This window comes from Rhizobium sp. ZW T2_16 (assembly GCF_044987325.1).
Lineage (GTDB): Bacteria > Pseudomonadota > Alphaproteobacteria > Rhizobiales > Rhizobiaceae > Neorhizobium > Neorhizobium cellulosilyticum.
In genome coordinates this window covers 173,015-230,685 of the sequence record NZ_JBJDRG010000006.1, presented here as the reverse complement: position 1 = coordinate 230,685, position 57,671 = coordinate 173,015, and the positions used below count along the sequence as shown (strand labels likewise).

52 protein-coding genes (1 of these 52 cut by a window edge) are annotated in these 57,671 nt (G+C 59.4%); 20 read left to right on the top strand and 32 right to left on the bottom strand.

Annotated elements, in window-relative coordinates:
• Positions 1-30: 30 nt before the first annotated feature.
• The 5 genes from ACI3K0_RS17240 to ACI3K0_RS17220 all read right to left on the bottom strand — a co-directional run bounded on the left by ACI3K0_RS17240 (position 31) and on the right by ACI3K0_RS17220 (position 5,572).
• A complete protein-coding gene (locus ACI3K0_RS17240; protein ID WP_404945769.1) occupies positions 31-1,149 on the bottom strand; it encodes an acyltransferase in 1,119 nt (372 codons plus the stop codon).
• A gap of 543 nt (positions 1,150-1,692) precedes the next feature.
• The gene (locus ACI3K0_RS17235; protein WP_404945768.1) at positions 1,693-2,721 is read right to left on the bottom strand and encodes a polysaccharide pyruvyl transferase family protein; all 1,029 of its coding nucleotides are present in this window, start codon (positions 2,719-2,721) and stop codon (positions 1,693-1,695) included.
• Positions 2,722-2,760: 39 nt separating this feature from the next.
• Positions 2,761-4,257, bottom strand: coding sequence for a lipopolysaccharide biosynthesis protein (locus tag ACI3K0_RS17230; RefSeq protein ID WP_404945767.1), 1,497 nt, complete (start codon positions 4,255-4,257; stop codon positions 2,761-2,763).
• Positions 4,258-4,349: 92 nt separating this feature from the next.
• On the bottom strand, positions 4,350-5,267 hold the full coding sequence (locus tag ACI3K0_RS17225; protein WP_404945766.1) for a glycosyltransferase family 2 protein: 918 nt from the start codon (positions 5,265-5,267) through the stop codon (positions 4,350-4,352).
• A gap of 17 nt (positions 5,268-5,284) precedes the next feature.
• Positions 5,285-5,572 (bottom strand): hypothetical protein, encoded by a 288-nt coding sequence (locus tag ACI3K0_RS17220; protein ID WP_206823573.1) that lies wholly within the window; start codon positions 5,570-5,572, stop codon positions 5,285-5,287.
• Between the two features lie 443 nt (positions 5,573-6,015).
• Here ACI3K0_RS17220 and ACI3K0_RS17215 point away from each other — a divergent pair, with 443 nt between their 5' ends.
• Complete coding sequence (locus tag ACI3K0_RS17215; RefSeq protein WP_404945765.1) at positions 6,016-6,984, top strand: glycosyltransferase family A protein; 969 nt, start codon at positions 6,016-6,018, stop codon at positions 6,982-6,984.
• Positions 6,985-7,066: 82 nt separating this feature from the next.
• Here ACI3K0_RS17215 and ACI3K0_RS17210 read toward each other — a convergent pair whose 3' ends face one another.
• Complete coding sequence (locus ACI3K0_RS17210) at positions 7,067-8,074, bottom strand: glycosyltransferase family 2 protein (protein ID WP_404945764.1); 1,008 nt, start codon at positions 8,072-8,074, stop codon at positions 7,067-7,069.
• 111 nt (positions 8,075-8,185) lie between these two features.
• Positions 8,186-8,482, bottom strand: coding sequence for an exopolysaccharide production repressor protein (locus ACI3K0_RS17205; RefSeq protein WP_246435668.1), 297 nt, complete (start codon positions 8,480-8,482; stop codon positions 8,186-8,188).
• A 723-nt stretch (positions 8,483-9,205) separates the two neighbouring features.
• Here ACI3K0_RS17205 and ACI3K0_RS17200 point away from each other — a divergent pair.
• The 3 genes from ACI3K0_RS17200 to ACI3K0_RS17190 all read left to right on the top strand — a co-directional run bounded on the left by ACI3K0_RS17200 (position 9,206) and on the right by ACI3K0_RS17190 (position 12,625).
• The gene (locus ACI3K0_RS17200; protein WP_148143048.1) at positions 9,206-9,886 is read left to right on the top strand and encodes a sugar transferase; all 681 of its coding nucleotides are present in this window, start codon (positions 9,206-9,208) and stop codon (positions 9,884-9,886) included.
• A gap of 83 nt (positions 9,887-9,969) precedes the next feature.
• Positions 9,970-11,355: a polysaccharide biosynthesis/export family protein gene (locus ACI3K0_RS17195; protein ID WP_246435665.1), complete on the top strand. Its 1,386-nt coding sequence runs from the start codon at positions 9,970-9,972 to the stop codon at positions 11,353-11,355.
• Positions 11,356-11,365: 10 nt separating this feature from the next.
• Positions 11,366-12,625: an O-antigen ligase gene (locus ACI3K0_RS17190; RefSeq protein ID WP_148143047.1), complete on the top strand. Its 1,260-nt coding sequence runs from the start codon at positions 11,366-11,368 to the stop codon at positions 12,623-12,625.
• 65 nt (positions 12,626-12,690) lie between these two features.
• On the opposite strand, the gene minE is transcribed toward ACI3K0_RS17190, so the two are convergent.
• From minE to denD, 6 genes are all read right to left on the bottom strand, one after another.
• A complete protein-coding gene (minE, locus tag ACI3K0_RS17185) occupies positions 12,691-12,954 on the bottom strand; it encodes a cell division topological specificity factor MinE (protein ID WP_148143046.1) in 264 nt (87 codons plus the stop codon).
• Entirely contained in the window at positions 12,951-13,766 is an 816-nt protein-coding gene (gene minD / locus ACI3K0_RS17180) for a septum site-determining protein MinD (RefSeq protein ID WP_148143045.1), read from the bottom strand. Before minD ends, minE begins: the two co-directional genes overlap by 4 nt.
• A gap of 31 nt (positions 13,767-13,797) precedes the next feature.
• Positions 13,798-14,559 carry a septum site-determining protein MinC gene (gene minC, locus ACI3K0_RS17175; RefSeq protein ID WP_404945763.1) on the bottom strand — a complete coding sequence of 254 codons (762 nt, stop codon included), beginning with the start codon at positions 14,557-14,559 and terminating at the stop codon, positions 13,798-13,800.
• A 308-nt stretch (positions 14,560-14,867) separates the two neighbouring features.
• Complete coding sequence (locus tag ACI3K0_RS17170; protein WP_286194049.1) at positions 14,868-16,169, bottom strand: MFS transporter; 1,302 nt, start codon at positions 16,167-16,169, stop codon at positions 14,868-14,870.
• Between the two features lie 261 nt (positions 16,170-16,430).
• Positions 16,431-17,321, bottom strand: coding sequence for an NAD(P)-dependent oxidoreductase (locus tag ACI3K0_RS17165; RefSeq protein WP_404945762.1), 891 nt, complete (start codon positions 17,319-17,321; stop codon positions 16,431-16,433).
• On the bottom strand, positions 17,318-18,301 hold the full coding sequence (gene denD, locus ACI3K0_RS17160; protein WP_404945761.1) for a D-erythronate dehydrogenase: 984 nt from the start codon (positions 18,299-18,301) through the stop codon (positions 17,318-17,320). The genes ACI3K0_RS17165 and denD overlap by 4 nt, the downstream gene beginning before the upstream one ends.
• A gap of 184 nt (positions 18,302-18,485) precedes the next feature.
• On the opposite strand from denD, the gene ACI3K0_RS17155 reads away from it, so the two are divergent.
• The 6 genes from ACI3K0_RS17155 (at position 18,486) to ACI3K0_RS17130 (ending at position 24,868) form a co-directional block, all read left to right on the top strand.
• Positions 18,486-19,931 carry an FAD-binding oxidoreductase gene (locus ACI3K0_RS17155; protein ID WP_404945760.1) on the top strand — a complete coding sequence of 482 codons (1,446 nt, stop codon included), beginning with the start codon at positions 18,486-18,488 and terminating at the stop codon, positions 19,929-19,931.
• A 24-nt stretch (positions 19,932-19,955) separates the two neighbouring features.
• The gene (locus tag ACI3K0_RS17150; protein WP_404945759.1) at positions 19,956-20,669 is read left to right on the top strand and encodes a FadR/GntR family transcriptional regulator; all 714 of its coding nucleotides are present in this window, start codon (positions 19,956-19,958) and stop codon (positions 20,667-20,669) included.
• A 148-nt stretch (positions 20,670-20,817) separates the two neighbouring features.
• Positions 20,818-21,978 (top strand): fumarylacetoacetate hydrolase family protein, encoded by a 1,161-nt coding sequence (locus ACI3K0_RS17145; RefSeq protein WP_404945758.1) that lies wholly within the window; start codon positions 20,818-20,820, stop codon positions 21,976-21,978.
• Positions 21,979-21,997: 19 nt separating this feature from the next.
• On the top strand, positions 21,998-22,531 hold the full coding sequence (locus tag ACI3K0_RS17140; RefSeq protein ID WP_112458970.1) for a TRAP transporter small permease: 534 nt from the start codon (positions 21,998-22,000) through the stop codon (positions 22,529-22,531).
• 1 nt (position 22,532) lies between these two features.
• Positions 22,533-23,810: a TRAP transporter large permease subunit gene (locus ACI3K0_RS17135; protein WP_112458971.1), complete on the top strand. Its 1,278-nt coding sequence runs from the start codon at positions 22,533-22,535 to the stop codon at positions 23,808-23,810.
• 50 nt (positions 23,811-23,860) lie between these two features.
• Positions 23,861-24,868, top strand: coding sequence for a TRAP transporter substrate-binding protein (locus tag ACI3K0_RS17130; RefSeq protein ID WP_404945757.1), 1,008 nt, complete (start codon positions 23,861-23,863; stop codon positions 24,866-24,868).
• A gap of 66 nt (positions 24,869-24,934) precedes the next feature.
• Here the strand turns inward: ACI3K0_RS17130 and ACI3K0_RS17125 are convergent, their stop codons facing one another.
• From ACI3K0_RS17125 to ACI3K0_RS17115, 3 genes are all read right to left on the bottom strand, one after another.
• Complete coding sequence (locus tag ACI3K0_RS17125; RefSeq protein WP_404945756.1) at positions 24,935-25,849, bottom strand: DMT family transporter; 915 nt, start codon at positions 25,847-25,849, stop codon at positions 24,935-24,937.
• An 11-nt stretch (positions 25,850-25,860) separates the two neighbouring features.
• Positions 25,861-27,063, bottom strand: coding sequence for a mandelate racemase/muconate lactonizing enzyme family protein (locus ACI3K0_RS17120; RefSeq protein ID WP_404945755.1), 1,203 nt, complete (start codon positions 27,061-27,063; stop codon positions 25,861-25,863).
• A 201-nt stretch (positions 27,064-27,264) separates the two neighbouring features.
• A complete protein-coding gene (locus ACI3K0_RS17115) occupies positions 27,265-27,336 on the bottom strand; it encodes a hypothetical protein (RefSeq protein ID WP_404945838.1) in 72 nt (23 codons plus the stop codon).
• A 1-nt stretch (position 27,337) separates the two neighbouring features.
• Between ACI3K0_RS17115 and ACI3K0_RS17110 the strand changes: the two genes are divergently transcribed.
• Both ACI3K0_RS17110 and ACI3K0_RS17105 read left to right on the top strand, forming a co-directional pair.
• Complete coding sequence (locus tag ACI3K0_RS17110) at positions 27,338-28,720, top strand: aspartate aminotransferase family protein (RefSeq protein ID WP_404945754.1); 1,383 nt, start codon at positions 27,338-27,340, stop codon at positions 28,718-28,720.
• Positions 28,721-28,805: 85 nt separating this feature from the next.
• A complete protein-coding gene (locus ACI3K0_RS17105) occupies positions 28,806-29,783 on the top strand; it encodes an agmatinase (protein WP_404945753.1) in 978 nt (325 codons plus the stop codon).
• A 6-nt stretch (positions 29,784-29,789) separates the two neighbouring features.
• Here the strand turns inward: ACI3K0_RS17105 and ACI3K0_RS17100 are convergent, their stop codons facing one another.
• Both ACI3K0_RS17100 and ACI3K0_RS17095 read right to left on the bottom strand, forming a co-directional pair.
• The gene (locus ACI3K0_RS17100) at positions 29,790-30,188 is read right to left on the bottom strand and encodes a response regulator (protein WP_148143032.1); all 399 of its coding nucleotides are present in this window, start codon (positions 30,186-30,188) and stop codon (positions 29,790-29,792) included.
• A 249-nt stretch (positions 30,189-30,437) separates the two neighbouring features.
• Positions 30,438-30,986 carry a helix-turn-helix domain-containing protein gene (locus ACI3K0_RS17095; RefSeq protein ID WP_404945752.1) on the bottom strand — a complete coding sequence of 183 codons (549 nt, stop codon included), beginning with the start codon at positions 30,984-30,986 and terminating at the stop codon, positions 30,438-30,440.
• A 198-nt stretch (positions 30,987-31,184) separates the two neighbouring features.
• Between ACI3K0_RS17095 and ACI3K0_RS17090 the strand changes: the two genes are divergently transcribed.
• The 3 genes from ACI3K0_RS17090 to ACI3K0_RS17080 all read left to right on the top strand — a co-directional run bounded on the left by ACI3K0_RS17090 (position 31,185) and on the right by ACI3K0_RS17080 (position 32,691).
• Complete coding sequence (locus tag ACI3K0_RS17090) at positions 31,185-31,802, top strand: response regulator transcription factor (RefSeq protein WP_148143030.1); 618 nt, start codon at positions 31,185-31,187, stop codon at positions 31,800-31,802.
• A gap of 204 nt (positions 31,803-32,006) precedes the next feature.
• A complete protein-coding gene (locus tag ACI3K0_RS17085) occupies positions 32,007-32,375 on the top strand; it encodes a response regulator transcription factor (RefSeq protein WP_206823623.1) in 369 nt (122 codons plus the stop codon).
• A 19-nt stretch (positions 32,376-32,394) separates the two neighbouring features.
• Complete coding sequence (locus ACI3K0_RS17080; RefSeq protein WP_404945751.1) at positions 32,395-32,691, top strand: UBP-type zinc finger domain-containing protein; 297 nt, start codon at positions 32,395-32,397, stop codon at positions 32,689-32,691.
• Between the two features lie 24 nt (positions 32,692-32,715).
• On the opposite strand, the gene ACI3K0_RS17075 is transcribed toward ACI3K0_RS17080, so the two are convergent.
• From ACI3K0_RS17075 to ACI3K0_RS17065, 3 genes are all read right to left on the bottom strand, one after another.
• Positions 32,716-34,362, bottom strand: coding sequence for an FAD-dependent oxidoreductase (locus ACI3K0_RS17075; RefSeq protein ID WP_404945750.1), 1,647 nt, complete (start codon positions 34,360-34,362; stop codon positions 32,716-32,718).
• 90 nt (positions 34,363-34,452) lie between these two features.
• Entirely contained in the window at positions 34,453-34,971 is a 519-nt protein-coding gene (locus ACI3K0_RS17070) for a Dps family protein (protein WP_404945749.1), read from the bottom strand.
• 26 nt (positions 34,972-34,997) lie between these two features.
• Positions 34,998-35,183 (bottom strand): hypothetical protein, encoded by a 186-nt coding sequence (locus ACI3K0_RS17065; RefSeq protein WP_148143025.1) that lies wholly within the window; start codon positions 35,181-35,183, stop codon positions 34,998-35,000.
• A 305-nt stretch (positions 35,184-35,488) separates the two neighbouring features.
• Between ACI3K0_RS17065 and ACI3K0_RS17060 the strand changes: the two genes are divergently transcribed.
• The gene (locus ACI3K0_RS17060) at positions 35,489-37,063 is read left to right on the top strand and encodes a sensor histidine kinase (RefSeq protein ID WP_404945748.1); all 1,575 of its coding nucleotides are present in this window, start codon (positions 35,489-35,491) and stop codon (positions 37,061-37,063) included.
• Between the two features lie 8 nt (positions 37,064-37,071).
• On the opposite strand, the gene eutC is transcribed toward ACI3K0_RS17060, so the two are convergent.
• Positions 37,072-37,845: an ethanolamine ammonia-lyase subunit EutC gene (gene eutC, locus ACI3K0_RS17055; protein ID WP_404945747.1), complete on the bottom strand. Its 774-nt coding sequence runs from the start codon at positions 37,843-37,845 to the stop codon at positions 37,072-37,074.
• Position 37,846: 1 nt separating this feature from the next.
• Complete coding sequence (locus ACI3K0_RS17050; protein ID WP_404945746.1) at positions 37,847-39,238, bottom strand: ethanolamine ammonia-lyase subunit EutB; 1,392 nt, start codon at positions 39,236-39,238, stop codon at positions 37,847-37,849.
• A 180-nt stretch (positions 39,239-39,418) separates the two neighbouring features.
• On the opposite strand from ACI3K0_RS17050, the gene ACI3K0_RS17045 reads away from it, so the two are divergent.
• Together ACI3K0_RS17045 and ACI3K0_RS17040 are read left to right on the top strand one after the other, a co-directional pair.
• Positions 39,419-40,219, top strand: coding sequence for a potassium channel family protein (locus tag ACI3K0_RS17045; RefSeq protein ID WP_404945745.1), 801 nt, complete (start codon positions 39,419-39,421; stop codon positions 40,217-40,219).
• Between the two features lie 113 nt (positions 40,220-40,332).
• Complete coding sequence (locus ACI3K0_RS17040; protein WP_404945744.1) at positions 40,333-42,894, top strand: FAD-dependent oxidoreductase; 2,562 nt, start codon at positions 40,333-40,335, stop codon at positions 42,892-42,894.
• Between the two features lie 185 nt (positions 42,895-43,079).
• Here the strand turns inward: ACI3K0_RS17040 and ACI3K0_RS17035 are convergent, their stop codons facing one another.
• The 9 genes from ACI3K0_RS17035 to ACI3K0_RS16995 form a co-directional block, all read right to left on the bottom strand.
• Positions 43,080-44,471: an FAD/NAD(P)-binding protein gene (locus ACI3K0_RS17035; RefSeq protein ID WP_404945743.1), complete on the bottom strand. Its 1,392-nt coding sequence runs from the start codon at positions 44,469-44,471 to the stop codon at positions 43,080-43,082.
• A 195-nt stretch (positions 44,472-44,666) separates the two neighbouring features.
• Positions 44,667-47,096: a glucose/quinate/shikimate family membrane-bound PQQ-dependent dehydrogenase gene (locus ACI3K0_RS17030; RefSeq protein WP_404945742.1), complete on the bottom strand. Its 2,430-nt coding sequence runs from the start codon at positions 47,094-47,096 to the stop codon at positions 44,667-44,669.
• A 408-nt stretch (positions 47,097-47,504) separates the two neighbouring features.
• Positions 47,505-47,783 (bottom strand): hypothetical protein, encoded by a 279-nt coding sequence (locus ACI3K0_RS17025; protein WP_404945741.1) that lies wholly within the window; start codon positions 47,781-47,783, stop codon positions 47,505-47,507.
• A complete protein-coding gene (locus ACI3K0_RS17020; RefSeq protein ID WP_404945740.1) occupies positions 47,780-50,074 on the bottom strand; it encodes an FdhF/YdeP family oxidoreductase in 2,295 nt (764 codons plus the stop codon). Before ACI3K0_RS17020 ends, ACI3K0_RS17025 begins: the two co-directional genes overlap by 4 nt.
• A gap of 84 nt (positions 50,075-50,158) precedes the next feature.
• Positions 50,159-50,539 (bottom strand): DUF779 domain-containing protein, encoded by a 381-nt coding sequence (locus ACI3K0_RS17015; RefSeq protein WP_404945739.1) that lies wholly within the window; start codon positions 50,537-50,539, stop codon positions 50,159-50,161.
• Positions 50,540-50,568: 29 nt separating this feature from the next.
• On the bottom strand, positions 50,569-50,898 hold the full coding sequence (locus tag ACI3K0_RS17010; protein WP_404945738.1) for a hypothetical protein: 330 nt from the start codon (positions 50,896-50,898) through the stop codon (positions 50,569-50,571).
• Between the two features lie 127 nt (positions 50,899-51,025).
• Entirely contained in the window at positions 51,026-52,534 is a 1,509-nt protein-coding gene (gene adh / locus ACI3K0_RS17005; RefSeq protein ID WP_183991067.1) for an aldehyde dehydrogenase, read from the bottom strand.
• Positions 52,535-52,709: 175 nt separating this feature from the next.
• On the bottom strand, positions 52,710-53,663 hold the full coding sequence (locus ACI3K0_RS17000; RefSeq protein ID WP_404945737.1) for a helix-turn-helix domain-containing protein: 954 nt from the start codon (positions 53,661-53,663) through the stop codon (positions 52,710-52,712).
• A gap of 122 nt (positions 53,664-53,785) precedes the next feature.
• Positions 53,786-54,691, bottom strand: coding sequence for a dihydrodipicolinate synthase family protein (locus ACI3K0_RS16995; protein ID WP_404945736.1), 906 nt, complete (start codon positions 54,689-54,691; stop codon positions 53,786-53,788).
• A 181-nt stretch (positions 54,692-54,872) separates the two neighbouring features.
• Between ACI3K0_RS16995 and ACI3K0_RS16990 the strand changes: the two genes are divergently transcribed.
• Entirely contained in the window at positions 54,873-56,786 is a 1,914-nt protein-coding gene (locus ACI3K0_RS16990) for a potassium transporter Kup (RefSeq protein WP_148143011.1), read from the top strand.
• Positions 56,787-56,855: 69 nt separating this feature from the next.
• Positions 56,856-57,671, top strand: the 5' portion of a protein-coding gene (locus ACI3K0_RS16985; RefSeq protein WP_148143010.1) for a magnesium and cobalt transport protein CorA. The gene runs 150 nt beyond the window's last position; only the first 816 of its 966 coding nucleotides appear in the window; it begins with the start codon at positions 56,856-56,858; its stop codon lies off the right edge, out of view.

The following is a 57,671-nucleotide window of genomic DNA, read 5'->3' as shown; positions in this document are numbered from 1 at the left end:
GCGATTTTGATGGCGATGGTCGTCATTGTTTCACCTGCGCTGTTGTGACAGTTTCGGTTCCATCGGGTGCGAAGACCCGACGGGACGGCTCGAAGTCGCTTTCGCGAGTTTTTCCCTGCGCCCGCGGCTGCCGGTCAGGATCTGATAAACGGGCGACGCAATCCGCATCATGACGGCGTTGCTGATCACCAAGATGACAAGCGAGACGACAACCGAGCCGAAATAGAAAAGCGGATAGGCTTCCGCCGTTCCGACGCGGTTCCACACCATCCACAACGCCACGAGAACCGGATAATGGGCGCAGAACACCCAGAAGCTGAGGCTGCCGGTCGAAGCCAGCCGCCTGCCCAGCCGTGTCTCGATCGCAATCGCCGAGATCATCCAGAAACCGAAGGCGCCGATGATCGACAGCACGTTGCGCGCAAGATCGACGCCCCGGGGATAAGCGGGCTGGCTCAGATAGATCGCCAGTGACAGGACGAAGGCCGCGGCGAGCGTTGCGATCGAACCCGGCCATGCGAAACGGTCCAGCGCCTTCAGGTCGGCGGCACGCAAGCCCAGATACATGCCGAGCGCGAAGCTGAACAGGATCGAGCGCTTGACGACGATGGCAAAGCTCAGGTCCGGAATGACGGCAAGAACGAAAAGCACTGCAAGCACCGGGATTGCCGCGTGACGCAGCATGAACAGCAGGATCGGCGACAACAGGATGCAGACGAACAGATCGCGCAGGAAATACAGCGGCACATTGGCCGGCATGCCTTCGAGCGCAAACGCATAGGTCAGCATCTCACGCACCGATGCCGTGATATCGGGAAAATAACCGACACCGATGCCGGCGCGCTGCAGGCCGAGGATCGCCACGAACAGGCACAGGTTCCAGATCAGGAAGGGCAGAAGCACCGTCATCGTCTTGGAACGAACCACCTTGCCGTAGTCGAAGGATGCCGCGCCTTTGCGCAGCAGAAGATAACCCGAAATCATGCTGAGGCACGGGACGCCGATGCGGAACAGGCTGTCGCCAAGGAAAACACTCAGCCAGTTGAACCAACCGGTCTGGGCAATCACCACATCGGATGCCGGATCGTGAGGCACATGCACGAAGACAATGCCGCAGATCAGCAGGATACGCATCAAATTGATACGCAAGGATATGTTCTGATCAACAGTCAAACCAGTCACCCCTTTTGAGCAGTGCCTCCCGTCACCGCCATTTCAATCAGAGCAGACTTGAGCCCGCGTGAGTGAGAAGCATCACGTGAAGTTTCGGGTAAAATGTGGCAGCGCAGCAAATTTGGCAGGTGCGAAATCTAGCAGTGGTAACTATTCGGCGCTCAGTCATTGGCTTTTGTCAGGCCGGAAGCACTGGTACATAGGGGCTTTGCAGGCCAAACTAATATAAGAATGCTGCAGTGCAGCGAGACTCAAAATTAAAAAAACAATCACGTTTTCTCGCGTGATCGTGCATTGCACGTGAGAAGACCACGTCAACAATGGCGAATTGAGGCAAAAATATGGCAAACATGAGGCGAAATCGGTGATTTGCCCGAATCGCCGGAAACCGTTTGCCGGCAGGTGTCCACCCGCTATCGGGCGCCGATTGCGACAAAAAAAGCGGCCGGACGTTTTATCGCCCGGCCGCCTTGGCTGGATTTTTAGGATTTCATTTACCCTTGCGGGCGAGACACCTTGTCAGATGGTTGTCGCGCGGCTGAGAGCCGTGCGCTTATCCAGAACGTCCAGCGCCTCGTCGATATTCGCCACCAGCGCCGCCCGGTCGCCATTGGCGGTCTGCCAGGCGTCGATGAAGGTGCTGGTCTTGCCGTAGCTGTTGTCGAGCACGCAATGATCGGCATCGAGAAGCAGGCTCATGATATGACCGTGCATTCGGTCGGTAATGACCTGCCGTGCGGAACTCAACAGCCGCACGCCGCGGTCAAAACGCTGCTGCGCCCGCTCGCGATAGGCGAGTTCCGTCATCTTCGCTCGCCCGCCGACATCGCCGCGCAACAGGCCCTTGATGATGGCAGCACGCTTGGTGCGCTTCTGGAAATCGGCTTCCTCGTGTTCCGGCCAATCCGCCACGATCACATTTGGGCGTGCGATGGCGCGGGACTTATCATGTGCCGCGCCGACTTCCTGGTCCGCCCTAAGGTTAAGGAGCAAGTCATGGTTCGGCGCAAGGCGCTTCACGGGACCGATCCAGAAGGCCATGTCCGGGCAAAGCCGGACTTCGCACTGGAACCACTTCTTTGCGAACTCAAAGCTCTTCTTGTCGCGCACCAGGAGCTTGTAATTGCCGTGCTTCTCGATCGCGCGTGCCGTGCTGTCGACGTTTTCCTGGTTCTTGAAATGGATCGTCTGCGGCATCTGGATAACCGGACGGCCCTGGTATTTCCCCAGTATATGTTCGCGAAACTCGCGGAAACCCGGCCAGATATCGCCGAAATTGCCGCCGCCATGCAGCAGGATCTGGCCGTCGCCGATCGCAGCCAGCATCCGCTCGTCGCTATGGGTCGGGATTTCGCTGACAAAGCTTGGCTTCGACTTTACCCGGTCGAAATAGGCCAGTTCCCCGAGCCAGATGGCGCTGTCACCGATATTGTAATGGTTCGGAAAATCCAGAAGCGCGTAACGCCCGGACAGATCGACCAGATCGGCGAGGTTGTCGTGAATTACACCCTGAAGCCTCTTGATGGTGGCAGCACTTGTTTCCTGCATGGGATCTCCTTGGACGTACGGTCTCATTTCCAATTGGGTCTACTTTTGCGCCAGCAGGCGGAAGCGTGCCGGCAGCATCGACATGATCATGGCGAGATAGGGCCGGATCATCTTAAAGGCGAAAATCAGCATGAATGCGGCATAGATGGCGCCGCCCAGCGCAATGCAAAGCCCGGTGCCAAGCCATGCGGGTGTTACCGCCGCAAGGATGAACGGCTTGGCGAACCAGACGCAGACGGCCATGACCAGCGAACCGATGAATGGCATCGAAATCGCCTTCAGCGTTCCCAGTGAATCGATATGGGCAAAGCGCTTCAGCACATATTGCTGGTAGGGCATGGTGAGCCACGCCCGTAGCGCATATCCGGCAGCAACCGCGATGATGCCATAGGGCACCAGCAGCCACGTCAGAATAACCGTCATCGCAAGCTGCAGCGCCGCCACTGACAAGATGCTCTGCGCCTTATTGACGGCCGCAAGCGCCGAGGAGGCAAACACGTTCATCACGAAGGGCACGGCCATCATGACGAGCACGGTCGCGACATCGCCGGCATTGCCCCATTTGTCGCCGAACAGGAAGAGGATCAGCTGATCCGACAGCGCACCAAAGCCGAGTAGCAACGGGAAGGTTCCAAGCGCTGCCAGACCGACGATGCGGTTATAGGCGTTGCGGAAGCTGACCGGATCGTTCTGCAGCTTCGACAGCGTCACCAGCGCGACACTGCCGATCGGCGACAGCACGGCCTGCGAGATCAGCTCGATCAGCCGCCAGGCGATCCTGTAACGCCCGACTTCCGTCGGTCCGAACCATCGCGAAATAAAGATATCCTGCACGCGGGCAAGCATCATCCAGAGAATTTGGCTGACCACGAGGCTGACGCTGAACAGGAAGATCGAGCGGAAGATAGCGAAGTTGAAGCGCAGCTTCGGGATCCACCGATAGGACAACCAGCCCAGAACGACGAGCACGATGCCATTGACTGCGGTCTGCGCCACCAGCGACCAGACGCCCCAACCGAGAAACGCCGCGGCCACCGCCGTAAGACCAGACAGAAGGCTCGCGGCAATGCTCTGGGCGGCAAGGCTTTTGTGGCCGAAATCGCGCGCCAGTCGGGCATTATGGATGACGGCGAGCGATGACAGAGGCAGGAAAAGCGCCAGCCATTTGAGGATTGCCGCGACATTCGGATCGCGGACGAATTCACCATAGGCGGGTGCCGCAAAAAAGATGACAACTCCGACCGAGACGCTGAAAGCAACCGAGGCCCAGAAGGCGGTATCGGCCAGCTCTTCGTCCAGTTCGAGCTGACGGGTGACGGCATCGCCAAGCCCGGCATAGGCAAGCACCCGGCCGATTTCGACGAACAGGCTGGCAAGCGCAAACGTGCCGAAATCCGCAGGCCCGAGAATACGGGCCAGGATAACGAAGATGATGAAGGTCGCGACCGTGCTCCACCCGACGCGCACGATCGACCACAGGATCGATGTCGCGGTTTTCTTTTTCAGGTCGCCACTGTCGACGGCTTGAGCATCCATGAACATTCCAATCGATTAGAAGGCGGCGCAAACCGCCCCATATGCGTCTTGGCCCGCATGGCGTGGACCGTTTCCGAAAATGTCCGGATGTTTTAAGAGGTCTGGCCCGCCCGGCCGCTGCGCCAATAGGCCCAGAGTCCGGCAAAATTCTGCTTCACCGTGTTCCGATAGGTCAGCCCCAGCGCGCTATCGAGGTTCTTGCCGCCGAAATATTCCTTCAGCGCCTGGCGCACGTCCCAGCGGAACATACCGCGCATGTTGGAATCCCGCACGAACATGTATTTGGCGTAAAGCGCGCCATTGCCATAGGAATAACCGTCGAACAGCCGCTGAACTTGGCTCATGCTGCGTCGGCCATGGAAATGCTTGACCACGAGGGTCGGAACATATTCCACGCTGAAACCTTCACGGAAAGCCCGGTGGATGTAATCCGTATCCTCGCCGGAGCGGAACGTGGCGCCAGCGCCGAAGCGCACGTCGAATACACCGACCTTGTCCGCCAGCGCCTTCGGAAAAGCCATGTTGCAGCCGTGGATAAAGCCGCCCGGATGATTGTAGATGTTGAGGACCGCGTGTTCCGTGTCCGTCTTGATCGTGATCGGCAGATCGCGCTCGTCGCCCAGGTCGATGCGGCCGCCACGCATGACGGGGGCGGTGTCATTGGCGAACAGAGCGGCGATGGTGGTGAAATAATCCGGCGAGACTTCGCAGTCGTCATCGGTAAAGGCAAGGATGCGCCCGCGCGCGTTCTCGATCCCGGTGTTGCGGGCATGCGACAAGCCCGGACGGCTTTCGAAGATTAGCGTCGTTTTGATCGGAGCGGTCTCGCTCCACCTGGCGACGACCTCGGAAGTTGCATCGGTCGAACCATTGTCGACGAAGATGAACTCGAGCTTGAGGTCGCGCGCTTGCAGCGCGGCATGGGAGATGGCCTGCAGGCAGCTATCGAGCCCGAAGGCGCGATTACGCGAAGAAATGATGAGGCTAATATCGACAACCTCGAACGTCATCCTGTTCCCTTCAACCGTTAAGCGAATAAAGCGGCTTGCCGCCACTTCGTCACCAAGAGACTTTTTGCACTGCAACAAACCACGAAAGCAATCAGGAGTGCAATTGGGGTATTTTCATGATTGCTGCTCACAGATAGGGCAGCTTTCGTACCGGAACATTGCCAGCGCCAGATATTTTGCATACCCGCCTTTCTTGTCGGAAAAATGATAATCGGTCGCTTCAATCCACTGTTTTTAGGTAAAAACAGGCGATTTTGCTCATCTGAGCCTGCTGCGCCGTCACGCGAAAACAGCACGAAATTCACCCTTTCGCCGTATTCACCCTTCTAAAATTGGTGCAGTGCCCAAGATTAGGATCGCGTCTCTGCGCTTGCGCAACCACGACACCAACATGGCGTTTGCGACATCTGTCGCATCGACGGAAGCGCGAATCGCCAAGCCGAGAATGGCGTCGGACTGCAAGAATTGGGTCCGCGCCCTCATCATTTGGAAAGGTCCGCTGATCGTAAAACTGCGTCTGTTCAGGCCTGCTTGACCGTTCGTGGGCCACCCGCTGTAGCCGCCCAGGCTGCCAGCTTCGACAGATAGACCTGCGTCCGCAAGGGCGCAGATGCTTTCACCGCCATCCCTGTGTTCCGCAACGGGCAACAGCCCGGCCCCGGCCTTGTGATACGCGCCCTCTCCTCTCTCCAAGAAAGATGGACAGCCACCCAAGCTCACGTTCCAGAACTGCTAAGGAATTCAAAACATGGCTAGTTTTACTGTTGTCATTCCGTTCTACCAACGGAAAAAAGGAATTCTGTCCCGCGCGCTGAAATCGATATTCGCGCAAAGTTTCAAGGATTTCGACATCGTCATCGTCGATGACCAGTCGCCCCTCTCCGCTGAAACGGAATTGCGCGACAGCCCCGCCGAATGGAAGGCGAAGATCCGCGTCATCCGCCAGGAAAACGGCGGACCGGGTGCAGCCCGCAATACCGGCCTGGACAATGTTCCGCCAGAAACACGCTTCGTCGCCCTGCTTGATTCCGACGACCTATGGCGCACCGACCACCTGAAGAACGCCCATGACTTCATGACCCGCTTCGAGGCCGAGTGCTATTTCGCCTCGATGCAGGAAAGCGAGGAATTCTATTACCATTTCGGCATGGCCAAGCTGGCGGAGACGGAGGAAGGCAAGACGCTGGTCGAAGATCCGCTCGTGCTGGAGATCCCCGAACTTGCCAGCGTCATGCTCAAGGACTGGGCCTTCCTGCACCTGAGCTGCATGGTGATCGGGCGGCCGCTGTTTGAAACGATAAGGTTTGATCCGGCGCTGCGGCTTGCCGCCGAGGACGTGCTGTTCTTCGCCGATTGCATCCTGAATTCCAAGCGAACCGTCCTGTGCGACGCGCCCGGCGCTGCCCGTGGCATGGGCGTCAACATCTTCCATGGCATCGACAACCAGTCGCCGGAATTCCTGCAGCAGCAGTTCAACACGCTGGTGGCGCTCGATACGCTCGAAACGCGTTTCGAGGACAGGCCGGAGGATGTCGCGTCGATCACCTCCTACAAAAACATCGCAAGACGACAGGCGCTCTGGAGTCAGGCTGGACGGCTGAAGCGCCGTCAGTCGCCCGATTTCGGAATGCTGGCACGCTGGGTCATGCGCGACCCGGCCATTCTTGGCGCAGCCGTCAAGCTTGGCGCAGGCAAGCTCGATCGCGGGCGCGGATAATCCTGCCTGCGACAACGGACACTGTTTGGCGACGAAAACGACAGGGCGGATGACAACTCATCCGCCTTATGCCCTTTTGGTATCAGCCCTGCCCTGCTACCGGCACGCCGGCCAGCAGATAGCGCGGGGTCGTCGGCAATGACGCCGCCGACGTGTTGTTGCGCCGAAGCGCATCGTACTTATCGAAGAAAATGCCGGTGACCACAGGCACAAGGGCATCCGGACGCGACAGGATATGCCTGATCGCACCGCCCTTGCCCGATTGCCGTTTCACATCGAGAAACTCGCGCAATTCATACCGCGCCTTGATGTGGTCGCGGTGATGGGTAATCACCGAACGCGCATCAGGAGACAGTTGCATGGCGGCAAGCACGGCGTTGTCGGCCTCATAAAGCCGCCTCAGGTCCTCGGTGCGATGACGGCTGCTGAGAGAATCGCCGCGCACCACGGCACCGTACCCGCAATGTTCGATCACCTTGTAACGGGCACCGAGCGCAAGCGCCCGCACATAGAAATCGTAATCCTCTCCGAGCCGCAGCCCCTCGTCGTAGGTTAGGCCGTTTGCGACGATGAAGGATCGGCGCATGACCGGCTTCAGGAAACCGGTCTCGCCGCGCGGTTTGCCACGCTGCGAAATATTGCCCTCGACAAACTGTACGAGCGAAAGCTCTCGCGACCGCGACTGAAACTGCGCTGGTGCAGAAAGGGCAGCCGGATCGGCGACGAAGGCGATGTTGTCGGCGATAAAATCCCATCCGCTCTCTTCAAGCATCGGAGCGAACCGGCCTGGAAAGAAAAAATCGTCTGCGTCAAGAATTGCGATCAGCGGCGCGCTCGACTGCGCGATCGCCGCATTTCTGGCCGCCGAAGGTCCTTGGTTCTTCTCGAAGGAAATGATCTTCAGGCGACCACTTCCATCATTCGCCGCAAGTGCCGCCTGATCCGTTCCGTCGCTGGAGCCATCATCGACGACGACGACTTCGGATACGGCAGCCTCGCGAAGCGCAGAAGCCACTGCCAGACCGATCGTATCGGATGCGTTCTTGGCTGCGATGATTACACAGATCGTTTCATCAACGGCTTGCGCCATAAGCTTCTCCATCGTCCGTTTCACCGCTCATTGGTGCAGACTTATGAACTTAGGAAAATGGCAGCGATGTGAAAGGGCTAATTTTAGGGGCCAGAATTGCCCGTCAAAGGCTCAATGATCCTGAATGTGAACCCGAGCTGGCGCTTCGGCTGTCAGGCTGTCGCGGACGCCTGCCTCTGCTCTCGACTTTGCCTTGAGGCCATCACTCGACCGGTCGGCATCCATCTGCGCCTTCTCCCGACGCACCATGTAAACGATTCCGATGAAATAACCGATCTGAAGTATTAGCGCGCAGAAGATAGTCTCGATTAGCGCCGTCCAGAAGGAACCTGACATGACGTAAGCGGCAATAGCAAACACGGCGAGTGTGCCCAACATGCTCACGAATACACGCGGTGCGTACATCATCATTCCTCCCGAGGGACTTTTCTTATGAATTTTTAAATTTCATCAGTCCTCTCACATGCCCTTTACATTACTGTGCAGTGAGAGAGTTTTCAAGATTTTCGCCGGCTCATAAATTTTGGCCAGTGAATCTTTCGTAAGGTTCCGTCATCGCCCGCTAGGTGCCTTTCAAACGGTTCAACACCCTGTTACCACATATCTCCACCACACTTTCGCCACAATTAAGCCTGATTTGGCGCCTCTTGGAACAAATAGACGCCGCCGGGTGCCGAGCGCCCGCGATATCCGTTCACTTATTGTTACAAAGGTCACAAGGCGCCATCATGCGCCTTTTTGCGCCGCACCATTGTATTGCAGTGCAGCAGGCCTAGGCCTTTGGTCCTAAGGGCAAGCTACTTAGGGCCTGAACCTCAAGAAGCGGTGAATGATCAGACCGCGTAAAATCACTGGTAATACATCCGGATCAAGTTTCGATTACGATTAATAGTCGACATCGATTCAATTTTACAAGCTTGCGGTAGTATTTGTGTAAGCCTTTATATTTACGATCACGACCTGCAGCTGTGACAATCTCTCGCCTTTTGGCCTCCCACCGGCCCTTCCCGTCACATCGCAGAAATTTTTGTCTGGCATCAAATTACGAACACAGACTTATTATCACATACCAGCTCAATGAAGCGCCGCTTAAGGCACCGACTATCGCCAAACCTAAATGGAGCCCCCTCTATGAAGTCAGCGACACGTTCGGCAGATACGCCGCTATCAGACCTGGACCATGCCGCCATGACACTCCCGATCGGCGGCCTGGCCAAAAGAACGTTTGACGTAACCGCAGCAGGCATGGCTCTGATCGTTTTCAGCCCGCTGTTTTTGATGATCATGGCTTTGGTAAAGCTGACCGACAAAGGCCCCGCCTTTTACGGACACAGCCGCATCGGCCACAGGGGCCGTGTGTTCAAATGCCTGAAGTTCCGCACCATGGCGGTGAATGGCGATGAACTGCTTCGGAAGCATCTTCGGGAAAACCCCGAGGCTGCGGAAGAATGGCGCCAGACCCGCAAACTCAAGGACGACCCGCGCGTCACGGCCGTTGGTCGTGTCCTGCGTAAGCTCAGCCTTGACGAACTGCCGCAGCTCCTCAACATCGTCCGCGGTGAGATGAGTGTCGTCGGTCCGCGTCCGGTCGTCGACGACGAGCTGAAGGTTTATGACAGCTCTGCCGTCTATTACCTGCAGACCCGCCCCGGCCTGACCGGCCTATGGCAGATCAGCGGACGCAATGACGTGTCTTACGAGACCCGCATCGCATTCGATACGCAGTATGTGCAGAACTGGTCGCTGATAAAGGACGTCTCGATCATCTTGAAGACGATCCCTGCCGTCTGCATGGCCCGCGGTAGCTACTGACGGGCATCATAGCCGCACCGCGCGTTATCCGCCGGTGCGGAAATCACCACGAAATACGAAATGCAATAAACCAAGGAGATCTGATGGGTATCCGAATGGTCTTTCCGCGACGCATCCCGACGCTGGCAATAGCGGCGGGAACATTTGTTTTGTCGCTGACCACATCAGCAGGCGCGCAGACTTCTGCCCAGCCTCAGTCCCAGACACCCCAGTCCCAAGCCCAACCTCAGGCCGCAGCTGCGGCCCAGCCTGCGACAAAGACCAGCAAACCGGCGCAAGCGACGGCAACGGTCAGCGCAAAGAGCCAGGAGGGTGCCTATCGCCTTGGCGTGATGGACAAGCTTCGCATTCGCGTTGCGGAATGGCAGCCGGCAGACGGCAGCGTCCGCACCTGGGACGCCGTCAGCGGCGACTATGCGGTCGGCCCGTCCGGAGCACTATCGCTGCCCTTCATCGGTGATCTCGATGCCGCCGGCAAGACGACGGCAGAGGTCGGCAAGGCGATCGGCGAGAGGTTGCAGAGCGAATTCGCCCTGCGCAATCTCCCCTCGGCTTCCGTGGAAATCGCGGAATTCCGGCCGCTCTTCTTGGCGGGCGATGTCGATAAGCCGGGCGAATATCCCTATTCCCCTAATCTGACCGTTCTGAAAGCCGTCAGCCTTGCCGGCGGCCTCAAGCGCTCCGACGCAGGCCAGCGCTTTGCCCGAGACTTCATCCGGGCGCGCGGCGATGCACAGGTCAGTGATTCGGAACGCGGCCGTTTGATCGCCCGCAGGGCGCGCCTCATGGCTGAAATTGCCAATGCCAAGGAACTGGCCATGCCGCCGGAACTGAAGGATGTGCCGAACGCCAAGGAACTGATGGCGAGCGAAGCCTCGCTGATGAAGTCCCGGCGCGAGCGTTACGAACTTCAGCTGAAGGCGTTGGCCGACCTCAAAACCCTGCTTGATACCGAAGTCCAGTCTCTGGCGCAGAAATCGGGAACACAGCAGCGGCAGCTCGCGCTCTATAACGACGACCGCGATCGCATGGCCAAGCTCAGCGAACAGGGTCTTGCCACATCCAGCCGCCGTCTCTCGGCGGAAGAACGTGCAGCGGATCTCGAATCCAACATGCTCGATACGGATACGGCTTCGCTGCGCGCCAAGCAGGATATCAACAAGGCGAACCAGGACGAGATCAACCTTCGCAACGACTGGGATGCCCAGCGCGCCCAGGAACTGCAGGACACCGAGGCGCAGCTGGAAAAGCTCGGCCTTGAACTCTCGACCAGCCGCGAGCTGATGCAGGAAGCCCTGGCGCAGTCGGCCGAGGCCCTGAAGTTCGACCCGTCCAACAAGGACGCGACGATCAAATACGTCATCGTCCGGGATAATGGCGACGGTCCGAAACAGATCACCGTCGATGAAAACGCCATGCTGCGCCCCGGTGACGTGATCAAGGTATCATCAGACCTTCTGATGCAGTGATAGGTGGCGAATGAAAATCGCTCGGTCGATGTTGGTCGACCCTGACAGGAACCAGGTCTATGGGATAGCGGCAGTGGCGCTATCCTTCTTCGTCTTCGCCTATTCCAGCCTTTTCGGGCAGGTGTCGATCCTGGTCTATTACGGGCTCTGGTTTCCGCTGATCCTGGTTGATTACAAACGGGTGCTGGGCAACTATTTCAGATATTTCTGGATAATCGCCTTCCCGCTTCTCTGTTTCCTGTCAGCCTTCTGGTCGCCGGCGCCATCGGTGTCGTTGAGGACGGCAATCCAGCTGCTTACCCATCTGATCTGCGCCCTGATAGCAATGCGCACGATCAGCGTGCTGACGCTGACACGCGGTTCGATCGTCGGCACGGTCGTGGTCATGCTCTATTCGATCGTCTTCGGTCACTACAGCTATGATGCGATGGATGGCAGCTACAGCTTCGTCGGATCCTTCGCTTCCAAGAACCAGCTCGGGCTTTATGCCTCGCTCGGCATTGTTTTCTCAGTTCTCTACGCCATCGTCTTCCGGCGCCGGGATATATGGCTGGCTGGCGCCGGTGCCGCGGCACTTCTCTGCGCCTACTGCCTGATGGCGTCCCAATCGGCTACGTCCGTTATCACCACGGCGGGGCTGATTGCCGCCTGTATCGCCTATCTGCCATTCGGTCTTTTGGCACCAGGAAGCCGAAAGCTGCTCTTCGTCGGCATTCTCGTGATCGGCCTGGCGATCGTCGTGGCCGGCCTGCAAATGGGCGCAGTCGATGCGATCCTCGGTCTGTTCGGCAAGGATTCGACGCTGACGGGCAGAACCTATCTCTGGCAACAGGGTATCGAGGCGGCACATCTCAACCCGGTCCTCGGCATGGGTTATCAGGGTTTCTGGGTCCAGGGTTTTGCCAAGCCGGAACAGCTTTGGGACGAGTTTTTCATCGCCACCCGTACAGGCTTCCACTTCCACAACACCTATATCGAGGTGGCCGTGGAGAACGGCTTGGTCGGTCTTGCGCTGCTTGTCTTCATGTTGCTGCGAAACGTTTTCGGCCATCTGAGCGCCATGCTGAACCGGCACAATGATCCGTCATCCATCGTCCTGTTCGCCGTCAGCCTGTTGCTGCTGATGCGATCCTTCGTCGAGATCGACGTGATCTTCCCCTATCAGATCGGTTCTTTCCTGATGTTCTATGCCGCTGGAAAACTGACCCTCCGGCGGCCCGTGCCCCAGCTTCCGCAGCAGCGATACAGGCACCACCCGATCGCTGCCTGACCCATCAAAAGCAAACGGCCCGGAGCATAAGCCCCGGGCCGTTTTCATTTCAAGTCTTGGGAGACTTAGGCTGCCCTTGCGGCATCGAGCGGAATCTCGACATCGATCTCGAGGATCGAGACATTCTCGTCGCGATCGACCTTCACCGTGACACGGTCAGCGTCGAGCTGGACGTGCTTGGCGATGACGGCAAGGATTTCCTCGCGCAGGATCGCGGTCAGGTCGGAGCCGGTGGATGCCCGCTCGTGAGCCAGAAGAACCTGCAGGCGTTCCCGCGCAGCAGGCGCCGAGCGCCGAGGCGAACGGGTGAAAAGACGCAGTATGCTCATGCGGCCTTCCTTCCGAAGAGTTTTCCGAAGATGCCGCGCTTTTCGCCCGGCACCGTCACAGGTACGATTTCGCCGGCCAGACGGCGGGCAGCTTCAAAATAGGCCTGTGCCGGCGCACTGCGTGCATCCGACAGCGTGACCGGAGCACCGAGGTTCGATGCCTTCAGAACATCCGTGCTTTCCGGGATGATGCCGAGAAGCGGGATGGAGAGGATTTCCAGAACGTCGTCGACCTTCAGCATGTCGCCGCGTTCTGCACGGACGGAATCGTAGCGGGTCAGAAGCAGATGCTTTTCCATCCGCTCGCCGTTCTCAGCCTTGAGCGTCTTGGAATCGAGCATGCCGATGATGCGATCCGAATCGCGAACCGACGAGACTTCCGGGTTGGTGACGACGACGGCAACGTCGGCATGGCGCATGGCAAGCGTCGCGCCCTTTTCGATGCCGGCCGGGCTGTCGCAGATGACCCAGTCGAAATACTTCTTCAATTCGCCGATGACGCGCTCAACACCCTCTTCCGTCAGCGCATCCTTGTCGCGCGTCTGGGAGGCTGGCAGCAGGAACAGCGTGTCGAGCCGCTTGTCGCGGATCAGCGCCTGCGGCAGCTTTGCGTCGCCGTTGATGACGTTGACGAGGTCGTAGACCACGCGGCGCTCTGCACCCATCACGAGGTCGAGGTTGCGAAGCCCGACATCGAAATCGACGACGGCGACCTTTTCATTGCGCTGAGCCAGCGCTGCTCCGAGTGCGGCCGTCGATGTTGTCTTGCCAACCCCGCCCTTGCCGGACGTCACGACTATGACTTTCCCCATCCTGATCTCCTGTATTGAACCTTGTTCCGGTTCAGAAAAGTACGTCTGCCATGATCGTTTCGCCCTCGAGCGAAAGCTGCACGGCGTGCCCGCGAAGGCTTGAATCCATGTCTTCCGCCATCTTGTAGATACCGTCGATGGCGATCAGTTCCGCCTCTAGGCGGCGGCAGAAAATGCGTGCGTTGCTATTGCCGATCGACCCTGCCATCGCCCGGCCGCGCAGCGTGCCGTAGATGTGGATCGAACCGCCGGCGATAACCTCGGCACCCGATGCAACGGAGCCGACGATCGTGATGTCGCCTTCCGGAAAGATGATCGACTGGCCGGAACGGACCGGCTCGTCGATGGTGAGCGACTGCGGGATCGCCCGAACCTGCGGCGCTTCCTGGCGCTGCGGCGCCGGTGAGACAACCGCGGCGACATCCGCCTCGGCCTCCGCCTCGGTTTCCGGCTCCTGTGCCGTTACCTCGACGTCGGAAGCGGGCTTGCCGCCCTTCATCGCAGGTGGCATTTCGGGCGTGAGCTGCGACGGGCGCGCGCCCTCGATGCCCATGATCCGGACCTTGCGCGCGGCAAGGTCGTCGATCAGTTGTTTCAGCTCGGCCTTCTTGATCGAAAGCTCCGAGACGTCGAGGACGACGGGCCTGTCGAGAAAGAAACCGGCAGATCGGGCAGCCAGATCGTCGAGGCGTTCAAGCCATTGATCCAGCGGAAGATCCGGTGAAAGAACGACCGCCAGGAACGAACGGCCCTTGATGCGAATGGAGCGAGCGTCTGTTAGCACTTTGGTCATCTACGTTAATAAATCGTTGCCCGATGTCTACCGCTGACGTGGTTAACAAATGGTTAACGCGACCCGCCCAAATCTTAAGAAGCGGTAACCAACTCGGGTGAAACAGGGTCGCGACAGGTGATACGGAAGACCCTGAACCTGCAGCCTTGATCGAGGCTTATGCGAGTTTTCTTTTGCAAGCGACGAGCCGGGCACGCCTTGTTTCCGCATAGAAAAAAGTGGCGCGGGGCGAAACGAAAAGAGGCGAGCCATGAGCCCGCCTCCGGTAAATCATCGTTCTTGAGCTTAAACGGCCAAGCAGGCGAGAATCAGTCTTCCTTGATATGGCTGTGATGCTTGGTGTCGCGCATCTTCACATAGACCATAAGCGAGATGGCGATCATGATCGTCACATACCAGAAAAACCACTCTTCATGGCCGATCTGCTTGAACTTCAGCGCCACGAATTCAGCCGTGCCGCCGAAGATCGTGTTGGCGAGCGCGTAAGGCAGAGCGACGCCGAGCGCACGGATATGCGCCGGGAAAAGCTCGGCCTTCACCACAGCGTTGATCGACGTGTAGCCGGTCACGATCAGCAGGCCGACCAGCGATAGCAGGAACGCAGTGAACGCGTTCGTCGTGGCCGCAAGCGAGGTGAAGATGAGGTAGGTGAACAGCGTGCCGAGAACGCCGAAGCCAACCATCAGCGGTTTGCGCCCGATCTTGTCGGAAAGCGCGCCGGCTATCGGCTGGCAGAGCATAAAGACGAACAGGGCTGCCGTGGTGATCTCCGTCGCCGTCTCCTTGCTGAAGCCCGACGTGTTGACCAGGAACTTCTGCAGGTAGGTCGTATAGGCGTAGAAGGCGAGCGTACCGCCCGACGTCAGCGCGATGACGAGGAAGGCTTCCTTCGGGTAATGCCTAAACAGCGCCCAGCCGCCGGAAGCCTTTTTCGCATCCTTGTCGGCATTCTTGAACGACTGCGTCTCGACGAGGCCGCGGCGGATATAGAACACCACGATCGCCAGCAATCCGCCGATGAAGAACGGAATGCGCCAACCCCAGGACTGCAGCTGTTCTGCAGTGAGCAAAGCCTGCAGCACGAGCAGCACCGCAAGGGCTACAAGCTGACCGGAAATCAGCGTCACATACTGGAAGCTGGAGAAGAAACCGCGGCGGTTGCGACCGGCCATTTCGCTGAGATAGGTGGCGCTGGCGCCATATTCGCCGCCGACACTGATACCCTGGAGCAAACGCGCAAACACGAGGATCGCTGGCGCAGCAAGGCCGATAGACTCATAACCTGGTGCAATCGCGATCAGGAAGGAACCGAGACACATCAGCGTGACGGAAAGCGTCAGGCCGGCCTTGCGGCCCTTGCGGTCGGCATAGATGCCCATGAACCAGGCACCGATCGGCCGCATCAGGAAGCCCACGGCAAAGACGGCCGCAGCACTCAGCAGTTCCGCCGTCTGGTCGCCCGAGGGAAAGAAGATGGGAGCAAAATAGAGGGTGAAGGCGGAATAGACATACCAGTCGTACCATTCGACCAGATTGCCGGCAGAGCCGCCAATGATAGATTTCAGCCTGACCTTTTCGTCGATAGGCGACGAGGCCACGTCTTTTGCCAAGGTGTTATCCAAGAGCGCAGATCCATTTCTGAACAGCGCGGCGACGTAAGGGTGCCAGGGGGTGCCACGCATCGCAATCGCGGGCCGCGCCGGGTTGGGGTGTCCTGAAAGGACTTGGGTGTCCGACCGTGTTACGCCCGAAAGCCCGTCGAGGCCAGCCCTAATCGACCCGTCAATAAGACATATTATCGCAGTGCAGCATTTTTTCGCGAGCGAATGGCAGCAACGCCGCCATTCCCGATCTCACCTGCCTGTTTGACGTCAGGACTTGGGGTTGATGTTTTCGAAATGAAGCAGAAGGCCGCTATGATCCTTTTCTCCGCCACCTTCGAAAACGAAGTCGGAAAATTCGCCGGTCACCGTTTGCGTCAACGGCAGCTGCAGCGAAAGTTCCTTGGCGAGCGCCATGACCGTATTCAGGTCCTTCAGCTGGTTGTTCGACGAACCACCGGGATCGAAATTCCGTTCCACCATGCGCGCGCCATGCAGCTCCAGAATACGGCTCTCCGCAAAGCCGCCGCGGATCGCATTGCGGAAGGCTTCACGCGATGCGCCGCCGGCCTGAACAAGGATCATCGCCTCAGCGACGGCACCGATCGTGACCGCCACGATCTGCTGGTTGGCGAGCTTGCACACCTGCCCTGCCCCGCTCGGCCCCACATGCGTGACGCGACCGAGAACGGCGAAGACATCGGCAAGATCCGCAACCACATCGACATCACCACCGGCCATGATTGCCAGCGTGCCCGCATCGGCACCGACGACACCACCGGAAACCGGGGCATCGAGATGCCTGATGCCGATAGCAGCAAGTCTGGCGGAATGATCGCGGGCAATCGACGGCGCAATCGAACTGGTGTCGATCAGCACGGCATCCTTCTTCATCGCAGCAGCAACCCCGCTATCGAACAGGACCGTGCCGACGACATCGCCATTCGTCATCATGGTGAAGACGATATCGGCATCGCGAACCGCGTCCGTGGCCGAAGCGGCGACCACTGCCCCCTCGGCTTCAAGCGGCTTCGCCTTTGCAGCGTCACGGTTCCATACCGTCAGAGGATAACCGGCGCGGGCAAGCCGGCGCGCCATGGGCAGCCCCATCAGGCCAAGCCCGAGAAAGGCTATCTTCTTCTTTTGCGTCTCGCCGGTCACAGCTTGCCTCCCAGCTCATCCTCGATATGGACCTGGATGATCTCGTCGAAATTCTTCTCAGACGTGAAGCCGAGTTCGGTGGCGCGCTTGGCCTCAAAACCTGGTGCCCAGCCGGCGACCATATTCATGATCATTTCGTCCGGCTGACGACGGATCAGTTTCACTGCGTCTTCGCCCGCCGCCCGCCGCAGGGCCTCTATCTGCTCACCGACCGTCGCGCTGACACCCGGCATGGACAGGCTGCGACGCCAGCCGAGTTTCGAAAGGTCGAGACCGGCGCCATGAATGAGGAAACCGACAGCGGAGCGCGGCGAGGTGTGCCAATGACGCACGTCCTCGGAGACAGGCAGGATTGCTTCCTGTCCGACAAGCGGCTCGCGCAGGATGCCGGAGAAGAAACCGGAGGCTGCCTTGTTCGGCTTTCCCGGGCGGATGCAGACCGTCGGTAGACGGATGCCGATACCATCAAAGAAACCACGCCGGCTGTAATCGGCCAGCAGCAGCTCGCTCATCGCCTTCTGCGTGCCGTAACTGGTGAGCGGCGTCAGATGGAAATCATCGGGGATCGGATAGGGCAAGGGCGCACCGACGACCGCGATCGACGAGGTGAAGACGACGCGCGGAAAATAACCGTCCTTCTGGTTTTCAAGCCGGATGGCATCGAACAGATAGCGTGTACCGTCGAGGTTGATGCGATAGCCCTTGTCGAAATCGAGTTCCGCTTCGCCGGAAACGATCGCCGCCAGATGAAAAATGACGTCCGGCCGCGTGGCGATCAGCTTCTCCGCCTCGCCGGGCAGGCTGAAATCAGACGCCAGCGTCGTCACCTTGCCGGCAAAACCGGCAGGCGCCTCCGGCTCGATGACGTCGACAAGCGTCAACGCATCAACGGGCTTGCCGTGCAGCACCCCTTCCGAAACGAGACGCTGGGTGAGCTTGCGACCGACCATGCCGGCAGCACCGATAACAAGAATATGCATGTTTCCTCCCATACACCCGTGGATGCCCCACGAATTTCCTCTTGTAAGGTTGTCTGATAACCCTGTATGCTCTGTTTGGAAATAGAAGAGTTCGTCATCAGGCAAAAAAGCAGCCGGTGAAAACTGACGTGAGGCTTTGGACTGCCGGAGACATTTCCGGGCACTCCTGGGGAGGAGAGACTACATGACGGACCTTTCAGGCTCGATCGCCGAGCAGCGTCTTTCGCTATGCGCAATTCTTGGCGAAGATCTTGTCCTCACCAACTCGGCTGACATGCTGCAATATTGCCGCGACTGGCACGGCGACGTGACCAGCGGTGCGATTGCCGTCATACGTCCCCGCTCGACTGCGGATGTGCAGGCAGCAGTGAAGGCCTGCCGCGATCTCGGCCTGAAGATCGTGCCGCAGGGTGGCAATACCGGCCTCGTTCTCGGCGGCATACCGGATGAACCGGAACGTCAGGTCGTGCTTTCGCTGGAACGCATAAACAGGATCCGCAATATCGACAGCGACGATTTTTCCGCCGTAGTCGAGGCCGGATGCGTGTTGGCAGAACTGAAGGATGCGATTGCCGAAAAGGGCATGTTCTTTCCGCTCGCACTCGGCGCGCAGGGCAGCTGCCGCATCGGCGGCAACGTCTCCACCAATGCCGGCGGCATCAACGTGCTGCGCTACGGCATGACCCGTGAACTGGTTCTTGGCCTCGAAGTCGTCCTCCCCGATGGCAGCGTCTTCGACGGCCTGTCGACGCTGCGCAAGGACAATCGTGGGCTGGACCTGAAACAGCTCTTCATTGGCGCCGAAGGCACGCTCGGCATCATCACCGCCGTATCGGTGAAGTTGACGCCCTACCCCGACAATGTCGCGACAGCGCTTCTGGCGCTGAATTCGCTGGACGATGCGATCACCCTCTACCGCCGTGCCCGTCGCGATTGCTGCGACCTGATGTCGGCCTTCGAATTCATGCCGCCGCTCGCCTTCACGCTGGCGCGCGAAGCCATGCCGGACCTGCCGATCCCCCTCTCGGGCGATTACCCCGCTTATGTTCTGATGGAAATTTCCGGCTCCGGCCTCGTCGATATCGACGACCTGATGCACCGTTTCCTTGAGGCCGTGATGACCGACGAACTGGTGGTCGACGGCACGATCGCCACATCGCAGGCGCAGGCTCGCAATCTCTGGCTCATCCGTGAAGGCATGAACGAGGGACAGGCCAGGCGCGGAGCCCATATGCGCACCGACATCTCGGTATCGCTTTCGCAGCTTGCCGCTTTCGTCGTCGATGCCGAAGCGGCGGTTGCGCAAGCACTGCCCGACTGCATCAGTGTGTCCTACGGCCATGTGGGCGACGGCAACGTACACCTCAACGTGCTTCCGCCGAACGGCTCGACCATCGAGGAACGCCACGAGAAGATCTACAAGGCCAAGAAGGTCGTCAATGTCGTGGTCGACAAATACAACGGCAGCATCAGCGCCGAACACGGCATCGGCCGCCTGAAACGCGATGACTTTGAGGAACGGTTGTCGAAGACCAAGCGCGGCCTGCTTGTCGCCATCAAAAAGGCGATCGATCCGGACCTGCTGTTGAACCCCCATTGCCAAATCGATCTCGGCGCGGATATTCGCTAGCCATCACAAGGAGCACTATCCGCCATGGCCGATTTCACCCAGATCAGACGAAGCGAGCATCTGCCGACGCGCATTGCCGCCGAGATCGGCCGGGAAATCGCCGATGGCAGCATCGCTCCGGGCCAGAAACTGCCGACCGAACATATTCTGGCACAAACCTTCGGCGTCAGCCGTTCGGTCGTGCGTGAGGCAATCGCCCATCTGCGCAATGAAGGACTGGTAGAAACCCGACAGGGCGTCGGCGCCTTCGCCACGGAACTGGCGCAGCGCCAGTCGCTACGCATCGAGGCAGGCCCACCGGAAGACAAGGAAGCTTTCCGCGACCTGTTCCAGGTGCGCTTCGCATTAGAGACGGAAGCCGCCGGATTGGCTGCCCTCCACCATTCTCGCGAAGATCTTGCCAGGCTCGACGAGATCCTTGCGCAGATGACCGGCGCGGAGAAATGGGGTGATCAGGGCGTTGTTGCCGATCTGGCCTTCCACCGCGCCGTGGCCGCCGCCACCCATAACGAATATTTCCAGCAATTCGTCGGCTTCATCACCGAACGGACGCATGTCGCCATCAATGCCGCCCGCGCTGCTGCAATTTTGGAGGAAATCGTCGAGGTGACGATTGCCGAACATGTCGCTATCCGCGATGCGATCGCAACCGGTGAGCCGGCTGCCGCAAAAACCGCAATGAAGCGGCATCTGAATGGCGCTGCCCGGCGCCTCAACCTTGAGCTGGAAATGAGCTGACGGCAGGTCTGGTCTGGTTTTCCACCCCCACGTCGTCCTGCCGTTATAGACAAAACGCAAAAGTCATATTAAAACGGCTCTAACGTTGTCGGACATCTGACAACGTTGGGAAAGGTGGAGGCCTTTTCCTGAACATGGGAGGATTTTCTTGGCATATCTGCATGCCCTGTCGTCGGATATCGTCTTGCCGGTGGATGCGCGACATGCGCTTCTGGTTGGACGTGTATGGTCAAACGCAGCAGCCGGCCCTAGCCCGGTACTTTTCTCGAATGGACATCTTCTGGACCTCTCGCCTCTGGCGCCGACCCTGTCTGCGCTGCTGGAGATTGAGGATCTTGTTGCGAGGCTGTCCGCAACCTCATCATTCACCGATCTTGGAAGCCTCGATGACTTCCTGAACGGCAAGGCAGGAACGCTTCTTGCGCCGGCCGACCTTCAGGCGATCAAGGCCGCCGGCGTCACCTTCGCAGACAGCATGCTGGAGCGGGTGATAGAGGAACAGGCCAAGGGCGATCCTCTGCGCGCCCAGGAAATTCGCGGCCGGCTGGCCCCGGTTCTCGGCGATAACCTCAAGGGCCTCGTTGCGGGATCGGAAAAGGCTGCCGAAGTAAAGAAACTGCTGCAGGATATGGGCCTCTGGTCGCAATATCTCGAAGTCGGCATCGGCCCGGACGCGGAAATCTTCACCAAGGCCCAGCCCATGTCATCCGTCGGCTGCGGCGCCGATGTCGGCATCCATCCGAAATCCGACTGGAACAATCCTGAGCCGGAAGTGGTGCTTGCCATCACTTCCAAGGGTGAGATCATCGGCGCAACGCTCGGCAACGACGTCAACCTGCGTGATTTCGAAGGCCGTTCGGCGCTACTCCTGAGCAAGGCGAAGGATAACAACGCCTCCTGCTCGATCGGCCCCTTCATCCGCCTGTTCGATGGCACGTTCACAATCGATGACGTCAAGTCCGCCGAGATCAGCTTGTCGGTCAAGGGCGAGGATGGGTTCGAGATGACCGGTGTCAGCCCGTTGAAGGCGATCAGCCGTTCACCGGAAAATCTGACCTCGCAGCTTTTGAACCGCAACCATCAATATCCCGATGGCGCGCTGTTTTTCCTCGGCACCATGTTCGCCCCGGTCAAGGACCGGCGTGGCAAGGGCCTGGGCTTCACCCACGAGATCGGTGACATCGTCGAAATTTCCAGCCCGAAACTCGGGCGACTGGTCAACCGGGTGGAACACAGCGACACCTGCCCGGAATGGACATTCGGGATCATGGCACTGATGAAAAACCTCGCGCAGCGCGGTCTTTTGTAGGGGCATCAGGGAGGAGCAAATGCAAAAGATTACCGACTTATTCTACAGGTTCCTCGAGATCCTGCTCATCCTGCTTCTCGCGGGCATGGCCATCATGGTGTTCGGCAATGTCGTGCTGCGATACGGCTTCAATTCCGGCCTTAACGTATCCGATGAGCTGTCGCGCTACTTCTTCGTCTGGCTAACCTTCATCGGCGCCGTCGTTGCGTTTCGCGAACACTCCCATCTGGGCGTGGAATCCCTCGTCGCGATGCTCGGCCGCAAGGGCCGCGTCGCCTGCATGATCCTCAGCAACCTCGTGATCATCGTCTGTTCCGCCATCTTCTTCTGGGGCACCTGGGTCCAGTTGCCGATCAACTCGAGCATGGTTGCGCCGGTCACCGGTCTCTCCATGGCCTGGGTCTATGGCGTCGGTTTCTTCACCGGCGGCGGCTGTGTACTGATTTCGCTCGAACGTCTCATCCGCCTGGTGACCGGTCGCGTCACCGAAGACGAGATCGCCGCCTTTACCGGCGAAAACCTGACGATCGAACAGATGGCGGAGCGCACCTGATATGACACTTTTCGTCTTTGTCGGCTCCCTTCTCGGAGCCATGGCGATCGGCGTGCCGGTTGCCTTCTCGCTGATGTTCTGCGGCGTCATACTCATGTGGTACATGGATATGTTCAATTCGCAGATCATTGCGCAGAACATGATTGCGGGTGCCGATACCTTCACCCTGCTCGCCATCCCCTTCTTCATTCTCGCCGGTGAATTGATGAATTCCGGCGGCCTGTCGAAGCGCATCATCGAGTTTGCAGTGGCCTGCGTCGGACATATCCGCGGCGGTCTCGGCATCGTTGCGATCGTCGCCGCTCTCATCATGGCATCGATCTCCGGTTCGGCAGCGGCTGATACCGCAGCGCTTGCCGCGATCCTGATCCCAATGATGGCCAAGGCCGGCTACAACATCCCGCGCTCCGGCGGCCTGATCGCCGCCGGCGGCATCATCGCCCCGGTCATCCCGCCGTCGATGGCCTTCATCGTCTTCGGCGTGGCCGCCAACGTCTCGATCACCCAGCTCTTCATGGCCGGCATTTTCCCCGGCATCCTGATGGGCCTGTCGCTGGTCGTCACCTGGCTGATCGTCGTGCGCAAGGACAATGTCCAGGCACTGCCGAAGACCACATACAAGGAGAGACTGCGGGCAACGGGTCGAGCCGCATGGGCGCTCGGCATGCCGGTCATCATCCTCGGCGGCATCAAGGCTGGCGTTGTCACGCCGACGGAAGCCGCCGTGGTGGCAGCCGTCTATGCCATGTTCGTCGGCATGTTCATCTACCGCGAACTCAAGCCGAGCGACCTGCCCCGCGTGATCCTGCAGGCGGCCAAGACCACGTCCGTCATCATGTTCCTGGTCTGCGCAGCACTCGTCTCGGCATGGCTGATCACGGCTGCCAACATTCCGGCCGAAATCGCCAGCTATATCGAGCCGCTGATCGACCGCCCGACGCTCCTGATGTTCGTCATCATGATCCTCGTGCTCGTCGTCGGCACCGCTCTCGACCTGACGCCGACCATCCTGATCCTGACACCTGTCCTGATGCCGATCATCAAGCAGGCGGGCATCGATCCAGTCTATTTCGGTGTCCTGTTCATCATCAACAACTCGATCGGCCTCATCACGCCGCCGGTCGGTGTTGTCCTCAACGTTGTCAGCGGTGTCGGGAGGATACCGCTTGGCAAGGTGACCGCCGGTGTCTGGCCGTTCCTGCTGGCCCAGACAATCGTGATGTTCCTGCTCGTGCTGTTTCCCGATCTCGTGATCGTACCCGCACGATGGTTGCATTGACGGCCTGACCAACAACCTTTTCTATCTGACGTCTAACTGGGAGGACTACTATGAAGAAACTTCTTTTCGCAACGACCGCACTCGCCATGGCGATTTCGGGTTCGGCTCCGGCTTTCGCCGAATTCAACAGCCGCAACATCCGCGTCTCGAACGGCATCAATGCCGATCACCCGGTCGGCAACGGCATCAAGGCGATGCAGGAATGCCTTGACCAGAAGTCGGGCGGCAAGCTGAAGCTCACCGCTTTCTGGGGCGGCGCGCTCGGCGGTGACCTTCAGGCAACCCAGGCGCTGCGTTCCGGCGTCCAGGAAGCAGTCGTCACCTCGTCTTCACCGCTCGTCGGCATCATCCCGGCGCTCGGCGTCTTCGACCTTCCCTTCCTGTTCGCCACCCCGGCTGAAGCCTACAAGGTTCTCGACGGCAAGTTCGGCGACTCGATGAACCAGAAGCTCGATGCGGCTGGCCTCGTCAATCTTGCCTATTGGGAAAACGGTTTCCGTAACCTGTCGAATTCCCAGCATCCGGTGACCAAGTGGGAAGATTTCTCGGGCCTGAAGGTCCGCGTCATGCAGAACAACATCTTCCTCGACACGTTCCAGAACCTTGGCGCCAACGCAACGCCGATGGCCTTCGGTGAAGTCTATTCGGCGCTGGAAACCAAGGCGATCGACGCGCAGGAAAACCCCTATGTGACGATCGACACGTCGAAATTCTTCGAAGTGCAGAAATACATCACCGAGACGAACCACGCCTACACGCCGTTCCTCTTCCTCTTCTCCAAGGCGATCTTCAACACCTACACGCCGGAAGAACAGGCAGCGCTGCGCGAATGTGCGGTCGTCGGCCGTGATGTCGAGCGTCAGGTCATTGCCGACCTGAACAAGAAGTCGCTGGAAAAGATCAAGGCGGCAGGTCTCGAAGTGAACCAGCTTTCGCCGGAAGAGCAGACCCGCATCCGCGAAAAGTCCATGATCGTTTATGAAAAGCACAAGGCCCAGATCGGCGCCGACGTTGTCGACGGCATTCTCGCCGAGCTGAAAACCATCCGCGGCAACTGATCCGGATACACTCCCCGGAAAAGCTGTCGTGAGTGAGGCCCGCACCCCGCCGGTGCGGGCTTATTTTTATTCGGGCACAGCCGGAAGCACGCTGTCCCGCTTCTTCAGCATCTGTTCGCGGATGAAGATGAACAGGCCGGAAGCGACGATGAGGGCTGCACCGACAAGCATGGTCAACCGCGGCACGTCGCCGAAGAACAGGAAGCCGAAGATCACCGCCCAGAGCAGAAGCGTATACTGAAGTGGCGCGACCGTTGCCGCATCCGAGATTTTCAGCGCCCGGTTGACCAGCATATGCGCCGCCATCGCTACGATGCCGAGCAGGCCTAAAAGGCCGAGATCGAAACCGGACTGGATCGGCGACCAGTCGAAGGGGGCAAACGCCAGCCCCGCGAGCCCCGCCCCCATCACCTGAAAGAAGACCAGCGTTGTGTCCGGCGTTCCGCGCAGAAAACGCCCAGAGATCATCATGAAGGCGAAGGCGGCACTGCCGATGATCGAGATTACCGCAGGCGCGGTGAACATCGCAGCAGACGGTTCCAGCGTGATGATGACCCCGACGAAACCGATCCCAATCGCCGTCCAGCGACGCCATCCGACATGATCGCCCAGAAGCAGCGGCGAGAGTGCCGCGACATAGATCGGCGCCGCCAGCCAATAGGTCATGACATCGGCAAGCGGCAGATACATGACGGCGTAATAGAAGCAGAAAACTTCCGCCGTCGAGCAGACCACACGGGCAAGCTGCATCCATGGTCGCTCGGCTTTGGTAAGTGCCGGCAACCCGGCCATCCAGACCATCGGCACAAGGATGACGAGGGCGGCAAGACTTCGAAGAAGCACGACCTGCCCGAGCCCGTAGCTGGCGACCAGCCATTTGCCCATTGTGTCGTTGAGCGCGAACATCAGCATGCCGAGCAGCATGATTGCAGGGCCTGCAACCGAAGCGCCCCGAAGAGCCGCGCTTGAGGAGATTTGCATGATTGTCTTCCTCAGATGGACGAAGCGTCGGAGAACCGACGGCCAACGGTGAAGGCCTTGTCGAGTTCCGGGTTGAGCTCCATGCCAAGACCCGGACCGGGCGGCACAGTGATCATGCCGTTCTTCACCTCAGGCAACGCCGTCACCAGATCGCGATACCAGGTATTGTAGAAGGCGCGCACGCTTTCCTGCACCAGCGCATTCGGGGCATTCAGCGAAAGATGCGTCGAGGCGCAGAGCACGACCGGGCCGGTGCAATCATGCGGCGCGACCGGCAGGTGCCAGGCTTCCGCCATCGAGGCGATCTTGCGCGATTCCGACAAGCCGCCGCACCAGGAAATGTCGAGCATGACGATGCCGGCAGCACCGGTTTCCAGATAGTCGCGAAAACCCCAGCGGGTGGCGAGCGTTTCCGATGCCGAGATCGGCGCAGGCGAGACTTCGGCATATCGTTTCAGGCTGGACAGGCTGTCCATCTTGATCGGATCTTCGTGCCAGAACGTGTTGTAGGGTGTCAAAGCCTTGGCGATCTGCATGGCCGGCAGAAGCTGCCACATGGAATGGAACTCGACCATGATATCGATTTTGTCGCCAACGGCCTTGCGGATCTTCTCGAAGGGTTCGAGCGCCGCCTTCAGATCGGCAGACGAGATATACTGACCCTTGGTCTTTTCCGCCGCTTGGTCGAATGGCCAGATCTTCATCGCCGTGATGCCTTCGGAAAGCAGCGATTCCGCCAGTTCGTCGGCGCGGTGCAGGAAGCCGTTCAGGTCATCATAGTCCTTGCCGGTCGAAAGCCCGTAATTGGCCGTCGTCTGCCCCGTCGCCTTCTTGATATATTCGGTGCCCGCGCAGGTATTGTAGGTGCGGATTTCCTTGCGCGAAAAACCGCCGAGCAGCTGCGCAATCGGCTGGCCGGTCACTTTGCCGAAAATGTCCCAGAGCGCGATGTCGAAGGCGGAATTGCCGCGCACTTCCGCACCCGACGAACGGAAGCCGACATAGCCCACCAGTTCCTGCGCCAGAAGATCGATCGCCAGCGGATCGCGGCCGATGACACGCGGGACGACATATTCGTGGATATAGCTTTCCACCGTTTCGGCCCCGAAAAAGGTCTCCCCCAACCCGGTAATGCCCTCATCGGTGTGGACCAGAACCCAGAGCAGATTGCTCCGCTCGGCGACACGCACCGTCTCCAGCTTGGTGATCTTCATGTTTCCTCCCAGAATTTCCCAAGAGCCTGTATTTTTAGGGGAATTGCGGCCATTTCGAAAGCCGTTTGCGGCCACTAAAGTACGCCGCGCTAATAAATTTATGGCCTTTTTCACGCCGTCCCTCGCCCGGTTTCAAAAGCCGCGCCCGCTTTCGCGAAATTCCCCGCGCAAATCCTTTGACATGAAGCGCGAAGGGCTCTTTCATGGGTTCAACAAACGCCGACAGTTCCGAGGAAAGGGCTGGACGGTAGATAAAGCAAGAAAGAGGAACATCATGAACGTCGCTTCCCGTCCGAACGACATCCAGGCCGTCATCGAAGCCGATCGCGCCCATGTCTGGCACCATCTCTCGCAGCACAAGCAATATGAGAGCGTCGACCCGAAGATCTATGTCGAGGGCAAGGGCACGCGTGTGTGGGATGCGACCGGCAAGGAATATCTTGATGCGGTCGCCGGTGCCGTCTGGACCGTCAATGTCGGCTATGGCCGCACGACGATTGCCGATGCGGTGCGAGACCAATTGATAAAACTCAACTATTTCGCGGGCGCGGCCGGCAATGTTCCGGCTGCACTCTTTGCCGAAAAGCTGATCGAAAAAATGCCGGGCATGACCCGCGTCTATTATTCGAACTCCGGCTCGGAAGCGAACGAGAAGGTGTTCAAGATGGTGCGCCAGATCGCGCACCGGAAACACAATGGCGGCAAATACAAGATCCTCTACCGCGACCGCGACTACCACGGCACGACGCTCGGCACGCTCGCCGCAGCCGGCCAGAAGGAACGCCGCGAGCAATATGGCCCGATGCCGGAAGGCTTCGTCGAGGTGCCGCATTGCCTGGAATATCGCAGCCAGTGGGGTGACGTGGACGATTACGGCCTGCGCGCCGCAAACGCGATCGAAGAAGTCATCCTGCGTGAAGACCCGGAAACCGTTGGTCTTCTGTGCCTGGAACCGGTCACTGCCGGCGGCGGCGTCATCACCCCGCCGAAGGGCTATTGGGAACGCGTGCAGGAAATCTGCCGCAAATACGATGTCCTGCTGCATATCGACGAAGTCGTCTGCGGTATGGGCCGCACCGGAAAATGGTTCGGTTACCAGCACTACGGTATCGAGCCCGATTTCGTCACCATGGCGAAGGGCGTCGCCTCGGGTTACGCAGCGATCTCCTGCACGGTGACGACCGAAAAGGTCTTCGAGATGTTCAAGGACGATCCGACCGACCCGATGTCCTATTTCCGCGACATCTCCACCTTCGGCGGCTGCACGTCCGGACCGGCCGCAGCGCTTGAAAACATGCGCATTATCGAGGACGAAGGCCTGCTCGAAAACACGCTGAAAATGGGCGAGCGGCTGATGAACAACCTGCGCGAATTGCAGAGCCGCCATCAGGTGATCGGCGATGTCCGTGGCCTCGGCCTGTTCTGCGGCGCGGAGCTGGTGATGGATCGCGCAACCAAGGAACCGGCACCGGAAAAGATGGTCCAGGCCGTCACCGCCGATTGCCTGGCGCAGGGCGTCATAATCGGCGCCACCAACCGCTCGGTCCCCGGCCTCAACAACACGCTGTGCATGAGCCCGCCGCTGATCATTAATGCCAGCGAAATCGACCAGATCACCGGTGCCATCGACAGGGCCCTGACCAAGGTATTCGGCTGACTGCCACGAAAAGCGGGCCGGAGTTTCGAGACGCGGCCCGCATCATTTCGCACGATATGAGCGGCAATGCCGCGTGGGAACCTGCATGACCAATTCCGAATTCCGCCCGATCTCGGGTGTTGATCTGCCGCGCTTTGCAGGCATCGCCACCTTCATGCGCCTGCCGCATATTGCACTGGACGACGAACGTTTGAGCAAGGTCGATATCGGCCTGATCGGGGTGCCATGGGATGGCGGCACGACCAACCGCCCCGGACCCCGCCATGCACCGCGCCAGTTGCGCGATCTCTCCAGCATGGTCCGGCACGAGAATGGTGCAACGCGGATCAGGCCTTATGATCTCGCAAACTGCGCCGATCTGGGCGATGTCGGGCCGAACCCGGCCGATGTCGAGGATTCGATGAAGCGCATCACCGCCTTCTACGATCGGGTGAAAGCAGCCGGCATCATGCCGTTGACCGCCGGCGGCGATCATCTTTCGTCATTGCCTATCCTGCGCTCGCTCGGCCGCGACAGGCCGCTCGGCATGATCCATTTCGACAGCCACACCGACCTCTTCCATTCCTATTTCGGCGGCTTCAAATACACCCACGGAACGCCCTTCCGCCGTGCCGTCGAGGAAGGCCTGCTCGATCCGAAGCGCGTCTGCATGATCGGTATCCGTGGCCCGGCCTATGATTTCGAGGACCGTGACTTCGCCGATGCGGTTGGCATTCGCGTCATCCCGATCGAGGAATTTCATGCCCGCGGTGTCGAGGACATCATGGTTGAGGCCAGGGAAATTGCCGGTTCGGGCGAGACCTATGTCAGCTATGACATCGATTTCATCGATCCGGCCTTTGCACCCGGAACCGGCACACCGGAGATCGGCGGCCCGAACAGTTTTCAGGCACTTCAGGTCGTGCGGGCCTTGCGCGGGCTCAATATCGTCGGCGCCGACATGGTGGAGGTCTCGCCGCCATTCGACACGAGCGGCGCTACCGCCTTCCTCGGCATAACCGTGATGTTCGAATTGCTCTGCATCATGGCCGAAATCATTGGCAAGCGTCGCGGCACCAACTAGCGCCGATCACACCGCATTCGCCATGGCGGCATCGTTGAGAAGCCCGCTGATAGCGGAGATCAACTGTGCCGGCACGAAGGGTTTCTGGATCAGCACGCTGTTTGGCACGCCATGCGACGTCCATTCAGCCGCGCTATCAGCCGTCACATAGACGACGGGAATGTTCGACTGACACTGCCGCGCATGGCGGCCGACCTGCCAGCCGTTCGCACCTTTGCCAAGGCGGATATCGGTGATAACGCCCGAAAACTGGGCGGCATCCGCATCCAGCGCGGCAATTGCCTCTTCTGCGGAAGCGAAGGACGCAACCTCGAAGCCGTTTTCGATCAACAACTCCTCGGCATCGAGCCGCAGAAGATGGTCGTCTTCGACCAGAAGCAATTGAATTGATGCGTCATCCGCCATGGTCCGTCCTATCGGATGCAGCGGTAAGACAAGAAGCCCGCATCCCAGTTTCAGGTTCCGACTTCACCGTCGTCACCATCCCGTCCGGCCGCCTAACGCGATCAAGGGCAAGTAGTTCCCCATTCTGATACAATCTTCGAAAATGCTAAGCCACCGTGATATCCTTGCATCATCGGTCGCTTCAGATCGAGACGCTGCAGGCCTGAGGGGGCCGCCTGCAGCGCCTCGACACGGCACGCGTGCAGTCGCCTATTGCAGCGCGACGGCACGGTCCGGACGGGAGAAATAACGACGCCAGGCGCTGGGAGTGGTGCCGGTGACGCGCCGGAACACGCGGGATAGATGAGACTGGTCGGCCAGTCCGCAATCGAGGGCGATCTCGCAGAGCGGCGCATTGGTGGTCAACATACGCTGCTTGGCATACTCCACCCGGCAAGACACGACATAGCTGTGCGGAGGAACGCCGAAGGTTGCCTTGAATGCCGCGGAAAAATAACTTGTGCTGAGGCGAACCTGCTGCGCCAGTTCATCGAGCGGAATGCCATGTCCGATACGCGCTTCGATATATAGCTTCACCTTCTTGACCTGCCAGGGAGCAAGGCCACCGGTCGTGCCCTGCTTTTCAGGCCTGACAGATGCAACCGGTTCCACAAGCCGCAATTGGGCAGGCTGGCGTTCGGTGATTTTGGCGTCGATGGAAAAGGGATTTTCTGGATATAGGCCTGTGAGATCGGCATAGATGGTGCTCATATCGAGCGGGTTGATCTGACGGGCGACAACAGCTGCGGTGGCGGACATCTGCGCTCTCCTGTGGGTCTGTTGAATTTTCACCAGTCCATATTGAGATGACCGCCGCCAATCGGATATTCTACAGTCAGTCAGTTTTCGCACACATGGGTTTTAGCCTCATATACTCGGGTATGATTGCCCTTGGCGGAAGCTGCCGCGTAGGGTCGGTTAGAGCTTGAATCACGGCAATTTCAATGAATTGAGGATATGACGGAAAGCCCAATCATTCTGGTTGTCGATGACGAGCCGCTGATCCGGCAGGCACTCGACACTCTGCTTCGCTCCGTCGGTTACCGCGTGCGGACATTTGCGACCGCGCTCGACCTCTATGAGGACGATTGCCTTCCCGAGGCCAGCTGCCTGATCCTCGATATCCGGCTTCCCTTCACCAGCGGACTGGATTTCCAGCAGAAACTCACCGATCGCGGCATCGTCGTTCCGATCATATTCGTTACCGCACATGGCGATATCCCGATGACGGTGCGCGCCATGAAGGCTGGAGCCGCAGACTTTCTTTCCAAGCCGTTCCGGGATCAGGACATTCTCGATTCCGTCGCCTCGGCCGTGCTGAAGCATCAGGAATTCCTGGGCTCCAGCAAAACCGAGGCTGACCTGAAATCCCGCTATACCCAGCTTTCTCCGCGCGAACAGCAGATCATGGCCATGGCAACGGCCGGTCTGATGAATAAGCAGATCGCCGGCGAACTGGGCCTAAGCGAGATCACCGTGAAGATCCATCGCGGCAAGGTAAGTCGCAAGATGAGCGCGAAAACCTTCGCTGATCTTGTGAAGATGGCAGAGTTGCTCGGCCTGTCGCACCGTTAAGCATTTCGCGCAAAAGTGCGAAGCGATTTTGCGTCAAAGAAATGCGATGAAGCAAACATCAAAGCGTTTGGAACATACCCGAAAGATAGCGACACGCTTTGGAATGAGCCGAATAAACCCCCGTATAATTTAAACCCTTGGCTCAGAGGCGCATATTACAGGGAAAGAGAAAGACCGGGTTTCCCGGAGATTGGTTCATACCCGTTGAAAGCGCCTGTCATCATTGCCATCATCGACGACGAAGAGAACATCCGTCGCGGGATGAGCGGCCTTTTGCGATCACTCGGTTACGAAGCGCGCAGCTTTGAATCCGCAGAAGCGTTCCTCGCCACCACCGCAGCAGCCGACTGTTCGTGCATCGTCTCCGATGTGCATATGGATGGCATGAGCGGCATCGACCTCTTCCAGACGCTTTCAGCGCGCGGAAGCGAGGTTCCGTTCATCTTCGTCACCGCCTTTGCCGAAGAGGTCGGGCGGCTTAGTCTGGGCAAGGACACTTGCGTCCTGCCAAAACCTTTCAAGGTCGATATTCTCATCGACTGCATCGAAAAGGCAACGCAGCCGGCAACCTGAACACTCAAGGAAGCAGCGCATGTGCACGCATCATAACTTCATCAGAAAAGTGACCCCGAAGACCCGCGGTTGCGAGGAATGTCTGGAGCTTGGCATGACCTGGGTTCATCTGAGGCTATGCCGCGAATGCGGTCATGTGGGCTGCTGTGACCAATCGGAAGGCAAGCATGCGACAGCCCATTTCAGGCACACGCGCCACCCGATCATCGAAGGCTACGATCCACCGGAAGGCTGGGGATGGTGCTATATCGACGAAGAGATCGTCGACTTGCCCGACCAGACACCGCAGGTCGGCTCGATCCCTCGTTACGTGTAAAAGTTCAAGAGAAAGGGCAGCGGTTCAATGAACCGCTGCGAGGTACTGATGGATCGCGGCGACGACAACCGATCCCTCACCCACGGCTGATGCCACCCGCTTGACGGATCCGGCCCGCACGTCGCCTACGGCAAAGATGCCCCGCTTGCTGGCGGCATAGGGATGCCGTGTCATATCGTCGGAGGAAAGGCCGGTACAGACGAAGCCTTGCCGGTCGAGTTCCAGGCATCCGTCGAGCCAGTCGGTATTGGGGTCCGCCCCGATCATCACGAACAGGTTGGAGGCATTGCAGCGTGACGTCTCCCCGCTCGTGCGATCGATCCAGGTCACGGTTTCCAGCCCGTGTTCTCCGCCAAGCTCGGTAATCTCGCATCCCTCGCAAAGGGTGATATGCGGCGAGCTCTTGATACGCTGGACAAGATAGTCGGACATGGTCGCGGAAATCTTGCTGCGCACCAGCATATGCACGTGACGCGCGGTCCGGGAAAGAAACACCGCTGCCTGCCCTGCCGAATTGCCGCCACCGACAATGACGACTTCCTGACCCGAACAGATCTGGCCTTCCATCGCGGTTGCCGCATACTGGATGCCGCGACCTTCAAACCTTGCATAATCGGGAATATCGAGCTTGCGATAACGCGCGCCGGTCGCAACCACGACAGTCTTCGTGCTGACCAAACGGCCATCGCTCAGGCCCACCACATAAGGCGAGTTTGAGCAATCGAGCGATGCGGCGCTTCGCGACACGCAAAGCCGTGCGCCAAATTTCTGTGCCTGGATATGGGCGCGCCCCGCAAGCGCCAGCCCGGAAATACCGGTCGGGAACCCGAGATAATTCTCGATCTTCGACGACGTGCCGGCCTGGCCGCCCGGCGCCATGGTTTCGATGACCAGTGTCTTCAGCCCTTCCGAGGCGGCATAGACCGCCGATGCAAGCCCGGCCGGTCCCGCGCCAAGCACCACGACGTCATAAAGCGCATCGTCTTCCGGCGGTTCGAAAAGCCCCAGCTCATCGGCCAGTGTTTCATTGGTCGGCTGCTTGAGAACGCCGTGATCCGGCGTGATCAGGGCCGGAAGATCATCTGCATCGATCCCGAACCTCTGCATCACGGCAGGTGCATCCGCATCACTCGCGCCCATGATCGTGACGGGATAGAGATTGCGGATAAGAAACCGCTGAACGCCGAGCAACTCTCCACTTTCCTTATGCCCGATGAGAATGCCGCCACCTGTCGCGTGGCGCACGAAGCCGGCGCGGCGAAGGATGTAGGATCGGATGATCGTCTCGCCGATATCCGGCTCTCCGGTGATCAACGCACGGAATTTTTCATGGCAAACACGGATCACCCGCGAGCCGGCAAGGCAGAGGCCGGACAGCAGAATGCTGCGGTGGGTGAACATGTTCTGCTCACCACTGAACTGACCCCGCTTGTAGCTGTAGAGATGATGCCGGCCCTGGATGGGATCGTCGGCGAACATCTGCAGCTCGCCGTCCAGAACCAGAAGGAAATCGATCGAATGATCGCCTCGACGGAAGACAAAGGTGTCCTCCTCGATCTGCTCCTCCGTCCCGTATGGGCGGATGCGTTCGATCATCTCGTCTGTCAGTGCGGGAAAGGTCTGCGCCGGGCGTATCCACGGATCGGTGGGATCGACAGGAAGATCAGGCATGCAAAGCTCCCGTCACGACATCAACCGATAATCGCGGATTTTATCAACGAAAAGCCGGCATCCGCAATACGGATGCCGGGGAAGCACATATTACTTGTTGGTGTCGCGCAGGATCTCGAACAGGAACCAGGCGCGCTTTTCAGACTCGTCGATCCAGTTTTCGAGCAGGCTGGCTGTGCCGACATCGTTGTGCTCGTCGCAGACATCATGCAGTTCGCGCATGCTGGCGATGAGGGAAGCATTGTCTTCACGCAATTCCGCCAGCATTTCATGCGGATGGACGAAATCGGCGTCGTTGTCCTCGATCCGCTGCTTGCGCGAAATATCCCCGATCGAGCGCAGCGTGTTGCCGCCGATCTTGCGGACGCGTTCGGCCAGCGGGTCGGTCATCGCCAGCAGCTCATCACCGTGATCGTCCAGCATCAGGTGGAAATCGCGGAAATGCATACCGGACATATGCCAGTGGAAATTCTTGGTCTTGAGATAAAGCGCAAAGACATCGGCGAGCAGCGCATTGGCGCCGCCGGAAATGTCCTTGGTTGCCTCGGCGCCGAGACCTGTCGGGGTCTTGAGATCTGCCGAGCGGCGAGATTTGGCGGTCTGTTCCATGATCATATCCTTCATTGAGATTTGAATTACGCGGTTCTGAACGACGCCGGCGGATCGCTTGCAGGAAACGTCTCGCGCAACGCCTCGTCGACATCCTCATCGGTCTCGACATGGGCCGCGGGCGCTCTCGCAACGACGAGATCGAGTGGTTCGGGCAGGCTTTCGAGACCGTCACGCAGAACGTCTTCCGCGTCTTGACGCTTGTTCGTCATGTCATGCCTCCAATTTTGCTGCGAACACCCACGCCGCCACTCTGACAAATGAGGTTACGATGTTTGTGTTCCACGGATGAGACAATATCGCCCTGCCCTGCGCGCGACTTGGACAAATCCATCTGAGCGAGCAGTGCAGCCTGCATTTCGACAGCAACCCAAACGAGCCGGTTGCGTAATTTTGGACAATTCAGGATTATTTCAGAGAAGCATATCACGCAATTCTCCGATAGTCTGTCGCAAGAATGGGGCAATAGCGATCCGGCACGAATTGTCGATCAAGGGGACTGGTCTTGCAGGGCGACATGACGAATTGGATGCGGCGATCCGGGAACCGGCCGGGTGTGGCAGCCAGCAACAGATATCGCGTAGCTTTCGGTATTGCTTCCGGGCTCGCCATCTTCGCCATAGACACATTTACGACGCTGGCAAGCGCGGTTGCCGTGCTCTACGTGCTGGTGATCGTGCTGGCGGGTGACCTTGGCAGCAAAAAAGCTATTCGCAGGACTTCCGCAATCTGCGCAATTCTCACCCTCATCAGCTTCGCAACTTCACATGCACATAATCTCGAATCCCAGGCGACATTGCGGCTTCTCTTCAGCCTCGCCGCGAACATCGTGACGACGCTTCTCCTTCTGCGCCGCGTTGGAGACGAGGCAGCCCTTAAGGAGAGCGAGCACCGCTACCGGACGATTTTCGAGACGCTGGCCATTGCAATCTGGGAGAACGATTTCCGCTTCGTGAAGGCCGAACTCGACAAGCTGCGCCAACGTGGCATCGTCGATATACGCCCGTATCTTGCAGACAATCACGATTTTGTCGTCAGAATGCGCAAGGCCGTTCGGATCACCGACGTCAACCAGACCGCGCTGAAGCTGATGGGCGTTCCCTCCAAGGATGAGTTCTTCCGCACGCTCGACGATTTTCTTCCTGACAACGATGGCGGTTTCGCCCATTTCCTCGCGGGGATTTTCGAAGGCCAGACCGAATTTCAGTCGGAAACCACCGTGCGCAGCCAGGATGGCAGACTGATCCCTATCCTGGTCGCCCTCAGCTTTCCGAAGGACGGTTCCGGTCTCGACCGCATACAGGCCAGCATCGTCGACATGACCGAGCGGCACCAGTTCCAGGAAGCGCTGGAAACGTCGCGGCAGGAACTGGAACAGGCGTCTCGCGCCGCGATGATCGGCGAAATCTCGGCCTCGATTGCCCATGAAGTTAACCAGCCGCTTTCGGCTATCATGACTTTCGTGCAGGCGGGAACGCGCTGGCTGAACCGGCAGCCGCCGGATATCGATGAGGCGAAGCTAGCCCTGCAGGACGCCGTTGCAGCGACTGAACATGCCGCCCAGGTCGTCAAGCGCGTGCGGATGCTGCTCGGCAAGTCAAAATCGGAAAATGCGGAAGTCACGGTCGATGCCGCAATCGCCGATGCGGTGCAACTGAAGCAGAAGGAACTTGCGGTCGACGGCGTTCAGGTGAGCCTGTCGCTGATGGCCCAAGGGGGGACGGTTCGTGGCGACCGGGTTCTGCTGCAGCAGGTTTTCCTCAACATCATATCCAACGCCATGCATGCGATGGAGACGGCGGACACGCGCGCACTCACGATCCAGAGCAGTCTCACCGACGAAGGTATCGCAATCCGCTTTACCGACAGTGGTGCTGGGCTGGGTTCGATGGCGCCGGAAACCCTATTCAAGCCGTTCAACACGACCAAGCCGAATGGCATGGGCCTCGGTCTTGCCATGTGCCGCTCGATCATGATGGCGCATAGCGGCACGATCTCGATCCGCGACCGGATGGACGGACAAGGCGCGATCGTCGAGGTCAGGTTGCCGCTCGCGGTGGATGAGGAAGAAGCGGTGACGCTGACCGCCTGACAAAAATGCTAGACGTTCGAAGGCGGCAGCTTTGCCACGGCCGCTTTCAACGCCACGCCGCTGACGCGGGTCTTCATCATATCCTTGACCAGCGCGGCAATGACCTCGGCAGCCTCACGGATCGGCAGACCACCATCGCGGATATTGGAGACGCAGTTGCGGCCGGAATCCGGGTTCCCCGACTTCGGACCATAAGTAATGTAGGCTCCGAGACTGTCTGCGGCGGAAAGGCCCGGACGTTCCCCGACAAGCACGATCGTCAGTTTTACGCCAAGCGCTTCACCTGCGGGATCACCGAGCGCCACCCTTGCCTGATTGGCCATCACGATCGGCGCGGCCGAAAGGTTGAGCGTGGTGAGTTTCGGAGAGAGCGCCTCGATCAGCGGCACGGCATTGAGATCGACCGCACTGGACGACAAACCGTCCGCGACGACAATCGCCACGTCGTAGCCCTTGCCCGTCCCCGCCTGTTTCAGTCGCTCAGTCGATTCCGGCGCGAGCAACCGGCCAAGATCCGGTCGCCGAACATAGATGCTGCGATCAGGAGCCATGCTGTCGACCCCGATCACAGACAAGCCGATGCGGTTCAGCCGGTCGGTGAGCGAGGCTTGGTCGACACTCGTCCACACCGCTTCGCGTGCTCGCGCATGATCGAGCAGAAAGGAAAGCTGCGCCTGCGTCGGAAGACCCGCACCATGGCGGCCGAGCGACACGCGCGCATCGGTCATTTCCTTAAGGTCCAGCGTCTTTTCGGCAGCGGAGGGTTCGATCACCTTTGCCATGTCAGGCTCCGATCAATGCGCTGCTGCGGACATAGTTGGAAAGTGCTGCCGGCTCGCCGATCAATGCACCATCACGATCCGTCAGCCCGATCTCGGAAAGCCACTGTTCGAACTCAGGTGCAGGCGGCCGCTTCAGCGTCTCGCGGCAATAGACGGCGTCGTGATGCGACAGCGACTGATAGTTCAGCATGATGTCGTCGGCACCCGGAACAGTGATGACGAAATTGACATTGGCCGCGCAGAGAAGCGTCAGCAGCGTATCCATGTCTTCCTGATCGGCATCGGCATGGTTGGTGTAGCAGACGTCGACGCCCATCGGCAGACCCAGGAGCTTGCCGCAGAAATGATCCTCGATGCCGGCGCGGATGATCTGCTTGCCGTTGAACAGATATTCCGGCCCGATGAAGCCGACGACGGTGTTGACGAGCAGCGGATCGAATTCGCGCGCGACCGCATAGGCGCGCACTTCCATTGTCTGCTGATCGACGCCGAAATGCGCGTCGGCGGAAAGGGCGGCACCCTGCCCCGTCTCGAAATACATCACGTTTGCGCCCGGCATGCCGCGGTTGAGCGACCGTCCAGCCTCATGCGCTTCCTTCAGCAGCGCCAGATCGACACCGAAGCCGCGATTGGCCTTTTCCGATCCGGCCACCGACTGGAAAACAAGATCGACCGGCGCGCCGCGTTCGATCGCATGGATCGCAGTCGTCACATGACCGAGACAGCAAGTCTGGGTCGGGATCGCCAGCTTCTCGCGTAACTCGTCGAGCAACGAGACGATACGGATATAGTCCTCGGTACTGTCGGTCGCCGGATTGACGCCGATCACGGCATCGCCCGATCCCATCAGCAGCCCGTCGATAGCCGACGCGATCATGCCGCGGCTGTCGTCGGTCGGATGGTTCGGCTGGTTGCGGGTGGAAAGCCGCCCTGCAAGCCCGATCGTATTGCGGAAACGGGTGACGACGCGGCGCTTTGCCGATACCGCGATCATGTCCTGCAGCCGCATGATCTTCGACACCGCCGCGACCATTTCCGGCGTCAGGCCCCAGGTGACTGCCTCCAGCCGCTCATGCGTCGTCTCGGGCTTGAGCAACCACTCGCGGAACTCGCCGATGGTGAGCGAGGAGACCGCAGAAAAGGCTGCCGGATCGTGTCGTGTGGCGATCAGTCGGGAAACCTCGTCATCATCAGACGAGATCAGTTCCTCGCCGAGAAACGCCTTCAACGGCAGATCGGCCAGCGCCATCTGCGCCGCCAGCCGCTCGACCGGGCCTTCCGCAGCAATGCCGGCCAGCTGGTCACCGGAACGTTCCGGCGTCGCCTTCGCCAGCAGCGTTTTCAGGTCATCGAAGCGAAAGACAGTCTGCTCGATCGTCGTCTTGTAGGCCATGAAGGATCAACCCATTGAAAAAGCGTGCGCAGTCAGCCTCCCTGGAAAACACGGCTTCCTCCAAAGCGCTATCTTCCAAACCGATTAAGCACGACAAACACTTCGCTTTTCAAGGTCAAACTTGATCTGTCGCAACGGAGACGTGCTTGACCTGCGAGCGCGGTCCAATATCTACGCCGCATGGAATCTCACGGCGCCCCGAACACATCCCGTTTCGATATCAATTCGCTGCGGGAAACCATCCGCCGCATAGCCAGGGGCCGCGATGCCTGGGCCTTGCGCTGGCAGGCTCTGCTTGCCTTCATCGACATCTGCATACTCGCATTCTTTCTGCTCGGCCCATACCTGCGTGACGGGCCGTCATATCTGATCATCGACTATATGATCGCCGTCTGGGTGGGTTTCGAGCTGACAGCCCGTTCGCTTGCCGCCCCATCCTTTGGCCGCTTCCTGAAAATGCCGATGACCTGGGTCGACCTTTTCATCCTCGCAACCTTGCTGTTTCCCGACACGCTCTTCAACTTCGCCTTCCTGCGCGTCATGCGGATCTGGGCGATCGGCAGGAGCCCGCTTCTGAAAGAGGTCATGCGGCGCTTCGGCTGCCTGCATCTGGAAGACGTCACACGCGCCTGCCTAAATTTCATCGTCTTTCTCTTCGTGGTGACGGGTTTCGTCTACACGAGCTTCTTCTATGACCGCCCCGGCGGAGAAGGTTTCGTCGATGCGCTTTATTTCACCGTCGCAACCATCACCACTACCGGCTTCGGCGACATCACGCTTCCTGGCACGCTCGGCAAGCTGACCTCCGTCTTCACCATGATCATCGGCATCTCGCTGTTTGTGCGGCTGGCGCAGGCGATCATCCGGCCGCCCAAGGTGCGCTTCCCCTGCCCCGAATGCGGGCTGCAGCGGCACGATACCGATGCCGTGCATTGCAAGGCCTGTGGTCACCTTCTGAACATTCCCGATGAAGGTGATTGATCGGCATGAAGCGCTTTGATCCGATGGCGTGATGATCATCCTTCCGTGTCGTATATCGACTGGGCCGGGCCGCGAACTGTCGCTAATCTCCCCCGCAGAGTCAGGAGACGGCAATGGCAGAATTTCCATCAAAGGCAAAAGTGATCATCATCGGTCTGGGCGGCATCGTCGGCGCTTCGATCGCCCACCATCTGGTGGAACGCGGCTGGGACGACATCGTCGGCATCGACAAATCCGGCATCCCGACCGATATCGGCTCCACCGCCCATGCCTCGGATTTCTGCTACACGACCAGCCATGATTATCTCTCGGTCTGGACCACCCAGTACTCCATCGATTTCTACGAGAAGATGGGCCATTACGCCCGCATCGGCGGGCTGGAAGTCGCCCGAACCGGCGATGACCTGTGGATGGAAGAGATCAAGCGCAAGCTGACGTCCGCAAAGGCTTTCGGCACCCGCGCCCATTACGTCTCACCCGCCGAGATCAAGGAAAAATTCCCGCTGATCGAAGAAGATCAGGTCCAGGGCGGTCTGTTCGATCCCGATGCCGGCCTCGTCATCCCCCGCTCGCAGACAGTCGCCGGCAAGCTGGTCGATGCCGCCGAAAAGGCCGGCAAGCTGAAAATCTTCGGCAATACGCCGGCAACCTCGCTGATTGTCGAGGGCGGTCACATCAAGGGCGTCGTCACCCATCGCGGCACGATCATGGCCGACCACGTCATCGTCTGCGCCGGCATCTGGGGCCGGCTGATCGCCGAAATGGTGGGCGAAGACCTGCCGGTCATGCCGGTCGACCATCCGCTCACCTTCTTCGGCCCGTTCAACGAGTTTGCCGGCACCGGCAAGGAAATCGGCTACCCGCTGCTGCGCGACCAGGGCAACTCCGCCTATATGCGCGACACCGGCGATCCGAACACGACCGAAGGCGGCCAGATCGAATGGGGTTATTACGAGACTGGCAACCCGCGCCTCTGCCATCCGCGCGATATTCTCGAGAAGCATGAGGCGCGCCTCTCGCCCTCGCAGCGCGATCTCGATATGGAACAGATCCTGACGCCGCTCGAGCGTGCGATGGAATTGACGCCGATCCTCGGCGAGCTCGGTTATAACGAAGGCCATTCCTTCAACGGCCTGCTGCAGGTTTCCGCCGCCGGCGGTCCATCCTGCGGCGAGAGCCAGAAGGTGCGCGGCCTCTGGTATTGCGTCGCTATCTGGGTCAAGGACGGCCCGGCCTATGGCAAGCTGATCGCCGACTGGATGACCGACGGCCGAACAGAGGTCGACCACAATTCGATCGACTATTCCCGCTTCTACCCGCACCAGTTGACCGAAGAGTTCATCGAAGGCCGCACACGCGAGGCAGCCCAAAAGATCTATTTCCCGGCAGTCCACCCGCGCGAACCCTATGCGACCGGCCGTAACGCCAAGCGCTCGACCTTCTACGAGCGCGAAAAGGAGCTCGGCGGCTACTTCATGGAACTCGGCGGTTGGGAACGCGCCCATGGCTATGCTGCCAACAAGCACCTGCTGGAGAAATACGCAAACCAAGTGCCGGTGCGCGAAAACGAATGGGACAACCGCCATTTCTGGCGCGTCTCCAATGCCGAACATCTGGCGATGAGCGAGGATTGCGGCATCGTCAATCTGTCCCACTTCCACATGGTCGACATCGAAGGTCCTGACCACGTCGAGCTGCTGGAATGGCTCTGCGCGGCAAAGATCGGCGGCGACGCCAATATCGGCAAGGGTATCTACACCCACTTCCTCGACGACGAGGGCATGGTGCGGGCCGACTTCACCGTGTTCCGCATGGAAGATCGCTGCCGTCTGGTGAACGGCGCCGATGCAGGCCCGCGCGATTTCCATTACATGAAGCGCGTGGCCGAGGATCGCAGCCTTGATGTCACCATCACCGACGTCTCGGAAAAATTCATCACCATCGGCATCTGGGGGCCGAATGCCCGTGAGACGCTGAAAAAGGTGGTTGCCGACCCGGCCGGTCTCGACGTGGAAAACTTCGCCTTCGCCGCCATCAAGCCGATCGAGATCGCCGGAAAACCCGTCACGGCCTTCCGCATCTCCTATGTCGGTGAACAGGGCTGGGAACTGCACATGAAATACGAGGACGGCCTTGCAGTCTGGGATGCGCTGCGGGCAACCGGCGTCATGGCCTTCGGCGTCGAGACCTATGCCAATTCCCGCCGCATGGAAAAGTCACTGCGGCTGCAGAACGGCGATCTTCTGACCCAGTACAACCTGATCGAGGCCGATCTCGCCCGCCCCAAGGTCAAGGAAGCCGATTTCCGCGGCAAGGCGAAACATCTGGAATATAAGGCTAGGCACCACCAGCCGGCGATGCTGTGCACACTGGTGATGACCGACAATACCGATGCGAGCGGCATCAAGCGCTACCCGGTCGGCTCCATGCCGGTGATCGACCCCGATACCGGCAAGACGCTGGTGGATGAACTCGGCCGCATCTCCTACACGACCTCCGTCGCCTATGGCCCGACGATCGGCAAGAACATCGCGCTTGCCTATCTTCCGCATGACTACTGTGAGGTTGGTCGCAAGCTGACGGTGAACTATTTCAACGAGGACTTTCCGGTGGAAGTGGCGGCGGTGGGTTACAAGCCGCTCTATGACCCGGAGAATTTGAAGCCGAGGACGTAAACGGCCCCAGTTCCCTCATTCCTGTCCTTGTGACAGGAATCCAGCCGACGCGCGTCTGCGCGTCGAGAAGAGTCTTTTCAGCCCAAGGACTTGGGCTGGCTGGATCTCTGTGACAATCCTCGGGTTTAACCCGAGGATTGTCACAGAGATGAGGGAAGAGAGCAGTGCCCGCTCATCAAACAACCTCAAGCGCTCTGTCGACGCTCCATCTCGGCATCACCCGCCAATTCCCCCGCAATCTCTTCCGCCACCTTTTTCGCCTGGTTGCGGATATCCGGAACGGCAGTGATTTCCCAGAACTGGCCGGCAGTCAGTGCACCGACGGCATAGAGCCTCTGCCGCACGGTCCCATCCGGGCAACAGATACGCGAGCGGGCATCGACGCTGACGCCGAGCCCCAGCCGGTCCATGCCGATCACGGATGCTTCGCACATCTGCTGCAACAGCGGCGAATGGGCGATGCCGGCGCGCTCCATGCCGGTACAGTTGACGATCCAGTCGACCGCGATCTCCTGCATCTCCGATGTGCCCCGCCTGCGGAAACGGATGCCGATCCGGCCATCGGCTTCCCTGATCTCGCGAATGAAACCGGCATGAACCGTCACCGTGCCTGCATCGGTCAACGGCTTGAAGCGCGACCAGACCGGCGGGGCAAGTCGGTGCCGGTGAATATTCCACCAGGCAAGCGCATGCCGCATGAAACGGGATCTCTGTGCGTCATTGAGTTCCTGCCAGAGCTGCTGCGTGCGATGCCTCAATCCATCCATCAGCCCGCGCCAGTCGGCTCCCTCGCGCACCTGCGCCCGAAAGCCGGCGAGAATGTCGCTGATCTCGCGGCCTGTCGCAGGCAGGCGAGGTTCGACCGGCTCCGGCTTGATCGTGCTGTGGGGGTGCGGAACGAGGCCACGACGCGAAATCACATGGATTTTGCCACGATGTCCGTGCGAGCGTAGCGACAGGACTTGATCGACCATCGTCAGGCCGGAACCCAGAATGCAGATATCGTCATCTGGTTTGACGGACGACAGCCAGCCGAGCCGCCAGGGGTTCTGAACGATACGGCGCTGCATCTTTTTCGGAACAAGATCAGACGCGATCGGCATTTCTGCATTACCGACACCAAGGCAGAGCGCAACATTTCGTGCTCGCAGCACCGTGTCATTGTCGAGATGGAATTCGACGTCCGTATCACCGGGCATCATACAGGCTGTCGCCTTGGCCTTGATGAAATCGACGGCAACGCGGTCATCCCGGCGGCGCAACAGCGAGGCCAGCCTGTCCCTGAGATAAAGCCCGTAATCTCCACGCGCGGCAAAATAATCGCCGACCGGTTTGCGTCCCTTTTCCTTCAACCAATCGAGGAAATCGTCAGGTTCATCCGGAAATGCACTCATTCGCGCTGCAGGCACATTCAGCCTGTGGAGATAGAATTCGCTGCGATAGGCAGTGCCGCGGCCGAACCCCGGATCATCGCCGATAATGGCAATCGACCGCTCCGGCCCAAGCTGGCGCAGGAGATTGATCGTCAGCGCAATGGCTGAAAAACCGGAACCGACAACAGCGACGTCATAGATCAAGGGCCAACTCCTGCTCTATTTCGGAAAGCCGGTCGCCGTCCCCACGGCGTCCGATATCACTACCAACCTAGTCGGGATTGAACGTCTGTAAAGCCCTCGTTTATGTCAGCCACAGGTGATGCTCGGTTGCATAAACGAAAAAAGCCGCGACATGTTTCCATGCCGCGGCTCCAATTTCAATGCAGTTCGGACCGATCAATCCGGCAAAGCGTAGGCGATCACGTAGTCGCCACGGTCGGGCGACTGGCGCGCGCCGCCGGCCGAGATGACGATATACTGCTTGCCCGTCTTCGACGACTTGTAGGTCATCGGCGTGCCCTGGCTGCCAACCGGCATGCGGGCCTTCCAGATTTCCTTGCCGGTCGCACTGTCGAAGGCGCGCAGATAATAATCCTGCGTCGCTGCGAAGAAGACGAGGCCGCCCTGTGTGGCAAGCGAGCCGCCGATGGTCGGCATGCCAATCGGGATGGGGACGCCCATCTTGATACCGAACGGACCGGTATCTTCGACGGTACCGAGCGGAACCTGCCACTTGATCTTCTGGCTATCCATGTCGATCGCCGTCAGCGTGCCGAAAGGCGGTTCCTGGCAGGGAATGCCGAGAGCCGACAGGAAGCGGTTCTTGTCGACGGCGTAAGGCGTGCCCTTCATCGGCACGACGCCCATGACGGTGTTGGTGGCTTCCGAACCGCTGGAAACGGCGGTGGTCGGTGCGGCTTCCTTCATCTGGATCCACAGGCCGAGACGCATGTCGTTGACGAAGATGGTGTTCGTCACCGGGTCGGTGGAGAAACCGCCCCAGTTCATGCCGCCGAGCGAACCCGGGAAGTTGAGCGCCAGATCGGTGCCCGGAACCGTGTAGACGCCATCATAACGCATGCCCTTGAAGGCGATACGGCACAACAGCTGGTCGAACGGAGTTGCACCCCACATGTCGCTTTCGGTCAGCGTCTGCGCGCCGATCTGCGGCATGCCGACCGACAGTTTCTGCGTCGGTGCATAGGGTTCGTTGGGGATCTTGCCCGGCTTGACCGGCACGTCCGCGACTTCCGTCAGCGGCTGGCCGGTGGCGCGGTCGAGAACCCAGATCTGGCCGGCCTTGGTGCCGAAGGTCAGCGCCGGAACCGTAGAACCATCCTTTTTCTTGAAGTCGAAGAAGGAAGGTTGCATCGGCACGTCGAAGTCCCAGAGGTCATTGTGAACCGTCTGGTAGACCCACTTTTCGCGGCCTGTCGTGGCGTCGAGCGCCAGCATGGAAGCACCGTATTTGTGGTCTAGTTCAGTGCGGGTAGCACCATAGAGATCGACCGACGGGCTGCCGACCGGCAGGAACACGGTGTTGGAAGCCTCGTCATAGGACATGGCTGCCCAAACGTTCGGCGTCGAGCGCGTATAAGTCTGGCCCTCCGGCGGCAGCTTGGTGATTTCGGGATTGCCCGGGTCGAAGGCCCAGCGCAACGCGCCGGTGATCACGTCAAAACCGCGCATGACGCCGCCCGGCATATCGACCTGCACGTTGTCGGCGACACGGCCACCGACGACGACGGTGGTGCCGGCAAGCGTCGGAGCGGAGGTGAGCACGTACTGCGGATCAGGCGCATTGCCCATGCCGACCTTCAGGTCGACGCGGCCATTGGTGCCGAAATCCGGGCAAAATGCGCCGGTATCGGCATCGAGCGCGATCAGCTCGGCATTGATCGTGTTCATCAGCAGACGGCGGTGGCACAGCGCACCTTCGGCGACCGTGACCGGCGTAACCGGTGTCGAACCGCCTACGGTTGGCTGAGCGAGCGGACGAGCGGCGTCGAAATAGGCGAGACCGCGGCAACGCATCCAGACGGAAGATTTCGAGTTGATCTCGTTCTTCCAGATCTCCTTGCCGGTATCGGCATCGACCGCGATGACGTTATTATGCGGGGTGCACAGGAATACGCGGTCGCCGACCTGCAGAGGCGTCTGCTGGTCTTCGGCACCGCCGCCGCCGGGACTGATCGGGGTGTCGCCGGTATTGTACGTCCAGGCAACCGTCAGGTCCTTGACGTTGTCGCGGGTAATCTGGTCGAGCGCTGCGAAGCGCGAGCCACCGGCCGAATTGCCATAAGCTTCCCAGTTCTTCTGCTCCTTGGCCGGATCGACCGGAGTGAGCGGCGCCGGTGTACCGGAAAAGGCGACGGTCGGATGCGGCACCATCATGCCGGCGAAACCGGCGACCGAGGCAACGGCCAGGATGGCGGCAATCACGAAAAACGGCAGATAGGCAGGCGTCCTGCCGGCGGCCTTGCGCAGCAGCGGGAAGCTCAGCGCGATCACCGTTGCACCGACGCCGAAGGCGAGCAGGCGCGAGATCAGCGGCCAGAAATCGAGGCCCGCATCCCAAATCGCCCAGACGACGGTGGCGATGGTAACGAGGCCGAACAGCAGCGCACCTGCGGGCTTGCGAAGAATGACAAGCGCACCGGCGATAACGATCGCAATGCCGGCAAGCAGGAAGTACCAGCTGCCGCCGAGCATGACGAGCTTGCCGCCGGCAACGGCGAAAAACAGGCCCGCGAGGGCGAGAACGGCACCGAGCACGAAAAGCCAGGTCTTGGCTATCGCGGACAGGGCGCCCTTTGAGGTTTCCATTTGTGTCTCTAGCTCCAGTTGTGGATTCGACAGTGTCGACAGTCAAAGGCCACAGCGGTGCCGTCAGGAGCGGGGAACAGGATCAAATGCAGTACCGTGCTTCTGTCGAAGAAACGCAAACGGCAGGCCGAATGATATGCAATCGGCTGGTCGGAGGCGTCCCTTTCGAGGACTTCGAGGTCGCTTGCCACGCCCTCCCCGCGCGCCAGCGGCAGGCATGCATGCCCGCACCTGCGGTATAACGCCGCCTGCGGCAAAATGGCAAGAAAATGTATGTACTATTCCGTACATAATCTGTTCAACGATTTTGAACGGTCCTCAAGCTATTGATAAACCTGAATTTCGAGCACGATTAAGGATGAGCGTCACGATCGAAAGTCGGTAGATATCCGGCCATCCCGGTATCATCTAAGGATGTTCCACGACGTAAAAGCTGCGCAGTGTCCGCGCTTCCCGCTTCACGATGCGCAACGGCCCGCCTATTTCGACGAGCGCATTCAGCTCTCTCAGCACCAGAGCATGGGCAACCCCGAGAAGCCGGGCAAAAGAACGACTGTCAACGGCAATACCTTGTTCGGCAGCAACGATGAGCGCCGCTTGCAGCGATGTCAGCCGCAGATCCTTCGCCTGACGCTCCGCGACAAGGGCGAGAAACCGCTCGGATTGATCGCGATCCTCGTCGTTCACGCCGCCTCGCGCTTGCGGAACGACACCATGATCGACTTGGAGGTCGGCGTGTCGCTTTCCTCGCCCGCACTGCCCAAGGGCACGAGTACATTCAGCTCCGGATAATAACCGGCAATGCTGCCGCGCGGGATGTCATAGGGCACGAAGCGGAAATCCTGCGCCACGCGTGAGATCCCGTCATCGTAATCGGTCACGACATCCATCCGGTCACCGGCTTCAGCGCCGATATCCTTCAGGTCTTCGGGATGGATGAAGATCACCTGGCGCTCGCCATAGACACCGCGATAACGGTCATCGAGACCGTAGACGGTGGTATTGTACTGGTCATGCGATCGGAAGGTCTGCAAGGCGAAACGTCCGACGCCCTTGCGGGCACGCTGGTGCACCGTCTCCTGCGGCAGCGTGACGGCGGAAAAGCACGCCTTGCCCGCCGGCGTGGTCCATTCGCGATGGGACGCGGTATTACGCAGATGGAAGCCGCGCGGCTTGCGGACACGGGCGTTGAAATTCTCAAAGCCCGGAATGGTCGCTTCGATATGATCGCGGATGAGATCGTAATCGTCCGCGAGCGCTGCCCAGCGCACGACATCCGTGCCGACCGTGGCTTCGGCAATGCCGGCAATGATGCCGACTTCGGACAGAAGATGAGGCGAGGCGGGACGATTGATACCGGCCGAGCCATGCACCATGCTCATCGAATCCTCGACGGTGACGAGCTGGGAATTGCCGAGCGAATTCAGGTCCATCTCGGTGCGCCCCAGGCAGGGCAGGATATAGGAAACCTCGCCCGGCATCAGATGCGAATGGTTCGGCTTCGTCGCGATATTGACCGTGAGCTTCATGCGCCGCATCGCCGTCTCGACCAGCGCGCTATCCGGCGTCGCACGAGCAAAATTGCCGCCGAGCCCGATAAAGGCCTGCGCCGAACCATCCAGCATCGCGCCGATCGCGGCCAGTACATTATGCCCGTCGGCACGTGGCGCGAAGAAGCCGAAATGTCTTTCCAGCGCATCGAGGAAAGCGGCAGGCGGCTTTTCGTTGATACCGACCGTGCGGTCTCCCTGCACGTTGGAATGGCCGCGCACCGGGCAGAGCCCTGCGCCTTGCCTACCGATATTGCCGCGCAGGAACATGAAATTGGAAATCTCGCGGATCGTCGCCACCGAATGGACATGCTGGGTGACGCCCATCGCCCAGGTGCAGATCACCTTGTCAGCTTTCATGTAGACGGCAGACGCCCGCTCGATCTCGGCGCGGGAAAGCCCCGACTGGTCTTCGATCTCGTTCCAGCCCGTGGCATCGACCGCGGCCCGGTATTCGGCAAAACCCGCACAGTGTTCGGCGATGAAGGCATGGTCGAGAACCAATGGTTCACCAGCTGCAATCGCGGCATCCTCTGCCGCAAGAACGGCCTTTGCCATGCCACGCACGGCCGCCATGTCGCCGCCGAGGCGCGGCTGGTAATACTGGCTGGCAATTTCGGTCGAGCTGCCGCGCAGCATCTCGATCTTGTCCTGAGGATCGGAAAAACGCTCCAGTCCCTTTTCACGGACCGGATTGAACACCACCACATCGGCGCCGCGCATGGCGGCACGGCGAAGATCGCCGAGCATGCGCGGATGGTTTGTACCTGGGTTCTGGCCGATGACGAAAATGGCATCCGCCTTCTCGAAATCCTCGAGCAGCACCGTGCCCTTGCCGACGCCGATCGCCTGTTTCAACGCGATGCCGCTTGCCTCGTGACACATGTTCGAGCAATCGGGAAAATTGTTGGTGCCATAGATGCGCACGAACAGCTGGTAGAGATAGGCTGCCTCATTGCTGGCGCGGCCGGACGTATAAAATTCCGCCCGGTCGGGACTGTCGAGGCCTTTGAGGATGCCGCCGATCTCGGCAAAGGCATCTTCCCAGGCAACCGGCAGATACCGGTCGCTGGCCGCATCATATCGCATCGGATGGGTCAGACGACCATTGAGCTCCAGCTCGTAGTCGCTCAGCTTGCGCAGTTCTGACACCGTATTGGCCGCGAAAAAGGCCGGCGTGGCGCGCTTTTCCGTCGCCTCCCAGGAAACGGCCTTCACCCCGTTTTCGCAGAATTCAAATGACGATCCATGTTCGGGATCACCCCAGGCGCAACCCGGACAATCGAAGCCATCCGGCTGGTTTGCCTTCAACATGGTGCGGGCGCCAGCGAGCGGCGATCCACTTTCAAGCAGCCGCTTGCCGCAGCTCTTCAACGCACCCCAACCGCCGGCGGCCGAAGACTTCTTGCCAATAAACGATCCAGTCATGACAGATGCTATTGACGATCGTCAAAAGCGCTTCAAGCGGACTGTTCGTATGGATCGATAGACAAAACCTATCAACTTTGGTTGTTACCGCACCCGTGGAATGGTACAGGCCTCTCCACCACCGAAAATGCGCGAGCGGCTGAGAAACCGCTTTTCCCTGCCGTTATCGAGCGAGAACATTCCCCCCCTGCCCAGCACGACATCGATGATCAGCTGCGTGTGCTTCCACGCCTCGAACTGACTGCCGCTGATATAGACCGGCACGCCGCCGATCTCGCCCAGCTTCACGTCATGGTCACCGATAATGAAATCATCAGCCGGGTAACACATCGGCGATGACCCGTCGCAGCAGCCGCCGGACTGGTGGAAAAGGATTTCCGGGTAGTCCTGCCTTATCTCGGCGATGAGATCGAGTGCCGCATCGGTGGCGGTGACGCGCGGCTCCCCGTTGACATGAGTATTCATGATCTCTCCTCCCAAAGAGCTTTTGATGCTCAGGTGATGAGCTGAACGAAGTCTATCACGATCGCCATGAAAACACCCGAGACAGTCATCGCCAGACCGCAGAGAAACACTTTGCTTGCCTTGTCATATACCCGCCGCTGCAGTGAATCGTGCCGCAGAAAGATCACGAGAGAGCTCCCCTGCGTGATGATCCCGGCGGAGAGCAGAAGCATCGTCGGCAGGTCGACAAGGGTCCATGGGATCGGGTTTTGAGCCCATTGGCTGAGAAATGTCAGAGAGAACGAGAGAATGATCCCCACAACGGTCAGCGTGCCATTGCGGAAAAGCATTTCGACCAGCGGTTCATTTTCATTCGACATCGCGGAATATCTCGGCTGCCGGATTATGACTGCCTATCGAATAGTCCTCTCGCGAGAATTTCAAGGCCGGTTGATAGGCACGAAAGCCGGGCAGAAGAGTTCTTCCCCTGCCCGGCTCCGGCTTGGATCAGAAGAAACCGAGCTTCTTCGGGCTGTAGCTCACCAGCATGTTCTTGGTCTGCTGGTAGTGGTCGAGCATCATCTTGTGCGTCTCGCGACCGATGCCGGACTGCTTGTAGCCGCCGAAGGCCGCATGAGCCGGATAGGCGTGATAGCAATTGGTCCAGACGCGGCCGGCCTGGATCTCGCGGCCGAAGCGATAGGCGCGGTTGCCGTCACGCGTCCAGACCCCGGCACCAAGACCGTAAAGCGTGTCGTTGGCGATCGAGAGCGCCTCGTCCTCATCCTTGAACGTGGTGACCGAAACCACCGGTCCGAAGATTTCCTCCTGGAACACACGCATCTTGTTGTGGCCCTTGAAGATCGTCGGCTTGATGTAATAGCCGTTCGCCAGCTCTCCGCCGAGATCGTTGCGATCGCCGCCGGTCAACACTTCGGCACCTTCCTGCTTGCCGATATCGAGATAGGAGAGGATCTTCTCCATCTGCTCGCTGGATGCCTGCGCACCTATCATCGTGGCGCTGTCGAGCGGGTTACCCTGCACGATCGCTTCCACCCGCTTGACGGCTCGTTCCATGAACCGATCGTAAATGCTCTCATGCACCAGCGCGCGGCTCGGGCATGTGCAGACCTCGCCCTGGTTGAGCGCGAACATTGCGAACCCTTCCAGCGCCTTGTCGAGGAAGTCGTCGTCTTCGTTCGCCACATCGGCGAAGAAGATGTTCGGCGACTTGCCGCCGAGTTCCAGCGTCACCGGAATGAGGTTCTGGCTGGCATATTGCATGATAAGCCGGCCTGTCGTCGTCTCGCCGGTAAAGGCGATCTTGGCGATGCGCGGGCTCGATGCCAGCGGCTTGCCGGCTTCAAGACCGAAGCCGTTGACGATGTTGAGCACGCCCGGAGGCAGGAGATCGCCGATGATTTCCGCCCAGACCAGCAGCGAGGCGGGCGTCTGTTCGGCCGGCTTGATGACGACGCAATTGCCGGCGGCAAGCGCGGGCGCCAGCTTCCACGCAGCCATAAGGATCGGGAAGTTCCATGGAATGATCTGGCCGACGACGCCGAGCGGCTCATGGAAATGATAGGCGACGGTATCGTTGTCGATCTGGCCGATAGATCCTTCCTGCGCGCGAATGCAGGAAGCGAAATAGCGGAAATGGTCGATGGCGAGCGGAATGTCGGCCGCCATGGTTTCGCGGATCGGCTTGCCATTGTCCCAGGTTTCGGCCTGGGCCAGCACTTCCAGCTTGTCCTCCATCCGCTGGGCGATCTTCATCAGAATGTTGGAGCGCTCGGCCGGTGCGGTGCGGCCCCACTTGTCCTTTGCGGCATGCGCGGCATCGAGCGCGGCGTTGATGTCCTTCTCGTCCGAACGCGGAATTTCACACAACTTGCCGCCGGTGACCGGCGTGATGTTGTCGAAATACTTGCCGCCGATCGGCTCCCTCCACTCGCCGCCGATGTAATTGCCGTATTTCAGCTTGAACGGCGATTCGACGATTTTCTGGTGCAGCATGTCATCCTCCCATGATGAGCTGGCTTCCCGGTTCGGGACCGGGCTGGAAGGAAATCTGCGTCGTCCCAGTCTTGACGAAAAGCAGGCTGCGACCATATGGCGGCGCACACTGTCGCACCCTTGCTACAGTGGAACGCCGCAAACCATGCGGCACCGCAACAGAATTCGATTTACGTCAGTGGAGACCGAAACGGTTCATCTTGCGGTGAAGCGTTGCCCGGCTCATCCCGAGCGCAATCGCCGCCTGCGAGACGTTGCCGTTGGCGCGCGACAGGGCGCGCATCAGTGCCGCCCGCTCTGCTTCGACCAGATCCTGACGATCGCCCGCCCGGTTCTCATCGAGAGCATCCGCAGCCGGAATGCCGGCGGCGATACGGCTGTCGTCCAGCGCAAGAGCCAGGCGCGCCGCACGCGTCGCGCCGATGACCAGATCGTTGCGATCGACCGCAAGAAGTGCCGCCGCCGCATGTGCGGCCTGCGGCACCATCAGGAAACGGGCGCCTGGAAAGGCGGATCGGAACAGGTTGAGCTCAATCCTGAGCGCCGCATCGCGCACCGTCTGGGAAAGAATCGAGAGCATCATTTCATTGACGTCGTCCCGGCACGTGGAAATATCGAGCGCCGCCGCCACTTCGCCGCGATGATCGCGGATAGGTGCGGTAGTGCAGCTCAATCCCGTATTAGCCGAAAAGAAATGCTGGTCGCGAAAGATCGAAACCGCTCGTTCGTCCGCCAGTGCCGTACCGATACCGTTGGTTCCGATACTCGCCTCGGTCCAGATGGCCGCCGTCCAAAGGCCAAGATCGTGAAAGGCCCGGTCATCCCCCGCCGTGCCGCGCCGTTCCAGCGCGACACCGTTTCGATCGGTCAGCAGCAGACAGCAGCCCGACCTGCCGACGGTCGAAAACAGCTTGTCCATTTCCTCACGCGCCTCGACGATCAGACGCTCCGAGGCCTGCCGCGTCTGGCGAAATTCGATGTCCGTCAGGCGTTCGGGTGCGCGTTCCTGCTCGGGCGCAAGATGGTGCATAACCATGCAGCGCCGCCAAGAAGCAACGACAGGTGAGCTTGCGGCAGCGGACTGGGCCGAGGCGTAGACCTCGTCCGCATGCAGGGAAACGGGATGCATGGGCTCCTCCCGGGCCAATTCTTGCATCAAGTTTCGCTAAAAAGCCGGCGCTTTGCAATCGTCAAGCAGGCGGCCCCACGAACTATTTATCGAAATATCACACGCGGCCTCGATGCGACCGATCACGCAGCCTCTCGCGTCGGCGGCTCGCATCTGGCAAAAGGCGCGAAGGCATGCCGCACGCGCAGGATCGTTTCCGGTTCGGCAGCCACCAGTGGCAAGCGGACATTAGCCGGTGACTGGTGCAGGAAGAACTGCGCCTCCTTCAGCGCGGCAACGTCATCCCCACCAACAGCCGCCGCAGCAACGGACATGGCCTGCAGCAGAGAATCGCAGCCACTGCTACGCTCCGCCATCGCCACCATGGTCTGCACCGGAGATGGGATGATATTGGCCAACGCCGACAAGGCGCCGTGCCCACCCATATCCAGGAATTCCATCAGCTTCCTGTCATCTCTCGAAAGATGCATGAACCGATCTCTGAGCGATGCCGGCAAGGCCGCGAAATGTTCGAGACGCCCGGCGCCATGACATATGCCGACGATAGGATCGATTTCGGCAAGCGCATCCACCAGTGCCGGGCCATAGTCCTTTGCCGTGCGCCCCGGATCATCATCCACAACAACCGGGATATCGACGGCAGCAGTAATTTCGCCAAAGTGATTGATCACTCCCTTGAGCGTCGGTTTCGAATAATACGGCACCGTTACCAGCAAGGCATCCGCACCGAATTCTTCGGCGCGGCGGCATCGCTCAACGGTCTTGGCCGTGCAGTTTGTGCCGGTCGCAGCTATCACACTCAGATGTGGCCGGCCACGCGAAACAGCGGTTTTCAGCAGGCTCTGGTATTCATCCGAGCCGAGCACCGGACCCTCGCCGACAACGTCGCAAACCACAATTCCATCCACTCCGGCGATGACCTGCCGATCGATCGTTGCCTCGAATTCCGAAAGATCGATCCGGCCATCGTTGAAGGGGCTCAAAAGGGGTGTGTAAGTTTGACGCCTTGCGCGAAGGAAGGGTGTCATGATTTGGCTCCTGTTTTACAGAAACCAACATTGCTCTCACCGCATAGGATTTCGATATGTGGGGCGAGACTATGACATCAAAGTCTTATATGCATCCATTTGCCTTGACCGCGGCGATGCACCATATTCCGCGCCAGACATATACATCGAACGACACCTTGGCCCTGCGCCTGGAGACTTTATGACCGCATCGCATGCCGCCGCTTCCGATACCACTTCGGAAACCCGCAAATTTCTTGTGCTGCTGCTAGGGTCGATCGGGGTCGTATATGGCGACATCGGCACCAGCCCTCTCTATGCGTTCCGCGAGGCGTTGCGTCCGTTTGCGGCCAACGGCATCCGCGACGAGCACGTGATAGGCCTGATCTCGCTGATGGTCTGGACACTGACCATCATCGTAACCTTCAAATACGTTCTGTTTCTTCTGCGTGCAGACAATGACGGTGAAGGCGGCACGCTTTCGCTTCTAGCGCTTCTGATGAAGAAGACCGGAAGCTACATGCCGGTGCTTTTCTTTGCAGGCCTGATCGGTTCGGCGCTGTTCATCGGCGACGCGATGATTACCCCGGCGCTATCGGTCATGTCGGCGCTCGAAGGCATGAAGCTTATCACGCCTGCTTTCTCCGGTTACGTTCTGCCGCTCTCCGCTGCCATCATGATCTGTCTGTTCATGGTCCAGTCCAAGGGCACCGCGGCCGTAATGAAATTCTTCGGGCCGATCACCGTCGTGTGGTTCCTTGCCATGGCCTGGGGCGGCCTCATCCATATCGGCGACGACTTGACGATCCTGCAGGCCCTCAACCCGATCAACGCTCTCTGGTTCATCACCCATGCTGGCTGGGCCGGGCTGATCGTGCTCGGCGCCGTCTTCCTCACCGTCACCGGCGCGGAAGCGCTTTATGCGGACCTGGGGCATTTCGGCAGGAAGCCGATCAGTGTCGCCTGGTTCATCCTCGTCTTCCCGGCGCTTGCCCTCAACTATCTCGGCCAGGGCGCGCTCGTGCTTGCCGATCCGACAAAGATTTCCAACCCGTTCTATCTGCTTTATCCCGATTGGGCGCTGTTGCCGATGGTGATCCTTGCTACCATGGCGACAATCATCGCCAGTCAGGCCGTGATCACCGGGGCCTTTTCGTTGGCCCGCCAGGCAGTCCATCTGGGCTTCCTGCCGCGTCTTGCGATCAAGTTCACCTCCGAGACCAATACCGGGCAGATTTATGTACCGGCCGTCAACATGGTCCTGTTCATCGGCGTCATCGTACTCATCTTCTCCTTCGGGGACTCGGAATCGCTTGCCACCGCCTACGGTATCTCGGTCACCGGCGCGATGGTGGTCACGACGCTGATGTCCTTCCAGTTCCTGCGCGCCGTATGGGGTTACAAGGCCATAACGGCTGCGATCATTCTCGGTCCGCTTTTCGTCATTGAGACGATCTTCCTCGCCGCCAACCTTCTCAAAGTCCATGACGGCGGCTGGGTGCCGGTCATGCTGGCACTGGTCATCATGCTGACCATGTGGACATGGACGAAAGGATCGAAATACCTGAAGGAAAAGACGGCCAAGAACGACATTCCGCTGGAAACCTTCATCACCTCGATCGAAAGCTCCATCGAGCGGGAAACCGCCAGCGCACCCGTGACCGTGCCCGGGACCGCAGTCTTCCTGACCAGCGTGCCGGATCGCACCCCCGCCGTTCTGTTGCACAATCTGAAGCACAACCACGTCCTGCACGAACAGAACGTCATCCTGACCATCTGGACCCAGGACAAGCCCTATGTGCCTCAGCAGGAACGTGTCGAGATGACGAGACTGTCGAAGCGCTTCATCCGCCTCGACATCACCTTCGGCTACATGGATGAACCCAACGTCGCCAAGGCTCTGACCGTTTGCAAGAAAAAGGGCTTCAAGTTCGAAATCATGCAGACCTCTTTCTATCTCGGTCGCCGCAACCTGATCGAAACACCCAATACCGGCCTGCCGCGCTGGCAGGAAAAGCTCTACATCATCCTCGCCGATTTCGGCATCGATCCTTCAGCCTATTTCAAGCTGCCGCCGAACCGCGTGGTGGAACTGGGTGAGCAGGTCGCGATTTAAAGCAATTCCAGCAAAAGTGGACACCGGTGTTTTGGCCGGAATTGCGTTTAAACGAAGAGATAGAGCGCCATGACTGTCGTCGCCTCCTATGTATACACGAACGGAAAGCGCGGGCGCCCTCTCCCGATAGACGAACCGTGCCCGGCGCTGACTGGTGACGAATTCGCCTGGATCGGCCTGCACGAGCCGACAGCCGACGAGCTGAAAACGCTCGCAAAGACCTATAGCTTGCATGAACTTGCTGTTGAAGATGCGCTCAACGCACATCAGATCCCCAAGGTCGAGGCCTATGGCGACCAGCTTTTTGTCGTCGCCAAGACCGCCCATCTCGACGGCGACAAGATCAAATACGGCGAGACGGCAATCTTCGTCGGGCAGCGCCATATCATCACCGTCCGGCACGGCTCGATGCGCAGCCACAGCGAAGTGCGCTCCCAGCTCGAAGCCTCGCCGAAACTGCTGTCGCAAGGCCCCGACTATGTGCTGCACGGCATTATCGATTTCATCGTTGATGGTTATCTGCCAACGGTTCAGACGATCGAGGATCGCGTTCTGGAGATGGAGCAGAAGATGCTCGCCAATTTCCTCGAACGCGAGCAGATCCGCCGCCTGTTCCGGCTGAGACGGCAACTGATCCTGTTCGGGCGCATTCTCGGACCGATGACGGAAGTGGCGGGCAAACTCGTCAATCTGGACCTGCCCTGCCTCGACAAGCACGCCAAACCCTATTTCCGCGACGTTCTGGACCACTGCCGACGGGTGGAAAGCATGGTCGGCGGCCTTCGGGAAGTCATCACCTCGGTCTTCGAGGCCTCGAACCTTCTGGAACAGCAGCGCCAGGGTGTCATCACCAGGCAGCTTGCCTCATGGGCCGCGATCCTGGCC

Excerpts from the sequence above, each read along its gene's own strand:
- ACI3K0_RS17230 (WP_404945767.1), bottom strand. The coding sequence starts at position 4,257 with ATGGATGCTCAAGCCGTCGACAGTGGCGACCTGAAAAAGAAAACCGCG.
- ACI3K0_RS17130 (WP_404945757.1), top strand. The coding sequence starts at position 23,861 with ATGAAGAAACTTCTTTTCGCAACGACCGCACTCGCCATGGCGATTTCG.
- ACI3K0_RS17020 (WP_404945740.1), bottom strand. The coding sequence starts at position 50,074 with ATGACTGGATCGTTTATTGGCAAGAAGTCTTCGGCCGCCGGCGGTTGG.
- ACI3K0_RS17065 (WP_148143025.1), bottom strand. The coding sequence starts at position 35,183 with ATGACGAACAAGCGTCAAGACGCGGAAGACGTTCTGCGTGACGGTCTC.
- minC (WP_404945763.1), bottom strand. The coding sequence starts at position 14,559 with ATGACCAAAGTGCTAACAGACGCTCGCTCCATTCGCATCAAGGGCCGT.
- ACI3K0_RS17190 (WP_148143047.1), top strand. The coding sequence starts at position 11,366 with ATGAAAATCGCTCGGTCGATGTTGGTCGACCCTGACAGGAACCAGGTC.
- ACI3K0_RS17100 (WP_148143032.1), bottom strand. The coding sequence starts at position 30,188 with ATGGCGGATGACGCATCAATTCAATTGCTTCTGGTCGAAGACGACCAT.
- ACI3K0_RS17075 (WP_404945750.1), bottom strand. The coding sequence starts at position 34,362 with ATGCCTGATCTTCCTGTCGATCCCACCGATCCGTGGATACGCCCGGCG.
- adh (WP_183991067.1), bottom strand. The coding sequence starts at position 52,534 with ATGCTGCACCAGAAAATCGTCGAATCGCCGTTCAAGCTGAAATACGGC.
- ACI3K0_RS17000 (WP_404945737.1), bottom strand. The coding sequence starts at position 53,663 with ATGCATCCCGTTTCCCTGCATGCGGACGAGGTCTACGCCTCGGCCCAG.
- ACI3K0_RS17015 (WP_404945739.1), bottom strand. The coding sequence starts at position 50,539 with ATGAATACTCATGTCAACGGGGAGCCGCGCGTCACCGCCACCGATGCG.
- ACI3K0_RS17060 (WP_404945748.1), top strand. The coding sequence starts at position 35,489 with ATGACGAATTGGATGCGGCGATCCGGGAACCGGCCGGGTGTGGCAGCC.
- eutC (WP_404945747.1), bottom strand. The coding sequence starts at position 37,845 with ATGGCAAAGGTGATCGAACCCTCCGCTGCCGAAAAGACGCTGGACCTT.
- ACI3K0_RS17030 (WP_404945742.1), bottom strand. The coding sequence starts at position 47,096 with ATGGAAACCTCAAAGGGCGCCCTGTCCGCGATAGCCAAGACCTGGCTT.
- ACI3K0_RS17095 (WP_404945752.1), bottom strand. The coding sequence starts at position 30,986 with ATGTCCGCCACCGCAGCTGTTGTCGCCCGTCAGATCAACCCGCTCGAT.
- ACI3K0_RS17045 (WP_404945745.1), top strand. The coding sequence starts at position 39,419 with ATGGAATCTCACGGCGCCCCGAACACATCCCGTTTCGATATCAATTCG.
- ACI3K0_RS17135 (WP_112458971.1), top strand. The coding sequence starts at position 22,533 with ATGACACTTTTCGTCTTTGTCGGCTCCCTTCTCGGAGCCATGGCGATC.
- ACI3K0_RS17235 (WP_404945768.1), bottom strand. The coding sequence starts at position 2,721 with ATGCAGGAAACAAGTGCTGCCACCATCAAGAGGCTTCAGGGTGTAATT.
- ACI3K0_RS17195 (WP_246435665.1), top strand. The coding sequence starts at position 9,970 with ATGGGTATCCGAATGGTCTTTCCGCGACGCATCCCGACGCTGGCAATA.
- ACI3K0_RS17040 (WP_404945744.1), top strand. The coding sequence starts at position 40,333 with ATGGCAGAATTTCCATCAAAGGCAAAAGTGATCATCATCGGTCTGGGC.
- ACI3K0_RS17215 (WP_404945765.1), top strand. The coding sequence starts at position 6,016 with ATGGCTAGTTTTACTGTTGTCATTCCGTTCTACCAACGGAAAAAAGGA.
- minD (WP_148143045.1), bottom strand. The coding sequence starts at position 13,766 with ATGGGGAAAGTCATAGTCGTGACGTCCGGCAAGGGCGGGGTTGGCAAG.
- minE (WP_148143046.1), bottom strand. The coding sequence starts at position 12,954 with ATGAGCATACTGCGTCTTTTCACCCGTTCGCCTCGGCGCTCGGCGCCT.
- ACI3K0_RS17200 (WP_148143048.1), top strand. The coding sequence starts at position 9,206 with ATGAAGTCAGCGACACGTTCGGCAGATACGCCGCTATCAGACCTGGAC.
- ACI3K0_RS17010 (WP_404945738.1), bottom strand. The coding sequence starts at position 50,898 with ATGTCGAATGAAAATGAACCGCTGGTCGAAATGCTTTTCCGCAATGGC.
- ACI3K0_RS17155 (WP_404945760.1), top strand. The coding sequence starts at position 18,486 with ATGACGGACCTTTCAGGCTCGATCGCCGAGCAGCGTCTTTCGCTATGC.
- ACI3K0_RS17120 (WP_404945755.1), bottom strand. The coding sequence starts at position 27,063 with ATGAAGATCACCAAGCTGGAGACGGTGCGTGTCGCCGAGCGGAGCAAT.
- ACI3K0_RS17205 (WP_246435668.1), bottom strand. The coding sequence starts at position 8,482 with ATGATGTACGCACCGCGTGTATTCGTGAGCATGTTGGGCACACTCGCC.
- ACI3K0_RS17080 (WP_404945751.1), top strand. The coding sequence starts at position 32,395 with ATGTGCACGCATCATAACTTCATCAGAAAAGTGACCCCGAAGACCCGC.
- ACI3K0_RS17140 (WP_112458970.1), top strand. The coding sequence starts at position 21,998 with ATGCAAAAGATTACCGACTTATTCTACAGGTTCCTCGAGATCCTGCTC.
- ACI3K0_RS16990 (WP_148143011.1), top strand. The coding sequence starts at position 54,873 with ATGACCGCATCGCATGCCGCCGCTTCCGATACCACTTCGGAAACCCGC.
- ACI3K0_RS17070 (WP_404945749.1), bottom strand. The coding sequence starts at position 34,971 with ATGGAACAGACCGCCAAATCTCGCCGCTCGGCAGATCTCAAGACCCCG.
- ACI3K0_RS17110 (WP_404945754.1), top strand. The coding sequence starts at position 27,338 with ATGAACGTCGCTTCCCGTCCGAACGACATCCAGGCCGTCATCGAAGCC.
- ACI3K0_RS17090 (WP_148143030.1), top strand. The coding sequence starts at position 31,185 with ATGACGGAAAGCCCAATCATTCTGGTTGTCGATGACGAGCCGCTGATC.
- ACI3K0_RS17210 (WP_404945764.1), bottom strand. The coding sequence starts at position 8,074 with ATGGCGCAAGCCGTTGATGAAACGATCTGTGTAATCATCGCAGCCAAG.
- ACI3K0_RS17105 (WP_404945753.1), top strand. The coding sequence starts at position 28,806 with ATGACCAATTCCGAATTCCGCCCGATCTCGGGTGTTGATCTGCCGCGC.
- ACI3K0_RS17150 (WP_404945759.1), top strand. The coding sequence starts at position 19,956 with ATGGCCGATTTCACCCAGATCAGACGAAGCGAGCATCTGCCGACGCGC.
- ACI3K0_RS16995 (WP_404945736.1), bottom strand. The coding sequence starts at position 54,691 with ATGACACCCTTCCTTCGCGCAAGGCGTCAAACTTACACACCCCTTTTG.
- ACI3K0_RS17125 (WP_404945756.1), bottom strand. The coding sequence starts at position 25,849 with ATGCAAATCTCCTCAAGCGCGGCTCTTCGGGGCGCTTCGGTTGCAGGC.
- denD (WP_404945761.1), bottom strand. The coding sequence starts at position 18,301 with ATGCATATTCTTGTTATCGGTGCTGCCGGCATGGTCGGTCGCAAGCTC.
- ACI3K0_RS17050 (WP_404945746.1), bottom strand. The coding sequence starts at position 39,238 with ATGGCCTACAAGACGACGATCGAGCAGACTGTCTTTCGCTTCGATGAC.
- ACI3K0_RS17225 (WP_404945766.1), bottom strand. The coding sequence starts at position 5,267 with ATGACGTTCGAGGTTGTCGATATTAGCCTCATCATTTCTTCGCGTAAT.